Source organism: Sphaerisporangium perillae, from assembly GCF_023276435.1.
Taxonomy (GTDB): domain Bacteria; phylum Actinomycetota; class Actinomycetes; order Streptosporangiales; family Streptosporangiaceae; genus Sphaerisporangium; species Sphaerisporangium perillae.
In genome coordinates this window covers 1-57,054 of sequence record NZ_JALLPO010000006.1, presented here as the reverse complement: position 1 = coordinate 57,054, position 57,054 = coordinate 1, and the positions used below count along the sequence as shown (strand labels likewise).

The window sequence follows — 57,054 nt, the reverse complement described above, 5'->3', positions numbered from 1 at the left end:
GGCGGAGGCGCGGCGCGGCATCGGGGCCCCCTGCCGGGCCAGGGAGCCGGCCGCGCGGCCGGCCGCCGGCGAGGTGCTCATGCGCCTGCTCGGGCACGGCGGCGCCGCCGCGGCGCCGGCCGCCGCGATCATGGCGGAGGGCTCCGCCGTCGCCCAGGCCGCGCAGGACCCCGGTCCCCGGGCCCCTCATCACCCGGACCCCCACGCCCCTCATCACCCGGCCCCCCAGGCCGCCCATCATCCGGCCCCTCAGGCCGCACGCGGCGCGGACCCGCGAGCCCCGCACGAACCTGGTCCCCGCGTCTCGCAGGAGGCGGCCTCCGGGGCCCGGCCTCCGCTGTCCGAGCCGGAGGAGCCCACGCGCCGGTGGCGGCCCGAGCCCGCGCAGGGGACCGGGAACCCGGCCGGCCCGCAGGCGCCGTACGCCGCGCAGCCGGCCCCCGGCGCCCCGCAGCCGTACGCCGGGCGGCCGTACCCGGGACCGGCGCAGTCCTACCCGGGCGATCCGGTGCCGAACTGGCAGCGGCCGGAGGGCCCGCCGCCCCCTCCGTGGTCGGGCGCCCCAGGTGCGACCGGGCCGAGCGGCGTCGAGGCGACCTCCCCGAGCGGGGCCCCGCCCGGCGGAGGCCGTACGGGACGCGTGCCCCTGATCGTGGCGGGAGTCGTCGCGGTGTCGCTGGTGCTGGGCGGCTCGGGGTACCTGATCGCGCAGTCGCTGGGCAAGGACACCGGCACCGGCCTCACGAACGACGCCACGAACCAGCAGGGGCGGACCGACGAGCCCGTGACGAGCTCGTCCGGTCCACTGGCCACCCCGGCCGGCTCGCCGTCGCCGGGAACGGTGGCGTCCTCGGCGGAGACCCCCGCGGCGGGCGCGACCTCCGCCGCCTCGCCCCCGCCCGCGGCGACCAGGACGATCAAGCTGCCGGGCAGCACCATCACCCTCCACGAGAATGACAGCGACCCGATCAAGCTGACGTTCTACAGCCTGGACTACGGCAAGCGCGTCTACGTCCGGAAGTACGGGGGGACCTCCTTCGCCAAGACGGGCAAGTACTTCGAGTACACGGTGAGCGACGACGGCCGCAAGGCCCTCGGCACCGACACCGTCTACACCAGGGACAGCTACTCCACCGTCTCCCTCGTCGACCGGACGGGCGGCAAGCCGACGGTGATCAGGATCGCCAAGGCGCCGGTGTACCCGACCTTCCCCCAGTGGTCGCCGGACGGCAGGAAGGTGCTGGTCACGCTCAACGAGGCCGTCGACGACACCAGCAAGGGGTACGGCTACGCGATCATCGACGTGGCGAGGGAGAAGGCCAAGATCGTCCGGGTCAAGGAGAAGGACGTGGGCACCTGGAGCTACTTCTGGCGGGGTGACGGCAGGGCCGTCGGCACCTGGGCGCTGAAGGGCGCCACTCAGCGCATCAGGTTCTACGACCTGAACGGCACGGTGCTGCAGACGCTGCTCGACGTGGGAAGCCCGCTGACCGTGGAGGGCGACGACGTGTCGCCGTCCGGGGAGCACTTCATGACCAAGTGCTCCGGCTCGGACACCGAGATCTGCGTATGGGGGCTCGACGGCAGCGAGGCGGCCCGGTTCTCCTTCCCCACCGACCGGCTCATCGGCTGGTACGACGACCAGCACATCGCGGGCTGGCGCAAGAAGGGCAGCGGGTACGAGGCGGTGGTCGTCGACCTCTCGGGCACCGCGACGCGCGTGCTGGCGACGGCCAAGGCGGGAGAGTACAAAAAACAGTACCTGCGCTACACCAGGGCTTCCTGATATTGGTCAAGTTCCGGCCGTCCACGGAGAGGGCGCGCCGGAGCCGGGGCCGCCCGGTGGTGGCATGTGCTCATGACCAAGCTCAGTGTGGTGCCGGCGGCCGCCGCCTTCGTCTTCGCCTTCGCCGGGGCGCAGGCCGTGCCCGCCCTGGCGGCCTCGGGCGTCCCCGCGCAGGCGTCCCCCGCCGGCGTGGCGCGGTCCGCGCCCGGCCGCACGGCCGTGCCGGCCGAACTCGTCGTCGTCGGGCGGGGCAGCGTCCAGGCCACGCCGGACGTCATGCGCCTCAACGTCGGCGTGGAGGCCCGCAGGCCGAAGGCGGGAGAGGCGTTCGCCGCCGTGAAGGCGGCCGGGCTCAAGCTCACCGATGCGCTCCTGGCGGCCGGTGTGGACCGGACCGACGTGCGCACCAACGACCTCTCCCTGGGCGCCGAGTACGACAAGTACCCGAACGTGGTGGGCTACCGGGCGACACAGGGCGCCGAGGTGCTCGTCCACGATCTGTCCCGGGCCGACGCGGTCGTCGACGCGGTCGCGGCGGTGGGGGAGGAGGTGCGGCTGAACGGCATCTCGTTCGAGGTCTCGAGGGTGGCGGCGCTGGTGAAGAAGGCGCGCGCCGCGGCCTACCGGGACGCGCTGGCCAAGGCGCGGCAGTACGCCCAGCTGACGGGGCACCAGGTCGGCCGCATGGTCAAGCTCGAGGAGGAGGGCGACGCCTCGCCCTCCCGCTTCACGATGGCGGAGAAGGCGTCCATCAGCCCGGGCCACGCCTCGATCGGCGTCACCCTCCGCGCGGTCTTCGAACTGATCTAGCCGACCGGCCGGACTCGCCGGCCCCCGCCGTACGGTGGCGGGGGTGGAGGGCCGGCGGACGGGGACTACGGCAGGGCCAGCATGCGGTCGAGGGCGACCTTGGCCCAGTGGGTGGTCTCGGGGTCGACGGTGATCTGGTTGACCACTTGTCCCGCGGCGAGCGACTCCAGCGCCCACACCAGGTGGGGCAGGTCGATGCGGTTCATCGTCGAGCAGTAGCAGACCGTCCGGTCCAGGAAGGTCACGGTCTTGTCAGGGTGCCGGGCGGCCAGCCGCTTGACGAGGTTCAGCTCGGTGCCGACGGCCCAGGCGGACCCGGCCGGGGCCTCGTCCAGCATCTTGATGATGTACTCGGTCGAGCCGACGTGGTCGGCCTTGGTGACGACCTCGTGCCTGCACTCGGGGTGGACCAGCACGTTGACGCCCGGGATGCGCTCGCGCACCTCGTCCACGCACTCGGCGGTGAACCGGCCGTGCACCGAGCAGTGCCCGCGCCAGAGGATCACCTTGGCGTCCCTCAGCTGCTGGTCGGTGAGGCCGCCGTTCGGGCGGTGCGGGTTGTAGACCACGCAGTCGTCCAGGGACAGCCCCATCTCCAGGACCGCGGTGTTGCGGCCGAGGTGCTGGTCGGGCAGGAACAGCACCTTCCGGTCGCCGCCCTGCTTCGCCGGCCCCTCGGGGCCCTCGTCGAACGCCCAGGTGAGGGCGCGGCGGGCGTTGGAGGAGGTGCAGACGGCGCCGCCCTCGCGCCCGCAGAACGCCTTGATGTCGGCCGAGGAGTTCATGTAGGTGATCGGCACGGTCACCTCGGCGATGCCGAGGTCGGTCAGGACGTCCCACGCCTCCTCGACCTGGTCGAAGGTCGCCATGTCGGCCATGGAGCAGCCGGCGGCGAGGTCGGGCAGCACCACCCGCTGGGCGTCTCCGGTCAGGATGTCCGCCGACTCGGCCATGAAGTGGACGCCGCAGAAGACGATGTACTCCGCCGATGGACGGGCCGCCGCCTCCCGGGCGAGCTTGAAGGAGTCTCCGGTCACGTCCGCGAACTGGATGACCTCGTCGCGCTGGTAGTGGTGACCGAGCACGAAGAGCCGGTCGCCCAGAGCCGCCTTGGCCTTGGCCGCGCGCGCGACCAGCGCCGGGTCGGAGGCCTCGGGGAGCTCGCCGGGGCAGTCGACGCCGCGCTCGCTGTGCGCGTCGGTGCCCTGGCCGAGGACGAAGAGCGGAAGGCCGGTCTCGGTAGTCGTCACGGCGTTACACCTCTTAGGGGGCTTATCGTCTAGTTGACGACTAATGATGGCACACGGGCTGGGATGCGTCGTGCCGGGGGGTGGGGAAGGACCGCGCCCTGAGATAGGAATGTGTAGCGGTGCCCCGCTGTTGGTAGCGTCTGAGTGAGACCTCAGAACCAGGCCTCCGTCCCCGAGGGGCGTTGGGGCAGACGGGGAGTCAACAGATGACGGTTGAGAGCAGCGAGACCACGCAGCAGGGCTTGGTCCTGACCGACGCGGCCGCGGCCAAGGTGCGCAGTCTGCTAGAGCAGCAGGGCGAAGACGGCCTGCAGCTGCGTGTGGCGGTGCAGCCCGGCGGCTGCTCGGGCCTGCGTTACCAGCTCTTCTTCGATGACCGCTCGATGGACGGAGACGTCGTCTCCGACTTCGGCGGGGTAAGTGTCGTCACCGACCGGATGAGCGCTCCGTACCTCACGGGCGCCACGGTCGACTTTGTCGACACCATCGAGAAGCAGGGCTTCACGATCGACAACCCGAACGCCACAGGCTCGTGTGCCTGCGGCGACTCGTTCAACTAGCCACACCGCCGATACCCCGCCGGGCGATCTCCGCCGGGCGGGGTATCGGCATGTGCTTTTAGGGGGCCCAGGCGGCCTGCCGGGTCCCGCCGCAGGTGGCCGGGGAGGTCTCCCGGCCGGCGCCCGCTCGCGGCCCGCGCGGGAGATCCTCCCCAGCGGTTTCGAGCGCTGGCGATCGCCCGCGTGGCGTATTCTTGGCGGGCTCATCGAGGCTGACAACGAGGAGAGCGACCCCGTGCGCATCGCCGTCACCGGCTCCATCGCGACCGACCATCTGATGACCTTCCCTGGTAGCTTCGGGGACCAGCTCATCGCCGAGCAGCTCGACCGCGTGTCGCTGTCCTTCCTCGTCGATGACCTGCAGATCCGGCGCGGAGGCGCCGCCGCCAACATCGCCTTCGGGATGGGCTGTCTCGGCCTGTCCCCGATCCTGGTGGGCGCGGTCGGCAGCGACTTCGCCGACTACCGCTCCTGGCTCGAGCGCCACGGCGTCGACTGCGACTCGGTGCACATTTCCGAGCTGCATCACACGGCGCGGTTCCTGTGCACCACCGACGAGCACCACAACCAGATCGCCTCCTTCTACACCGGGGCGATGGCCGAGGCGCGCCTGATCGAGCTGCAGCCGGTCGCCGACCGCGTAGGCGGGCTCGACCTGGTCCTGATCAGCCCGAACGACCCGGAGGCGATGCTCCGCCACACCGACGAGTGCCGCCAGCGCGGCATCCCGTTCGGGGCCGACATCTCTCAGCAGCTCGCGCGCATGGGCGGCGAGGAGATCCGGTCGCTGGTCGACGGCGCGGCCTACCTGTTCACCAACGACTACGAGAAGGCGCTCGTCGAGCAGAAGACCGGCTGGTCCGACGAAGAGGTGCTGTCCCGGGTCGGGGTGCGGGTGACCACCCTCGGCCCCAAGGGCGCCCGCATCGACCGCGAGGGCGAGCCGACCGTGCACGTTCCCCCGACGCCTGAGCTGCGCAAGGTCGACCCGACCGGCGTCGGCGACGCCTTCCGCGCGGGCTTCCTGTCAGGCCTGGTCTGGGGGCTGTCGCCGGAGCGCTGCGGGCAGATCGGCAACCTCACCGCCACCTACGTCCTGGAGCACGTCGGCGGCCAGGAGTACCAGCTCGGTAAGCGGGCCTTCGTCGAGCGGTTCGCCGCGGCCTACGGCGCCGACGCGGCGGCCGAGGTCGAGCCGCGCATGGAGTGCCACTACCCGTGATCGTCCTCGCCGCGCCCGCCCTCGCGGCGGGCCCGGCCCGGACGGTGGTGAGGGACGGCCCGGACGGCCGTGAGCGGCGGCTCAGGCGGGCGGGTCAGTAGTTGCGCCGGACGTGGGCGGGTCAGTAGTTGCGCCGGACGTGGATCGCCCAGCCGCCCCGGGGAAGCGTGTAGCTGCCCACATGGTGGTGGGACTTCAGGCGGCACCACGCCGGGATGTCGGTGAAGGCCGCCGGGTCGTCGGCGAGGACCGCCACGGTCGCGTTGAGCGGCACCTGGTTGATCTGCTCGGCGAGCATGATGATCGGGATGGGGCACTTGCGCCCGAGGGCGTCGATCGTCAGGGCGGCCGGCGGCTGTGGCGCCTCGGTGGCCGCGTACTGCTGCGAGCCTGCCATCACGATCTCACCTTCGCTGTCGCGTCCCGGGCGCGCGCCGCCGGGATCCGGTGCCCGCTTGCCGCGCCTCACGACGACCTCACTCCCACGCTCCCACGGACGCGCCGGACGATGTCCGGCAGGACGGCGAGGAACCGGTCGACGTCCGCGGCGGAAGCTCCCCTGGGCAGCGAGACCCGGACGTTGCCATGCGTGAGCACTCCCATCGCCTCCAACACGTGCGATGGTCGTAGCGTACTCGCCGTGCATGAACTGCCGGACGATACGGCGAACCCGGCCCTGTCCAACTCGGTCAGTATCGCCTCACCCGGCACGTACAGGCACGAGAACGTGACGATGTGGGGAGCGCGCAGGGTGGCGTCCCCGATGACCTCGACGTCCGGGACCAGGCGCGGCACGGCCTCGCGCAGGCGGTCCACGAGCGCCGACAGCCGGGCGTTCTCCTCCGTGGCCTCGGCGACCCGGGCGCGCAGCGCCGCCACGGCCGCGACCGCCGCCGGCACGTTCTCGAAGCCGGGCACTCGCGCCCGCTCCCGCTCGTCCTCCGGCAGCGGGGAACGCCACCGGGTGCCCTTGCGCACGGCCAGCAGCCCCACCCCGGCGGGCCCGCCCCACTTGTGGGCGCTCGCCGCCAGCACCGACCAGCCCCCAGGGACGGTCAGCCGTCCCAGGGTCTGGGCCGCGTCGACCAGCAGCGGCACTCCCGCGGCCCGGCAGGCCACGGCGGCCTCCTCGACCGGTTGCAGGGTGCCGACCTCGTGGTTGGCGGTCTGCAGGCACGCCAGGGCGGTGCCCTCACGGGCGACGGCCGCGCCGAAGGCGGCGAGATCGACCCTTCCGGTGCGGCCGACGCCGACGACCTCCACGGCGCCGCCCTCGCGCTCGTGCGCTGACGCGGCGGCGAGGACGCTGGAGTGCTCGACGGCGCCGGTCACCAGGCGGCGGCCCGCGCGCCGGCGGCCGAGCAGCGTCCCTAGCACCCCCAGGTGGACGGCCTGCGTTCCCGAGGAGGTGAACGAGACCTCGTCCGGCCTGGCGCCGATGACCTCGGCGGCCTCCGCGCGGGCCCGTTCGAGCAGCAGGCGCGCCCGCCGGGCCGCGCCGTAAAGCCGGGCGGGGTCGGCGCCCCCGGCGTCCAGGCTCGCGATCAGCGCCTCACGCGCGGCGGGGTGCAGAGGCTCGGAGGAGGCCGCGTCGAAGTACGCCACGCGTTCATGGTCGCACCCGTGCCGGCGGTCGAGGCGCGGGGGGCACGGGCCGCGCTCGCGGGACGGCGGGGTCGGCGCTCGCGGGAGGGCACGGGCGGCCTTCGCGGGGGCTGAGAAGGAGGGCGGCCCCGGTGCGCGCTAATGTGTCCCCCAGCGTGACGTGAGACAACTAAGAGCACGAATATCGTGAATCTGGAAACGACCGCCCAGGAGGGGGACTCTTGGGCTTTAACTGTGGGGTAGGCGATCCGTGAGTCCGACCCGCCGTACTACACGGCGTCCGTTGGCCCGCAGGGTGCCACGCGCCGCCGCCCTGGCGGCGCTGCTGGTTTCCCTGACGGCGTGTGGTGGACCTGGCACGTGGGAGCGTGCCGGCATGCCCGAGGGCGTCACCAAGGAGGCCGGCATCATCCAGAATCTCTGGAACGGTGCCTGGATCGCCTCCCTCGCCGTCGGTGTCGTCGTCTGGGGCCTGATCCTGTGGGCGTGCGCGTTCCACCGCAAGCGCAAGAACACCGGCGACGCGTTGCCGCCCCAGGTGCGGTACAACCTGCCGATCGAGATCCTCTACACCACGGTGCCGATCGTCATGATCGCGGTGTTCTTCTACTTCACCGCCCGTGACGAGAACGTCGTCACCGCGGTGTCGGGCCACCCCGACGTGAAGGTGAAGGTCGAGGGCTTCCAGTGGAGCTGGCGCTTCACCAGCGAGTACAACGGCAAGACCGTCAGCGTGGTGGGCACGCCCGCCAAGAAGCCCGTGCTGGTGCTTCCGATGGACAAGAAGATCGAGTTCGACCTCGAATCGCCGGACGTGATCCACTCCTTCTGGGTCCCCGCGTTCCTGTTCAAGCGTGACGTCATCCCGGGCGTGCACAACCGCTTCGAGATCCAGACCCTCCACAAGCCCGGCGAGTTCGCCGGCCGCTGCGCGGAGCTGTGCGGCGTCGACCACAGCCGCATGCTCTTCACGGTGAAGCTCGTGCCGCAGGCCGAGTACGACCAGTACGTAACCAGCCAGGCGGGGAGTGCTCAGTGACCGCCATCAACGAACCCATCCGGGTGGGCATCACCCCGCGACAGGCCCGCAAGGGCACGGTCATCGCCCGGTGGCTCTCTTCGACCGACCACAAGGTGATCGGGCACCTCTACCTGATCACCTCGTTCGTGTTCTTCCTGATCGGCGGCGTCATGGCGCTGGTCATGCGTGCCGAGCTGGCCCAGCCCGGCCTTCAGTTCGTGAGCAACGAGCAGTTCAACCAGCTGTTCACCATGCACGGCACCATCATGCTGCTCATGTTCGCGACCCCGCTGTTCGCGGGCTTCGCCAACGAGCTGATGCCGCTGCAGATCGGCGCGCCCGACGTGGCGTTCCCCCGCCTCAACATGGTGAGCTACTGGTTCTACCTGTTCGGCAGCCTGATCGCCGTCTCGGGTTTCCTCACCCCGGGCGGCGCCGCCGCCTTCGGCTGGACGGCCTACACCCCGCTGTCGGACGCCGTGTCCTCCCCGGGCATCGGCGGCGACCTGTGGATCATGGGCCTGTCGATGTCCGGCGTCGGCACGATCCTCGGCGCGGTGAACTTCATCACCACGATCGTCACCATGCGGGCGCCCGGCATGACGATGTTCCGGATGCCGATCTTCACGTGGAACATCCTGCTCACCAGCATCCTGGTGCTGCTGGCCTTCCCGGTGCTGGCCGCCGCGCTGCTGGCGCTGGAGGCCGACCGGGCCCTCGGAGCGCACATCTTCGACTCGACGACCGGCGGTGCCATGCTATGGCAGCACCTGTTCTGGTTCTTCGGGCATCCAGAGGTGTACATCATCGCCTTGCCGTTCTTCGGCATCATCACCGAGGTGCTGCCGGTCTTCAGCCGCAAGCCGGTGTTCGGCTACATCGGCCTGGTCGCCGCGACGATCACTATCGCCGGCCTGTCGGCCGCCGTGTGGGCGCACCACATGTTCGTCACCGGCCAGGTGCTGCTGCCGTTCTTCTCGTTCATGACCTTCCTCATCGCCGTGCCGACCGGCGTGAAGTTCTTCAACTGGATCGGCACCATGTGGCGAGGGCATATCACCTTCGCCTCACCGATGCTGTTCGCGGTGGGCTTCCTGGTGACGTTCCTGTTCGGCGGCCTCACCGGCATCATCCTGGCCTCGCCGCCGCTGGACTTCCAGGTGAGCGACTCCTACTTCGTGGTCGCCCACTTCCACTACGTCGTCTTCGGCACCGTCGTGTTCGCGATGTTCTCCGGCTTCTACTTCTGGTGGCCGAAGTTCACCGGCCGGATGCTCAACGACACGCTGGGCAAGTGGCACTTCTGGACGCTGTTCATCGGCTTCCACACCACCTTCCTGGTGCAGCACTGGCTCGGCGCCGAGGGCTTCCCGCGCCGGTACGCCGACTACTCGCCGGCGGACGGCTTCACCGACCTGAACGTGGTGTCCTCCGTGGGCGCGTTCATCCTCGGCGCCTCCACGCTGCCGTTCCTGTACAACGTGTGGCGCACCTGGCGGCACGCTCCCAAGGTCACCGTCGACGACCCCTGGGGCTTCGGCAACTCCCTGGAATGGGCGACCTCCTGCCCGCCGCCGCGGCACAACTTCACCAAGCTGCCGCGCATCCGGTCGGAGCGTCCTGCCTTCGACCTGAAAAACCCGCACCGGCTGGCTCCGGAGAAGGAGCTGGAGGAGACCCGATGAAGGTTCAGGGCTGGATGTTCCTCCTCTGCGGCATCTTCTTCGCCGCGGTGGACCTCGTCTACTGGTTCTGGTCCAAGGAGCCGACCGGCACCACGGCGCTCGCCATCTCGGTGGGCCTGGCGCTCATGATCGGCTACTACCTGCTGTTCACCGCGCGCCGCATCGGCGAGCAGCCGGAGGACAGGAAGGACGCCGAGATCAGCGACGGCGCCGGCGAGCTGGGCTTCTTCAGCCCGTCGAGCTGGTGGCCGCTGTTCCTCTGCCTCGCGGTCGCGCTCATGACCGTCGGCTTCGTCATCGGCTGGTGGATGTTCATCATCGGCGCGTTCGCCGTGATCATGGCCGCCATCGGCTTCGTCTTCCAGTACTACCGGGGACACTTCACGCACTGACGGAGCGGGCCCCCAGGCGTCGCCACAGGCGTCCGAGCCCCTCTCCCACCCCACTCCGCCGCGCTGGTGGCCGACTTGTTCCGTCAAGGAACCGTCGACCACCAGCGCGGCTTTTTTGCTGGACGTTTCGGCCTTTCTCGTTGAGCACAGGTACACGACACGCTGTAACCGGGTAATAACTCACAAGGAGTGATCCATCGGAGCGGGGGAGACGTAACGTGGGACACGTCGAGATCCGGGTGGTCGCCATTGGGACGGGAGCGCTGGCCCTGCTGCTGGTCGGTGGTTGTGCGGGCTCCGGCACCGAGAAAGGGCAAGGTAACTCTTCTGGTTCACGGCGGGACGTGGCTGTGAGCGTCTCTCCGGGCAACGGGGCGACTCAGGTGGCCCCTGAGCTGCCTGTCATGATCGGGGCCGTCAACGGGGTTCTCAGGAGCGTCACGGTCCACACGAAGTCCAGGAACACCCCCATCGCGGGAGTGCTCAGCGCCGACCGCACCCAGTGGCGCAGCAAGCGCACGATGGCACCGGGGGAGACCTATCAGGTCACGGTGGTCGCCGCGGGCCCCTCGGGCACGACCAAGCAGGTGAGCAGCGAGTTCTCCACGCTCAAGGCCACCCACTCGTTCGCCGTCGACAAGATCCTCCCGAACAAGGAGATCACCGGCATGACCGTCGGCATCGGCATGCCGATCATGCTGACCTTCGACCGGCCCATCACCGACCGGGTGTCGGTCGAGCGCAACCTCATGGTGCAGACCTCCAAGCCGGTGGAAGGCGCCTGGCACTGGTTCGACGACAAGTCGGTCAGTTTCCGGCCCAAGCAGTGGTGGCCGGCCCACACCAAGGTGAAGCTGATCGCCCAGCTCGCCGGCGTGCGCGGAGGTCCGGGAACGTACGGGGCCCAGGACTACGTCCGCGAGTTCGAGATCGGCCGGGCCCAGATCAGCCACGCCGACACCGTCACCCACCAGATGACGGTCAAGCGCGACGGCCAGGTGATCAGGACGATCCCGCTCAGCGCCGGGCAGGGCGGCAACTGGAAGCACTACACGACCAACGGCGTCCACCTGGCGATGTCGCGCGAGGACGTCACCACCATGACGTCCCCCGACGCCGGGCCCGGCAGCCCCGGCTACTACAGCCTCACCGTGTACGACACCGTGCGCATCTCCGACAGCGGGGAGTACGTCCACGGCGCCCCTTGGTCGGTGGGGTCGCAGGGCAACTCCAACGTCAGCCACGGCTGCATCAACGTCAGCCCGTCGAACGCCAAGTGGTTCAAGGAGACCACCCTCATCGGCGACCCGATCATCGTGAGCGGCACGCCGCGCCAGCTGGACCCCGGCAACGGGTGGGGCCACTGGCAGGAGACCTGGCCCCAGTGGCTGCGCTGGAGCGGGCTGCGGTCGGGGTTCACGACCGAGGCGCTGTCCGTCACTCCGGTGACCGACCACACGACCCGGCAGACCGACGACTCGACGAAGAAGCGCGTCACCTCATGACGACACGAAAGGGCCCGGGCGCGTTTCGCGCCCGGGCCCTTCTTACTTCGTCCGGAGCCGGCCGGGTGGCCGGCGCTCGGTGGTGACTCTCCCGCTCGCTCAGTGGCCGATCGACTTGGTCTCGTCCTCGCCGGCGCCGACCGCGGCGTGCGGAGCGCCGTGGCCGTTGTGGCCCTCGTCCAGCGAGATGGCCTCGGTGTCGGTCGAGTAGGTCTCGCTGAGCTTGGCCCGGAGCCGTCCGAGCGGGCCGCGCATCCCCTTGGGGGGAACCCCGTCGGAATCCGGGGCCGCCTCGATCGCCGGGATGGGCTCCTTGCCTCGCACGTGCGCCGCGATGTCCTCGGCCGGAGGGACGTGGACCTCGATGTACTCGCCGCTCGGCATGCGCTTGATGACGCCGGACTCGACGCCGTGGGACAGGACGTCCTGGTCGTGACGCTGGAGGCCGATGCACATGCGGTAAGCGACGAAGTACGCGATCGCCGGTCCGGCGATGATCAGCACCCGGCCGACATTGGTCGTGGTGTACAGCGAGATGTGGAACTTCGCCGAGATCCAGTCGTTGGCGCCCAGCAGCCACAGAAGGCCGTAGAACGTGATGGCCGCCATGCCGATCGCGGTGCGGTGAGGGTTGTTGCGGGGCCGGTCGGCGATGTGGTGCTCGCGTCTGTCCCCGGTGATCCACTGCTCGGCGAACGGGTAGAGCGCCAGGCCGGTCATGACGATGCCCAGTGGCAGCAGCGCCGGGATGAGCACGCTCAGTGGCAGCGTGTAGCCCAGGAAGTTGATCTCCCACGACGGCATGAGCCGCAGTGAGCCCTCCAGGAAGCCCATGTAGAAGTCGGGCTGCGAACCCGCCGAGATGTCCGCCGGCGTGTACGGCCCGAACAGCCAGATCGGGTTGATCTGGGCGAACGTGCCGAGCAGCGCCAGGACTCCGAAGGTGAACAGGAAGTAGGCGCCCGACTTGGCCATGAACGACGGGTAGAACGGCGCGCCTACCACGTTCTGCTCGGTGCGGCCCTTGCCCGGCATCTGTGTGTGCTTCTGCACCCACATGAGGATCAGGTGGGCGGTGATCAGCGCCAGCAGGATGCCCGGGATCAGCAGGATGTGGATGCTGTAGAACCGCGAGATCACGTCGTGGCCGGGATACTCCCCGCCGAACAGGAAGAACGTGGCGTAGGTGCCGACCAGCGGGAGCGAGATGAGCACACCCTCGGTGATCCGCAGACCGGCGCCGGAGAGCAGGTCGTCGGGCAGGGAGTAGCCGGTCAGGCCCTCGAGGAGGGCCAGGTTGAGCAGCAGCACACCGATGATCCAGTTGAGCTCGCGCGGCTTGCGGTACGCGCCGGTGAAGAACACCCGGAGCATGTGCACCATCATGCCCGCCACGAACAGCAGCGCCGCCCAGTGGTGGATCTGCCGCATCAGCAGGCCGCCGCGGACGTCGAAGCTGATGTTCAGCGACGAGGCGTAGGCCTCGGACATGTGGACGCCGACCAGCGGCCCGTAGGAGCCGTTGTAGGTGACCTCACCCATGCTCGGCTTGAACCAGAACGTCAGGAACGTGCCGGTGAGCAGCAGGATGACGAACGAGTAGAGGGCGATCTCACCAAGCAGGAACGACCAGTGGTCAGGGAAGACCTTGCGGAGGTTGCGCTTGAGAAAGCTGCCCGCGCCGATGCGCTCGTCGATGAAGTTCGCGGGTCCCGCGATGGCCTTCGGAGCGCTGTCGAGGCTCATGCCTGCCCCCTAGCTTCGGCTTCGGCGTCCCCGCGCTCCCAGAAGCTCGGGCCGACCGGGACGTTGAAGTCGCTCTGTGCGATGAGGTAGCCCTCGCCGTCGACACCGATCGGCAGCTGGGGCAAGGGACGCGCCGCCGGGCCGAAGATGACCTTCGCTCCGTCGGCGGCGTCGAAGGTGGACTGGTGGCAGGGGCAGAGGATGTGGTGCGTCGTCTGCTCGTACAGCGCCGCCGGACAGCCCACGTGCGTACAGATTTTAGAGTACGCAACGATGCTGTCGTGGGTCCAATTGAGTTTGGTGCCCGGTTTGAGGTCTTCTGGCCTGAACTTGATCAGGATCAGCGTGGCCTTGGCGAGGGCGTTGAGGTCCTCCTCGTAGCCCTCGGGCACCACCGACAGGATGCCGCCGGGGGAGTTGAAGTCCGCCGCGCGGATGGGCTGCTTGGTGCCCTCCACCATCAGGCGCCGGCCCTTCTTCCAGACCGTGTGCCGCAGGGTGGTCTCCGGCAGAGGGCCGAGGTCCTTCAGCAGCACCAGCGGCAGCAGGCCGAGCGGGGCCGCCGCCAGCAGGAGCGTGCGGCGCAGCAGCTTGTGCTTGACGAAGCCGCTCTCGTTGGCGCCCTGCAGGAAGGTCTCGGCGACCGACTCGCGGACCTCGGGGTCCGACACCATCGGGTGGCGCTGCTGGACCAGGTTGTACTTCGGCATGATCTGCCGGACCCAGACCACGATGCCGGCCGCCAGAGCCAGCAGGGCGACGGTCAGCGAGCTTCCCAGCGCGAAGTTGGAGACCTGAGTCCTGCCGATCGTGCCGACCTGGAAGGCGACATAGGACGCGATGAACGCGACGGCACCGACGAAGGACACCAGGAACAGCAGGGCGACGATGCGCTCGGCCTTGCGTGCCTTGGCCGGGTCGGGGAACGTCGCCCCCTCGTACACGATCGGCTCGTCGGTGCTTGCAGGCGCGCCGAGCGCGGACGCCTCACCCCGCGGCGGGGGCGTGCCGATGACGCGCCTCGGGACGCGATCCTCGGCCTGCTCGATGTCGTTGGAGTTCTCAGTCATGGTTGGCCTGACGCTTCTTCGCAGTGATCCAGATGGCGGCGAGAACGAGAAGGCTGATGCCGACGACCCAGGCCACGAGACCCTCGGTGACCGGACCGATGCGGCCGAGGCCGCTGCCGCCCGGGTCCGGCTGGTTGCGGACGCTGACGATGTAGGCGATCATGTCCCGCTTCTGCTCGGGGGTGATCGTGCTGTCGTTGAAGACCGGCATCGCCTGCGGGCCCGTGACCATCGCCTCGTAGATCTGGGTCGGCGAGGCCGGGTTCAGCGGAGGCGCGTACTTGCCGTAGGTCAGGCCGCCGCCCGAGCCCACGAAGTTGTGGCACTGGATGCAGTTCGCCCGGAACAGCTCACCGCCCTTCGCGGCGTCACCCTTGGTGGGGTCGACCATCTCCGCGGAGGGCTTGGTCGGGCCGCCGCCGAGCGACTGCACGTACGCGGCGAGCTGCCGGATCGCGTCCTGGTTCACCCACTCCGGCGTGCGCTTGCGCGGCGCCTGGGGGCCGGGGTCGGACAACGGCATGCGGCCGCTGGACACCTGGAAGTCCACGGCCGCCGCGCCGACGCCGATGAGGCTCGGGCCCGATGCACCGCCGGAGGAGTACGTCCCCTCGGCGTTGAGGCCGTGGCAGCTCGCGCAGTGCGCCGCGAAGAGCTCCTTGCCTGCGGCCACGTCGTCCGCCCTGCCGGAGGCGATCGCCGCGTCGGCCCGGTCTCCTCCGGGCGCCAGCAGGGCGTACACCCCTCCGAGGAGGCTCAGGGCCAGGAGGAGGACGGCGTATCGCGCGAGTGGATGCCGCCTCCGTGCGGTGATCGAGTTCACCGATATCCTCGTTCCGATCATTTGATGATGTAGATGGTCGCGAAGAGGCCGATCCAGACGACGTCGACGAAGTGCCAGTAGTAGGACACGACGATCGCGCTGGTGGCCTGCTCATGGGTGAAGCGCTTCGCGGCGTACGTGCGTCCCAGCATGAACAGGAACGCGATCAGGCCACCGGTCACGTGAAGGCCGTGGAAGCCCGTGGTCAGGTAGAAGACCGAACCGTAGGCGTTGGAGGACAGGGTCACGCCCTCGTGTACCAGGTTGGTGTACTCGTACAGCTGGCCTCCGACGAACCAGGCGCCCATGAGGAAGCTGATGAGGTACCAGAAGCGGAGCTTCTTGACCTGGCCCTTCTCGGCGGCCCACACGCCGAGCTGGCACGTCACACTCGACAGCACCAGGACGATCGTGTTGACCAGCGCGTACGGCACGTCCAGTTGGACGCCCTCAGGCAGCGTCGGCCAGGGCTTGTCCTGGCCGAGACTGACCGACCGGATGGTGAAGTACATCGCGAACAGCGCCGCGAAGAACATGAGCTCAGAGGACAGCCAGACGATCGTCCCCACCTGGACCAGATTGGGCCTGCGGGACGATGCTGCTGTCGTCGTCGTAATTGCGGATGCTGTCGCCACGCCCAGCATTATTGCGGCTCTCCAGGTCGGGTCGCCGCACGACCCCCCGGTTAGGGACGCATCAGTCCGATAAACCAGACATAAGCCTGGAACTACGCCAAGTGTGACTGGTCTGGGATTCCGTCGTCAGGGACAGGTAGCATCCGTGGTGACCATACCTCGTCAATCGATAGTGAGCGCGACCGTGAGCATGAGGGTTCTCGTCTACAGCGACGACGCAAGCACCCGCGAGAAGGTGCGGCTGGCGATCGGGCGGCGTCCCGCCGCCGACGTGCCCCTCGTGGAGATCGTCGAGTGCGCGACGCAGCCGGCCGTCATCAAGCACCTCGACTCCGGCGAGATCGACGTCGCCGTGCTGGACGGCGAAGCCGTTCCCGCGGGCGGCATGGGCATCAGCCGCCAGGCCAAGGACGAGGTGTACGACTGCCCGCCGATCTGCCTGATCATCGGGCGCCGGGACGACCGATGGCTCGCCGACTGGTCCAGGGCCGACGCCGTCGTGGCCCAGCCGCTCGACCCGATGGCGCTCGCCGAGGCCGTCGCCGGCCTCATACGCCGCCGCTCGGCCACCCGCATCTCCCACTGACCGGAGAACGTCCTCTCCACTGACCGGAGAACGCCCTCCATCCGCCGATGAAGGTCCGACCCTCCGCCTCTACCCGGAGACCCGCTCCTCCACCGCCCGACGGGCCCCTCCTCCACCTACGGAGGTCGGCCCCTCGCCCCACCGACGGGGTCTTCTCCTCCACCCGCGGAGGTCGACCCCCCGCTCACCGATGGAGGTCCGCTCCCCCCTCCACTGATCGGAGATCCGCATCTCCGCCCAGTGATGGAGACCCACGCCTCCTCCCACCGACCGGAGAATCCATGGACGCGCGCACCACATGGCCTGCGTTGCTCACGGCCCTGATCGCCCGTGAGCACCTCACCGCCGATGAGACAGCCTGGGCCATGAGCGAGATCATGTCCGGGTCCGCGACGACCGCCCAGATCGCCGCCTTCGCCGTCGCCCTGCGGGCCAAGGGCGAGACGGTCGCCGAGGTCACCGGGCTCGCGCGCACCATGCTCGACCGCGCCACGCGGCTGTCGGTCGACGGCCCGACCGTCGACATCGTGGGCACCGGAGGCGACCGCGCCCACACGGTCAACGTCTCGACGATGGCCGCGATCGTCGCGGCCGCCGCCGGGGCGCGGGTGGTCAAGCACGGCAACCGCGCGGCGTCCTCCTCGTGCGGGGCGGCCGACGTGCTCGAACACCTCGGCGTCGTGCTGGACCTGCCCCCGGAGTCGACGGCGCGCACCGCCGTCGAGGCGGGCATCGCCTTCTGCTTCGCGCCGGTCTACCACCCCGCGCTGCGCTTCGCCGGGCCCGCCCGCAAGGAGATCGGCGTCCCCACCGTCTTCAACTTCCTCGGCCCGCTCACCAACCCGGCCCGCCCGACGGCGCAGGCCATCGGCGTCTACGACGCCCGCATGCTGCCGGTCATCGCCGGCGTGTTCGCCGAGCGCGGCGTGTCGGCCCTGGTGTTCCGGGGCGACGACGGGCTGGACGAGCTGTCCACGGCCACGACCTCCACGATCTGGGTGGTCAGAGACGGCACCGCCGTCGAGACCTCCTTCGACCCGCTCGACATCGGCGTCCCCCGCTCCGAGCCCGACGCGCTGCGCGGCGGCGACGTCGAGTTCAACGCGCGCGCCGTGCACGACCTGGTGGGCGGCAAGACCGGCCCGGTACGCGACGCCGTGCTGCTGAACGCCGCGGCCGCCCTGGTCAGCCTGGACCTCGCCCCCCTCGACTCCGCCGAGCCCGGCCCGGGAGTCCCCGGGGACGCCCTGGTCACCGCCATGCGCGGTGCCTACACCCGCGCCGCCGAAGCCATCGACTCCGGCCGCGCCGCCGAAACCCTGACCCGCTGGGTAGAGATCAGCCGCATCCACAAGAACTCCTAACCCCCCAAAACACCAACACCCCCTCCACCGGGTCGCCCCCTAGGACCCCGGCGAGGGCAATCCCAGCCGCTCCCACCGCCGGCTCCCCCCTGTCCGATTACGGGCGACCGCCCCCTTCAGAGGTTCGCCTGCCTGGCGGTGACCTTGGTCGTTTCCGCGGTCGGCTTTGCTCCGGTCGAATGCGAGTGGCCGCCCCCTTCGTCGGGCCGCCTGTCTCTCCTGGCCGCTGTGGGTTGTTCGGTCGGCGCCGATGGGGTGGGAGGAGGTACGGCGAAGCCGGCGCCCCCATACGTTGGCCGACCGGCGATCGTGCGTGCGCAGGATTTGAGAGCCATCGTCCACAGAACGTGACTCGGCCGCGAGCAGGATCAGGTGATCCACAGGAAGCAGTTGAGCGGTCTGGGCATCTCCCGGCACCGCATCCGCCGCCATCTGCAGGCGGGCCGTTGGCAGCAGGCGGGCCGCGCGCCCCTTCTACCTGGCCGTTCTGGGGGATGCCCAAGGGGCGCGCACGCGCTGACCGCACGTGTACGGGCAGCCGGGCGTGCCGGTCGCGTGCCTTCTACGTCGGCATCTGTAAGCGGCGCAACCTGGTAACGCGCCGCTTGCCGGACGGGCTAGGACGGGTTAGTCGGCCTCGTTGAAGCCGATGGAGAAGGCGGCCTCCAGGTCGTGCTTGGAGTAGGTGCGGAAGGCGAGGTGGGTCTCGGTGGCGAGGACGCCGGACACCTTGTTGATGCGCCCGGGGATCACCTCGGCGACCTCGTCATAGGTGGCGACCCGCACCATGGCGACCAGGTCGTAGTCACCGGTGATCGAATAGACCTCGCTGACCCCGTCGAGCTCGGCGATCGTCTGGGCGACTTCGGGAATCCGGTCGACCTCCGCCTTGATGTGCACGATCGCGGTGATCATTCGCGCTCTCTCCTTTGAGTACGGTCTGGCCCGACTCTAGCGCCGTCCGGACGGGGCACCGTCACTGCCTCTCACCCTCGTCCGCTACACCGGCCGCGCTCGTTCGTCGTACACGAAACCCGCCGCGCCGTGCTCGAGCACCGCCGTTGTGAGCTGAACCGCCTGGTCGACCGGTTGTCCGTCGAAGATCAAAAACGTCGGACGGCTGTTGTCGAGCACATCATGGCCGAAGGAAGCCGGCGATCGGCCACCTGAGGCATGCGTACCGGACATGAGTCCGTCGGCCTCGGCGGGAAATCCGGCACTCAAGGGCCTTATGGGATCGCTGCCTTTGACCGTGCGGAAAAAGTATCGAGCACGGGTGAATGCACGGGCTGAGCATTCCCAGGGGCCGCCGGCTCGTCCGCCGTCCGCTCATTTGTGGACGGGGCGACAGCGCGGCCGGGGGACAAGGCGCCTCTGGCTTGTTTCCAGGGCGCTCGCCGCGCTGTCGCCCCCGCTTTCGGGGTGTATTTCCTCGCCGCGAAGGAGCGTATTAGTCCGGCTGCCGTTGTCCGGGGACGGAAACGTCGTCCGCGCCTTCCCGGCGCTTGTACTTCACCTCGAACCAGACGGTCCGGCCGGTGTCGTCCTCGTAGACGTCCCAGCGATGGGAGATCGTCTGGACGAGTCGCAGGCCGCGCCCGCCTTCGGCGAACAGGTCGCCGCTGACGTACGGGGCGGTCTCGCTTCCCGCGTCCACCACGTCGACGTGTATCAAGTCGTGGCAGTCGGCGAGCGCGAGCGTCACCCTCCCGCCGTTCTTGGAGTCCGAATGGACGATGGCGTTCGTGACGACCTCGGAAACCAGGAGCGTCACGTCATCGAGGGCGGGGTGTTCGCCGCCGAGTTTTTCTCTCACATACCCGCGTGCGCGAGAGACCGACTCGGGAGCACCGATGAGATCGATGACTCCGAGCAGGCTTTCTGTCGTCATGCGCTTGCCTTTTCGTCCGTCGGAAAGTCCTGCGCGTCGTGCGGACTTCGCCTTATCAGATTGACGACCCGGAGCTACGATCGGAATCGAAATCGGCCGACCTTATGCCTACAGTTCTGTCAGCAAGCCGGTCGGTCATTTGAAACGTCCGAGTTCGGTCAGGTAGGTGAGATTTGTTCCCCCAAAAAGAAATAGACCCCCACGAATCCCCCCGTGCCCTGTTCGCCTTCGAGCTCCGCCGCCACCGGCACCTGGCGAACCTCACCCAAAGGCAGCTCGCCGAGCGCATCGGGTTCTCCGACTCGATGGTCAACCTCGTCGAGCTGACCAAGCGTCGCCCGTCGCAACGCTTCGCGGAGCTGTGCGACCGGGCCCTGGGGCTCGACGGCACCATGACCAGGCTGTACACCGCCACGACGTGGCCGCAGGCGCCGGAGCATTTCCGGCCGTGGCTGGACGAGGAGCAGGACGCCACGGACCTGCGCTGCTGGGAGCCGACGATCGTCCCCGGCCTGCTCCAGACGGAGGGGTACGCCCGCCAGATCCTCGGCGTCTCGCCGGGCATCACCGGCGAGGAGGTGGAGGACCGCCTCGCGGGCCGAATGCGGCGGCGGACCATCCTCAACCGCGACAGGCCGCCCGCCATCAGCGTGGTCATGGACGAGGCCGTGATTCGGCGCAACGTCGGCGGCGCGGCCGTGATGGGGGAGCAGTTGCGGTTCCTGCTGGAGATGGCCCGGCATCCCCAGGTGACCATCCAGATAGTGCCCTACGCGACCGACGTGCACTGCGGGCTGGCGGGCGGATTCATCATCGCCGAGCGGAACGGATCGGCCTACGCTGCCTTTGTGAGCGCGCAACCTTACGGGCGCACCCTGGACGACCGGACGACGATCGCCCGGCTGGTCCGCGGGTACGACGCGATCAGAGCTGAGGCCCTGTCGTGCAAGCAGTCTCTCCGGCTCATTGAGGAAGTGGTGCAGCGAAATGACCCCTGATCTTCCGGGCCTGCGGTGGCGTAAGAGCAGCTTTAGCGGTCCCGAGGGCGACAACTGCGTTGAGATCGCCTCGAACCGGCCCGGCCTCGTCGCGGTCCGCGACAGCAAGACCCCGGCGGGCCCGGTCCTCATTGTCGGGTCGGGTGAGTGGTCTACGTTCGTGGCCGGGATCAAGACCAGCGCGCTGGACGTCTGAGCAGGCCCTTCTCGCTGTGGCGGCGCCCGCTACAGCGAGAAGGGCCGACGGGAGAGCGGGCGTGTGGTGGAGACGCGCAGGTGGGTCCGGCTTTGGCTGCTGCCCCGTCGAAGCCCACTCCGGTCAGATGATTGAGAGAGTTCCATCCTGTATCCCCAGGTAGATAGGGCTGGTCTGATGACGGTCAGGTGTGAAACGAGCCGCTGGGCAGGCTGAAGCCCGGCACGACGGGTTTGTCCGTCGTGCCGGGCATGTCAGACGGTTCGCAGTGCCTCGGTGGGTTGCATGCGGGCCGCGCGGATGGCGGGGAGCAGCCCGGCGATGGCGCCGATGGCGACGGCCGCGCCCAGCCCGCCTGCCCAGGCCAGCGGGGGTACCACGGTGGCCCAGTTCTTGATGTGGGTGTAGATGGTGGTGGCCAGGGTGCCGATGGCCACGCCGGCGAGGCCGCCGAGCGCGGCCAGCAGGATCGCCTCGGCCAGGAACTGGAGGCGGATGTCTGCTCTGGTCGCTCCGAGGGAGCGGCGCAGGCCGATCTCGGAGCGACGTTCGAGGACCGAGATGACCATGGTGTTGGCGACGCCGATGCCGCCGACGAGCAGTGCCACCGCGCCCAGGCCCAGGAACAGGCCGTTGAGCGCGGATTGGGCGGCCGCGCGGGCCACCAGGGCGGAGGAGGGCTGGCTGACTTTGACCTCGCCGGCGTTCTGCGGGTTGGCGGTGGCGGCCAGTACCTTCTGCACGTCGGCCACTTGTTCGGTGGCCGCCCGCACGTAGATCGTGGTCGGATGGCCGTCGAAGTGCAGGTATTTTTTGGCGGCCGGGTAGCCGACCAGTACCGCGGAGTCGATCTCCGGTGTCAGTTTGGCCGGGTTGAGGATCCCGGCGATGTAGAACCACTGCCCGCCGACCCAGATGCGCATCCCTTGGTGGATCTTTGCGATGCCGAGGCGCTGGGCGGCGTCGGCGCCGAGGACGGCGACCGGTTGCCGGGCGGTGGCAGCGTTGAGATAGGCGCCTTGGGCCAGGCTGGTGCGCACCGCGCCGGGCAGGTCCAGGCTGGCCGCGCTGACGGTCAGCGAGTTGGTGTTGAAGGCGGGGATGTAGGGGTTGCGGAAGGCGTTGGCCTTGGTTTTGCCGGTGTGTTCGACCTTCTCGACCGGGCCGATTCTGGCGATCATCCCCGGCGCGTCGTTGGGCAGTTTCGCATTGTCGCCGCCCATGGTCTGGCCGGGGGTGACGGTGAGCAGGTTGGTGCCCAACTTGTCGATCTCGGCCAGCAACCCGGCCTGGGAGGAGGCCGACAAGCCCAGCACGGCCACCATCGCCGCGACGCCGATGGCGATGCCGAGCGCCGACAGGGCCACCCGCATCCGCCGGGTCCGCAGTCCCAGGCCGGCCACCCGTGCCAGGTCGGCCGGATACATCATGACTCCCGCCGATCGGCGACGAGGTGCCCGTCCAGCACCTCGATGCGGCGGGGCAGCTTCGCGGCCAGCTCCCGGTCGTGTGTGATCATGATGATGGTGGCGCCCTCGGCGTTGAGCTCCTTCAGCAGTTTGAAGATCGCGGCTCCGGAGACGCTGTCGAGGTTGCCGGTGGGCTCGTCGGCCAGCACGATCGCCGGGTTGCCGACCAGCGCCCGGGCGATCGCGACCCGCTGTCGCTCACCGCCCGACAACTGCGGGGGGCGGTGGTTCAGGCGATGTCCCAGCCCGACCCGCTCCAACGCCTCGGACGCTGCCTGCAGTCTGGCGCGATGTTCAACACCCGTATACAGCATGCCGTCGGCCACGTTCTCCAAAGCGGTGGCGTGCTGGGCCAGGAAGAACTGCTGGAAGATGAATCCGATCCGCTCAGCTCGCAGCTTGGCCAGGGCGCGGTCGGACATGCTCGCGACGTCGTCGCCGACGATGTGGACCGTGCCCGAGGTGGGCCGATCCAGGGTACCCATGACCTGCAGCAGCGTCGATTTGCCCGACCCGGACGGCCCCACGATGGCGACCAGTTCGCCGGCCTCGACGGTGAAGCTGGCCTCTTCCAGCGCCACCACCGGTGTCGCGCCAGGGTAGACCTTGGTCACCCGGTCCAGTTCCAGAACACTTCTCATGACGCCGGCACCACGATGTTCTGGCCTTCGGCCAGGCCGTCGCCGGTGACCTCGACCTTGCCCTCGCTGTCGTCGAACAGCCCGGTCGTCACACCGACCAGCCGATGCTTGCCACCGGTGTCCACGACCTCGACCGCGTAGCCGCCACCGGCCAGCGCGAGCAGCGAGTTCACCGGCACCGACAGCACGTCCTTGGCGGTGTCGGTGACTATCGACACCTGTACCGGCGCCTTATCCAGGCTTCCGGTCTGCTTCGGCCTGGTCGGCCGGATCTTCACCTCGATCGTGGTCCCGCTGTCGGAGGTGGTGGCGACCTTGCCGACATCGGAGACCACGCCAGGCACGGCCTTGCCGTTGGGCAGCGTGATGATCACCTTGTCGCCGACGGCCACCTGGCTCTGCTGGCCGGCATTCAACTCGACGGTGACCTGCCGGGCCGTCGAGGAGGCCTGCAGCACCACGGTCCCGGCCGCCGTCTGCGCGCCGCTGACCGCATTCACCTTCAGCACCCGGATCGTCTTGGCTGCGACGAACACCGCCTGGCCGAGCGAGAGGTTCCCCGACTCTTCCAGCCCGACCTTGTCCTGCAACTCCCGAAGCGCGTTGTGGGTGGCCCTGCCGAAATAGTCGGAGTCGGGATCCAGCTCGTCCTTGGTCGCGTAGCCGAGCGCCACCAGCGCGGCATTCAACTGCCGGACGTCCACGCCCTCCGTGCCCCACGACAGCGACCGGTAAATGGGAACCGCACCGTAGAGCAGCATCACGGGCTTGCCGTCCACCCGGTACAGCACCTTGCCTGCATTGATCACCTGGCCCACGGCGGGCAGCTTGGTCACCGTACCGCTGGCCTTGTTGACGACCTGAAACTCACCCGCGTACCCGAGCGTGCCGTTCTGCAGGGTGCGGGCCGACAGCGTGCCCTTGGTCACCTGCGCCACGCCGGTCCTGGCCGCGCTATGGGCGGCGGTGGTGTTCGCCACGGGCGCGGCGAACGGGTCGGCGCGCAGGAACCAGACACCTCCGGCCACCAGCGCGCCTGCCGCCGCCAGTCTGGCCGTCCAGCGCATCGCGCTCAACTGCCGCCGCCGGTCTTACTGGGGGCCATGTTCCGGATGCTCTGCGGCTGGTATTGCTCGCAGGCTTCCTCGGCCTTCTTGAACTGCGGTGTGTTGGGGTCATCGTTGAGCTTGAAACCGCCGTCGGCGTCGGGGTCGGGGAACGACGGCACGCCGTTGTCGCGCATGCACGTGGCGTACTTGAGCTTGTCCGAGGTGGACCATGTCTCGCCGGGGTTGTTCTGCGGGGGCGGGGCGGGCATGAACTCCTTACAGGCCTCGGCGGCCTTCTTGAACGCCGGGGAGTTGAGGTCGATCCCGTCTCCCATGCCTACGCCCGGCTCCGGGTCCTTGAAATTCGGCACGCCGTTCTCGCGGACGCACTTGGCGAAGGCCACTGGATCGGCCTGGGAACCGCCCTGCGGCGCGGCGGACGCCGAACCGGCCTGCGGCGCCATGGATGCCACGGTCCTGGCGGGTTCCTGGCCGCTCCCGCAGGCCGCGCCAGCCAATGCGACGACGGCCAACGCGACGGCCAACGCGATGCTCCTGCGTGAGCGCTTCCGCCTGGCCACGCTCCGGCTGGGGATGCCTTCCATTTCGATCTCCATCGTGTGCGGTTGGATGAGCCCCGGTCGCCGGGGCGGCACGTGCGGTGGCGTCCCGGCGACCGGGCAGGGCTGGGATTGGTCAGTTCTCGGGTACGGGGGTGCCGTCGCAGCCGCTGTCGATTCGGCCCGTGTTGAAGTACGACACGAGCTTGGCGGCGCAGCTCGGCACTCGCAGGACCGACCCGTGCACGTCGTCGTCGACGGTGAAGATCGTGCCTCCGATAGCGGCGTGCATCTGCTTCGTCCACTCGTACAGGGAGACCGATTCGTAGCGGTGTCCGGACAGCACCAGCGACCCGCCGGTGCGTTTGACCTTGATCTTCTGCACCGGCAGCGGCCAACCGGCGCACTGGGCGGAGAAGCCGCTGGCCCGCCCCGTTACCGGGTTGTCCTCGAGTCGCCGCTGGTAGGTGGCCCAGGCGTCGGAGAAGCCGAGCCGGCTGGGATCCTCGTTGCAGAAGACGGCCTGGCCGGTGGTCGGGTTGAACCGCTCCGGGGCGTCGGCCGCCGGGGGCGTCTGCGGTCCCTGATTCATGAGCTTCTTGAGGGCGGGCGGCGCGGTGTCGCCCTCGTCCTGCATTTCCTTGAACGCCTGGGCGACCTGCGGCCAGTCCGGGGCGCTCTGGATGGCCAGCATGGCGACCGTGGCACCGTCGGCGACCATCTCCCAGTCGCTGTAGTGTTTCGGGTTCTCGTCATAGGCGCGGCGGAGCGCCACTACCTTGGTCCGCACCTCCTGCGCGGTGGTGCCGAGGCCGTAGGTGTCGTTGCGCTTGGCGATCCAGGCCGCCATCCGCCCAAAGTTGCGCTCGCTGCCCGCGGCATGGCCGTCCTCGAAGTCGTCCAGCCGGAAGTGCACGGGCGACACACTGTCCAGGAACATGCGCCCGACGCTGCCCGGGAAGGTGCTGCGGTAGACCGCGCCGAGCCAGGTGCCCCAGGAGATGCCCAGGAAGTTGAGCTTGCGCTCGCCGAGCGCGATCCGCACCCGGTCGAGGTCGCGGGCCGAGTTCAAGGTGGTGAGCTGGCCCAGGAAGGCGGGATCGGAGCTTCCGCAGGCCTTGTTGTTGGCCACCCCGCTGTCATAGGTGCGCTTGGCCGCCGCCTCGGTCAGCGGCCCTGGCTCCGGCGCCTGCCCGCCCATGGCCGGGCAGCTGACCTTGGTGCTGTAGCCGACCCCGCGGGGGTCGAAGCCGATCAGGTCGTAGCGGTCGTTGAGCTTCGCGTTCGCCTGGTTCATTGAGGCGATCTGGAGGGGGAACAGGTAACCGGCGCCGCCTGGCCCGCCCGGGTTGAGCGCCAGGCTGCCCAGCCGGTGCTTGCGGTCGGCGGCCTTGACCCGGGTGATCGCGATGGTGATCTGCCGTCCGCGTGGTTTGCGGTAGTCCAGCGGAGCGCTGACGGTTCCACACTCCATCCGGCCCAGTAGCGCGCGGAATTTCCGCAGTTGCTCGTCGGAGACGACGAGGGTACGGATCACGTCGTCGGAGTAGGTGGGGCAGGAGCTCCACTTGACCGAAGCCTGGGCTTGCCCGGTCGCGGCCGTCGCGGCGGGCGAACCCGCGACCAGCGATGCCAGGGTGACGGCACCCACGGCCATGGCCGTAACCGCGCGACCGGTGAGGGATTCACGTTGAGACATGCGGCCAACCCTGCTGCCGGCCGCGCTGAACCCGCGTCTGCCCCCAGCCGCATGTTCACATCTGTCGCCAGATGTATCCCGGCGCCGCCGGATCAGACTTGCGGCAGACGCGCGCGCGTCGGGCCTGGCCGTAAGCTCACAGGTTCATGACGGATCTTCGCGCGTGGTCACGCTTGCCGATGCCGCAGGACGCGGCGCTGGCCGCCGTGCTGCTCGCGATCTGCGTGCTGGTCAACGACCCGAACGCGATCGTGGGCAAGACGGCGGGCACCCCCGTCGTCGGCGGGCAGGCCGTACAGCTCGCACTCTGGTGGGGGGCGACGGCACTGGCCGCGGTCGGTGTCACGCTCCGCAGGCGCCGGCCGATGCCGATGCTCGCCTTCTGCGTGCTCTCTGCCGTGGTGCACGTGGCCAAGGCCGCGCCCCTGATGATCATCGATCTGAGCCTGCTGGTCCTGCTCTACACCGTCGCCACCCGCTACGAACGGGCCGTCTCGCTCGCCGTCCTGGCCTGCTTGCTGCTTGTCGCCTCCGGATGGAGCCTGTACGACGCACGTCCGATACCTGGGCCATCAGATGTGCTCTCGACGGGCCCCGGCCTCGACACCCCATCCACGCCGAAAGAGGTCATGAGGGTCCACCGCAGCGCCTCGGCCGATACCTGGAGTGGCCTGTCTGTGCTCGGATCGGTTCTGGTCGCCTCCTGGGCGATCGGTTCCGGCGCCCGCAGCCGCCGCGCCTACCTCGATGAGCTCCACGCACACGCCCGGGATCTCGAACGCGAACGCGACCAGCAGGCGGCGCTCGCGGTGGCCGCCGAGCGCGGGCGGATCAGCCGGGAACTGCACGACGTCGTGGCCCACGGCCTGTCCCTCATGGTGATCCAGGCCCAAGGCGGCGCCGCCGCGCTCGACAACAACCCCACCGATACCCGGGTCGCACTGGAAGCGATCGTCAACACCGGCCGCGGCTCCCTCGCCGACATGCGACGAGTGCTCACCGCAGTGGGAGAGGTGGACGACGCCTGGCATCCGCAACCCGGCCTCGCGCACCTGTCCGCCCTGCTCGCCCAGGTGAACAGGGCAGGCACACCGGTACGGCTCCGCGTGGAGGGTTCACCTGCGGCGCTGCCCTCGGCAGTGGATCTGTCGGCCTACCGCATCGTGCAGGAAGCCCTGACCAACACCATGAAGCACGCCGGAACGGGTGCCACCGCCAGCGTGGTCCTCAACTACCACGATGCGGAGATCGGCATCGAGATCAGCGACAACGGCCACGGCCGGGCCGGGGACATTGGCGGAGGAAACGGGCTGCGAGGCATGCGCGAGCGCGTTAAGTTGCTCGGCGGCACGTTCGCTGCAGGCCCCGAACCCCGAGGCGGGTTCGCCGTGCGGGCAGCGCTCCCGATCCAGGGACACGCCGCATGATCCGCGTACTGCTCGCCGACGACCAGGCCCTCGTCCGTACCGGCTTCCGCATGATCCTGGAGAACGCCCCCGACATGCAGGTCGTCGGCGAGGCAGGCGACGGCGCGCAGGCAGCGGAGTTGGCCCTCGAACTCCAACCCGACGTCGTGCTGATGGACGTCCGGATGCCCGAGGTCGACGGCGTCGAGGCGACCCGCCGCATCTGCGTCGGCACCAGCCGGATCCGGGTACTGATGCTGACGACCTTCGACCTCGACGAGTACGTCTACGCCGCCCTCCACGCCGGCGCCAGCGGATTCCTCCTCAAAGACACCCTCGCGCCCGACCTGCTCTCAGCCATCCGTGTGGTCGCACGAGGCGACGCGGTCGTCGCGCCCAGCGTGACCCGCCGACTCCTCGAACGATACGTCGGCATCGGCGCCGCCCCGGTCACACCCACAGCCGACCTCGACGTTCTGACCGAACGCGAACGCGAGGTGCTGAGCCTCATCGCCCGCGGCCTGTCCAACACCGAGATCGCCGACTCCCTCTTCCTGTCCGAGGGCACCGTCAAAACCCACGTCAGCCGCGTGCTGGCCAAACTCGCCCTGCGCGACCGTGTCCAGGCCGTGGTCTTTGCCTACGAAAGCGGCCTGGTACGCACTGGAGCCACCTAACGATCTTTGGTCGCGAAGTTCTGGACGTGTGTGTCACCCGCTGCTCGCCGACGCGTACACCACGACTGCCGCGGCTGCGCCAGGTGCTTCAGGCGTGAGCACGCCCTGTCAGCGCAGGGGGCGGCCTTCGCGGGGTTGGCGGGGTTGCAGGCCCTTGTAGGCGCGGTCGATGCGTTCTTTGAGGCGGCCGGCGCCACGGGCGGGGAGGCTCCAGGTGCCCTCGACGCGTACCAGGCGGACGCCGGGGGAGTCGAGCCAGCGCAGGATGCACTCGGTCTCCTCGGCGATGGCGGCGGGCAGCGGGCCGGGGCCGGGGGTCACGGTCTCGGCGGTGGCGACCAGGGCGTCGACGTACGGGTTCGGGTGGGCGCCCTTGGGCATCACCCCCGCGGCGGCCAGCCGGCCGTGCCGCACGACGTGGATGTCCCACCCGCCGTCGAACGCGGGGCTCGCCGCGATCAGCTCGGGAATGCCGGTCAGCGACCGGAGCCGCTGCATGCGCGCGGCGGTGCGCACGTAGACGGCGAGCCGGTCGCGGTCGACGGCGGCCTCCTCGTAGCGCTGCTCGGCGGACAGCCGTTCCATGCGGGCCTCCAGCGCGGAGAACACCGGGCCGGGGTCGTTCTCCATGGCGGCCCGGGCCTCGTCGGCGTGGCGGCGGTAGTCGTCGATGCCCTCGCGGCCCTCGCACGGCGCCCCGCAGCGGCCCATCTCGGCCAGCGCGCAGGCGGGCCGCCGGGTGCGCACGGTGATGCGCTCGGTGCACTGGCGCAGCGGCACCGCCTCGTACAGCGCCGTGCGGGCGTCCTCGGCGCCGCGCGCGGAGGTGAAGGGGCCGAGGTAGGTGGCCTGGTCGGCCTTGACCTCGCGGACGATGGACAGGCGAGGGAAGGGCTCGTCGGTCAGCTTGAGCCAGACGACCTTCTCCGGGAAGCGGGACCGGCGGTTGTAGCGGGGTTTGGTGGACCCGATCAGCCGCAGCTCCCTGACCTCCGCCTCCAGGCCGGTGGCGCACACGATCGGCCGCACCCGCTCGGCGATGCCGATCATCTCGCGGATGCGGGGCCGGGTCTCGCTCGCGGTGAAGTAGGACTTGACGCGGGTGCGCAGGTCGCCGCTCTTGCCGACGTACAGCGCCTCGCCGCGCTCGTCCTCGAAGACGTAGACGCCCGGGGCGCTCGGGACGCTCGCGGCCAGGTGGCGCTTGCGCTTCTGCTCGGGCGTCGGCGCCCGCACGAAGCCCTTGAGCTCTTCGAGGGTCTGCACGCCGTACGCCCCGACGCGCTCGATCAGCGCGTGCAGCACGTCGACGGTCGCCTTGGCGTCGGCGAGGGCCCGGTGGCACGGCTCGGTGGTGCTCCGGAAGACCCTGGCCAGCGTCGAGAGCTTGCAGTTGGGGACCTCGTCGCGGGTGAGCACCCGCCGCGCCAGGTCGGCGGTGTCGACCACGGGGTTGACCGGCGGGGGATAGCCGTGGGTCTGGCAGTTGGCCTTGATGAAGCCCACGTCGAAGGGGGCGTTGTGCGCGACCAGCGTGGCGCCGCGCACGAACTCCAGGAAGGACGGCAGGACCTGCTCGATGCGCGGCGCGGCGATGACCATCACGTCGGTGATGCCGGTGAGCACGGTGATGAACGGCGGGATGGGACGCCCCGGGTCGACCAGGGTGGCGAACTCGCCGAGCACCTCGCCGCCGCGCACCTTGACCGCGCCGATCTCGGTGATGGCGTGCTCGGCGGGCGACCCGCCCGTCGTCTCCAGGTCGAACACGACGAAGGTCACCTGGTCGAGGGGCGTGCCGAGCTCGTCAAGCGTTCCTTGAACCCCGATCTCCACGTGCATGACCATACGAGCGCGCTCCGACAGTTCGGTACCGGCGGTCCCTGCTTCGATCACTTCCAGTAGCCGCCGTCGAGCATGCTCTCGATCGCGGCGCGGTGCATGACCAGGTCGTTCGGGTCGTCGGGCATCGCCTGCTCGCCGAAGTGGATCCGCCGCTGCCAGACGCGGGCCATGATGATCCCGTGCCGCAGGGCGGCGTACATCTCGTAGAACTCCATGTCCCTGGGCTGGTATCCGGACAGGGACCGGTACTGGGCGCAGACCTTCTCGCGGGTCATGAAGCCGGGCAGGCCGGGAAGGCCCATGATCTCGGCGACGTCCTGGAAGAAGCGGTGCAGGAAGATCATCCAGGCGATGTCGATCTCACGTGGACCGACGGCCGCCATCTCCCAGTCGAGCACCGCGACGGGCGTGAAGTCGCGGTACATCACGTTGCCGATGCGCGCGTCGCCCCAGCTGATGACGTCGTCCCCGGTCTCGTCCGGCCAATGGTCCTCGAGCCAGGCGAACGCCTCCTCAAGGACGGGGATGCGCCGGGCGCCATGGGCCCACTGGTAGTAGGCCCGCTGCTCCTCGACGTGCCGCCGCAGCGCCGAGCCGCCGGGGTGCTCCGACCGCAGGAAGGCGATCTCCTCCGGCCGCAGGGGCGCGTCGTGCAGCCGCGCGAGGATCTCGACGGTCCGGTGCTGCAGGCCGGCGAGGTCGGCGGGCTTGGCGTCGGCGAGCCAGCCTTCGAAGGTGTAGGGGATCAGGTCCGGCGGGACGTCCCCGGTCTCCCGTTCCATCACCAGGAAGGCGGACCCGAGGGGGAGGGGGTCGGGCTCGAACCACAGGGCCAGCGGGACGGGGATGCCGGCCCGCAGCCGTGCCACCCGCATCACCTCGAACTGCTTCGCGAGGTCGTATTCGGGAAAGACGGGCACGGCCTCCGCGGCCGGGGCCATCCTCGCGACGCATTCGAGCCGCTGATCCGCCTGGTCTTCGGTCCAGGACGCGGTGAAGAACAGCGTCTCGCTGGACAGGCCGTTGGCGGAGGGACGCGACAGCTCCGACACGGTCACCCCGGTGGCCCCCTCCAGCCGGCCGGTGAGCCAGTTCTGCAGGCGCTCGCGGAGTTCGCCCAGGTCACGGGTCGAGGTGCGCATCTCTTCCGGTTCGGTGCTTCGGTCGCCGGGCGTCGCCATCGCGGTCTCCCTCATCGGTGGTGGCCCTGTCGTATACCCGTACCAAGCGCTTGTCCATATGCCGTTCACCGGCCGGTAACCCGGCGGCAGGGGGTCGGAGGCGTGGCTCGCGGGGCAGCCGGGGGTCCAGAACCCGGTGGGAAGCGCGCTGACCACGGACGCGTCAGCCGTACCCTTGTCGGATAGACGAGAATTGAACGGCCAGTCAGCTAGGGGAAGACGGATGAGTTCAGCCGGAGAAGGCCTGTCTCGCCCGCTGCCCGAGCAGGTCCGCTTACATGTCGTCGAGCTCGCCGCCCAGGTGCTCGGCACGTTGCAGCCGGCCGCGATCCCGCCGCCGCTCCGGGGGATCGCCCGGTTCGACCCGCGCAAGCGCGCCCGGCTGGGCAGCGCGCCGATCGCCGCGCAGCTGGAGACCGACAAGGAGTTCCGCGAGATCGTCGCCGAGAGCCTCCAGGAGGCCTGGCCCGAGCTGGTCGCCAGCCTGGAGGAGGGCAACGTCCCGCCCGCGGCCGAGCCGGTGATCGTCGCGTCCGCCGCCTACCTGACGCGGCCGCCCGGATGGCCCGATCTGGTGGAGATCGCCCGCGCCGACCTCGAGCAGGCGGCCGCGGCCGCCGAAGGCAGCGCGCAGGAGCATGCCGTCGTACGGCTGCGCGAGCAGCTCGCCGCACAGAAGGCCGCCGCCAAGGAGGAGACCGACCGGTTGCGCGAGCAGCTCAAGGTGTCCCGCGCGGAGGTCGCCGACCTGCGCCGCAGGCTGCATGACGCCAGGGAGCGCGGCAGGCTGGCCGAGGAGCGCGCCGCCGAGCTGCAGGCGATGGAGCAGGAGGCCAGGGCCTCGGTCACCTCGGCCACCAGCACCGCCGAGAGCGAGTTGCGCAAGGTCCGCGAGCGTCTCTCCGACGCGGAGCGGGCCCTGGAGGCGAGCCGCCGCGCCACGCGTGAGGGCCGCAGCATCGAGGACGCCCGCATCCGCGTGCTCCTGGACACCCTCCAGGACGCGGCGGCGGGACTGCGCAGTGAGCTGGCGCTGCCCGTCGCGATCAGCAAGCCGGCCGACTCGGTGACCGCCGTGAGCCCCGGGCGGCCTTCGGTGCGCGCCGTGCCGGCCCGCGCCCTCGCCGACGACGACCCGGCGCTGCTCGACCAGCTCCTCGCCATCCCGCATCTCCACCTCATCGTGGACGGCTACAACGTCACCAAGACCGGCTACCCGTCGCTGACGCTGCTCGACCAGCGCTCGCGGCTGCTCACCGGCCTCGGCGGCCTGGCCGTGCAGACCAGGGTCGAGGTCACGTGCGCGTTCGACGGCGCGGAGCTGAACGGCCCGGTGCAGGTGTCGGCGCCGCGGGGCGTGCGGGTGCTGTTCAGCGCGCCGGGGGAGATCGCCGACGACCTCATCCGGCAGCTCGTCCGCGCCGAGCCGCCCGGCCGCGCGGTCGCGGTGGTGTCCTCCGACCGCGAGGTGGCCGACTCGGTGCGCCGGATGGGCGCCCGTCCCGTCCCGGCCACCCTGCTGCTCCGCCGCCTCGGCCGTTCCTGACCGTACATCCCGCCGTCTCGCCGAGGGCCGGGCGACTCCCTGTGTGAGGGCGGCTCCGTAGAGTGACGCGGCGGTGGGTGGGCAGAGACGAATCAATAGCATTTCCTGGGGAAAAGGTGCAGGTGTCCTTACCTTTTCTGTAGGATCGCCGCCCAGGTTGTCTCACTTGTCTCACTCGAGGGAGCTGGCGTCGCAGTGGTCGTGCGTGGCATCCGGAGAGCCGGGCGGATACCGGTCGTAGCCGGTCTCATCGCCGTCGTCATGGTCACGCAGGCAGGCGGGGCAGAGGCGAAGCCCAAGCCCACCGTCGCGCAGACCAAGGCGCGGCTCGCCAAGCTGAACGACCAGGCCGACAAGGTGGTCGACCGATACAACGACGCCGGCGAGCAGTACAAGAAGGCCCGCAAGGAGTACAACCTCCTCAACGGCCGGCTGAAGACGCAGGTCGGCAGGATCGACGACCTGCGCCTCGGCCTGGTGTCGGTCGCGGTCAGCACCTACCAGTCGGGCGACATCCTGGCCTGGCCCAACCTCGTCACCCAGGAGGACCCCGAGTCGCTCCTGAGCGGCCTCGCCTCGATCGACCAGATGTCCGCCGGCCAGTCGCGGAAGCTGAGCGAGTACGAGAACGCCACCCGCTCGCTCAAGGGGCAGCGTGACAAGGCCAAGGGCGCCTACGACAAGGCGCTCAAGCTCCTGGACGACCTGCGCAAGCAGAAGAAGGACGTCGAGAAGCTCGTCGGCGAGCAGGAGCAGCTGCTTCGCCGGTTGAACGTCTACAACCCCGGCAATCCCAACAGCGCCGGCATCAAGTACACCGGGCCGGCGTCCGGCAACGCCCGCACGGCGCTGCAGTTCGCCTACGCGCAGGTGGGCAAGCCCTACCGCTACGGCGGGACCGGTCCAGGCGCCTGGGACTGCTCGGGCCTCACGCAGGCGTCCTGGCGGGCCGCCGGGGTCAGCCTGCCCCGTACGGCCGCCGGGCAGTACTCCTGGGGCGCCTCGCGCAGGGTGTCCCTGGACGCCCTGCAGCCGGGCGACCTGCTCTTCGCCGCCGGCCTCGGGCACGTCGGGATGTACGCCGGCGGCGGCAAGATGGTCCACGCGCCCCGCACCGGGGACGTCGTGAAGGTCGTCCCGCTCTCCGCCTACCGCAGCATCATCGGCGCTGTACGTCCCTGACGCGCCGGACATCCGTCCTGCCGTGCGCGGCCACGCCCGCGGCCTCGCCGTGCTCCACAGGCCGGTTCAGGCGGCGCCGGGAGCCACCGGAAGGTCGCGGCGGCTCTTGAGCGGACCGGCCAGGAGGATCAGACCTGTCAGCGCGAGCGCACCCATCATGATCCACATGGCCGGGCGGGTGCCGATGGCGTCGCCGAGCACCCCGCCGAGCAGGGCGCCGAGCGGGATGGTGCCGTAGTTGACGAACTGCATGCTCACCGACACCCGGCCCATCAGGTGGCGGGGAGTGTAGGTCTGGCGGAAGCTCGCCTTGATGATGTTGCCCGCGACCACTCCCGCGACGACGAACAGGCCGCCCGCCACCGCGAACGCCAGGCCGGGCCCCGGGCTCGCCAGCGGGATGAGCAGCCCGAACGGGGCTCCCAGCATCTCGCACCCGAGCATGGCGCGGGCGCTCCCGAACCGCCGGGAGAGGTAGGTGGCGCCCGCCGCGCCGGCCACCCCGCCGAGGCTCATCGCGGCGATCAGGCCGCCGACCGTACCGGCGCTCACGCCGACGTCGCGCACCAGGAAGACAACGAGTATGGCCTGATATCCCATGAGGCCGAGGTTGCTGGCGGCCCCGAAGACCGTGAGCACCCGCAGGTAGGGGTCGCGGGCGACGAACCGCAGGCCCTCGCCGATCTCCCGCCGCAGCGTGCTCGCGTGCCGCTCGCGCGAGGCGGGGGCCTCACGGGACCTGATGCCGAGCAGGCAGAGCCCCGAGACCAGGAAGCTGAGCGCGTCGGCCAGCAGGCCGTTCACGGCCCCGGACACCTGCGCGATGAGGCCGGCGGCGCCCGGGCCCACCACCTGGACGGCCGACTCGCCGCCCTGCAGCTTCGCGTTGCCCTCCGGCAGGTCGGCGGGGGCGACGACGGCGGGCAGGTACACCTGGTAGGCGGTCTGGAAGAACACCTTGGCGGTGCCGGCGAGCAGCGAGACGGCCAGCAGGTGGCCGATGGTGAGCACTCCCCACCAGGCGGCCACCGGGACGCTGAGGAACAGCAGGAACGACGCGGCGTCGCAGGCGAGCATCACCGGCCGGCGGGGGAGCCGGTCGACCCAGGCCCCGGCGGGCAGGCCGATGACCATCCACGGCACCCAGGCCGCGGCGGCGAGCAGCGCCACGACGAACGTGCTCGCGTGCAGCGTCGTGATCGCCACGAGCGGCAGCGCCACGGCGGTCAGGGAGCTGCCGAAGCCGCTCGTGGTCTCGCCGGTCCACAGCAGCAGGAAGTCGCGCTCGCGTAGCAGGCCCCCTCGCCGCCGGCGCCGGACGGCGGGCGCCCGCGAGGTGGTGCCGGCCGCGTTCACGGCTGCCCCGGCACGCCGAAGGCGAAGACGAACACCGGGTCGCGGTGCCGCCCGTCGTCGGGGATCTCCCGGGTGGCCCACCGGTGGAACAGGGCGAGGACCTGCTGTTCGAACTCGGCCAGCTCCGCGGGGGTCAGCCGCAGCCACTTGTCGGTGGAGAAGGGGGCGTCCTGCCACGCCTCCCGCTCTTCCTCACCGGCGGCGTACCAGGCGCGGACCAGGCCCACATGGTGGTCGAGGTTGATGGAGGCGGCCGCGTTGGCGATGGCGGCCGTGGCCGGGTCGCCGCCGAAGTCGGACGTGGTCCAGCGCAGCTCGGCGGAGGTCAGCCGCCACCACCGCTCGCGCCGGTCACGGGCGAGCTCCGGCGCCTCCTCGATCAGGTCGCTCGCGGCCAGCATGCGCAGGTGGTGGCTGGCGTTGGCGACCGCCTGGCCGGTGTGCTCGGCCAGCATGCTGGCGGTGCAGGGGCCGTAGACCTTCAGGGCGTCCATGAGCCGTCGCCGCAGGGGGTGGGCGAGCACGGCGAGCACCTTCGAGTCGGTGATCTGACGCACTTCCTTGTGATCCATGCCACCAGCGTGACATGCACAATGACGCTTGCGCAATGACTATTGCTAAAGAACCATTGCGCATCTCGGGACGTCGTGCCGGCTGCAAGATCGTTAACTTCTGTGACTGGTGTGACTGATGTGACTCGCGAACGGTCTCGTTTCAGGACATGTGAGGGGAATCACATTTAAGTAACAGAGGCGCTTGATATGCAGGGGTTTCCTGGTTCACCACCCCCTTATTTGATCTCCATTTCTTGGTCACGACTTTGCCTCAATTTGGGGATCTGTGTAGCTTCTGGGCCGCGGCGAGCACGCCATGCCGTCGCGATGAAGCCGGTCATGATCGATGGGCGGCAGCAGAACAATCCAATGGTCACCGTCATCGAGTAAGGACGAATCAGGACCGCAGAGGGCGGTGACCTGCCGAATCCGTGCGGCAAGGAGCGCGGAACCGGGGACCCAATTGATCCCAAATGTGGGCTCAGGGGGTGAATCAGCGCCTATGGCGCTGTAGGGCGACTTCCATGCCCGAATCCGTCAGCTAACCCGGTAGGCGTCAGTGGAAGAATCAAGGAGCGATCCTGTCCAGCACCACCCAAAACCCTCGTCTGTCGCGCATTGCCCGCATCTCTCTCGGCGGGGTCGTGCTCACCATGACGGCCTCCGTTGGGGCGGTCGCGACACAGGCGACGGCGGCTGATGCCGCCACGGCGACCACCGCGCAGAGCATCGGTGACCCGGGTACCGTCTACGGTCCGGCCAGGTCGAACGAGGCGCCGGCCTCCGCCCAGCCGGGTGAGGCCGCCGGCTCGGTGAACCTGGTCGAGGCGGCGAGCACCACCACCTCGAGCACCACACAGAGCACCGCCACGGCGAGCAAGTCCAAGAGCTCCGCCAAGCTGAGCAAGGCCGCCAAGCAGAAGATCAAGGCGCACACGGCCGTCTCGGTGGCCAAGAAGCAGATCGGCGACCCCTACCGCTGGGGTGCCAGCGGCCCGGGCGCGTTCGACTGCTCCGGCCTCGTCCTGTACGCCTGGCGCAAGGCCGGCGTGAAGCTTCCTCGCGTCGCGGCCAGCCAGTTCCGCTCCGTGAAGAAGAAGGTCTCCTGGAAGAACCTCAAGCCGGGCGACCTGATGTTCTTCTACGGCCTCGGCCACGTCGGGATGTACGTCGGCCACGGCAAGATGATCCACTCCCCGCACAGCGGCACGCGGGTGCGGATCGAGAAGCTGTCCGGCTACCGCAAGGCCTCCTTCGTCGGAGCCGTGCGCCCCGGCGCGTGATCCCCGTGCCGGGGGACCACTTCCCAGGAGACCGTTCCCGAGAAGCACCCCCACACGCACGCTGACCACGCACCGCCGTGCAGGCCCCGTCCGCCTCCTCCCCCCTGGGGCGGCCGGGGCCTGCACGCATCTCTGTCCGCCTTCATGTCCTCCCCGGCTCCGCACGTGGTTCTCCGCGCTCGCGCTTTCCCGCCGGGGGGCGCCGTCGTACCCCGGCGGTAGATTGCCCGCATGCGCGTCGTGTGGCTCTGGGCCGTCCTGGCAGGGTTGCTGGCCGCCTTGACGGGTCCCGTCGCCACCGACGACCTGCGACGGCGCGCGGACGCGCTGATCGGGGAGCATCCGGAGATCTGGGCGGGAGCGCGGATCATCCCCGGCGAGCGTTCCCTGCTGGTCGTGGCCGCGACGGCCCGAGCCGACGCCGTCACTCCCGGCCGCGGGGATCCGTCCCCGGAGGCGGCCGGCGCCCCGGGACCCCTCGGCCTGGCCGATCTCGCCCGCCGGGCCGACCGCGCGAGCCTGATCGTCGCCCGCGTCGCCGGGCCCGTGCGCCCGCTGATCCTGGTGCCCGCGACCACCGAGCAGGCGGCCGCGCTCGCCGCGCCCGCGGCCGTGGGCGGCCTCGCGGCGGTGGCCGCCGCCGACCACGTGATCGTCGAGCCGCGCTCGTTCGCCCGCCTGACCGGCACCGGACGCGACGTCGTCCTCGCCCACGAGCTCACGCACGTCGCCATGGGAGCCGCGATGGACGGGCGCACTCCCAAGTGGCTGGTGGAGGGGTTCGCCGACTACGTGGGCTACCTCCACGCCGGGCTCCCCGTGGCCCGCGCCGCCGCCGAGCTGGCCGAGGAGGTGCGCGCCGGGGCGCCGCCCGAGGCGCTCCCCGGCCCCGGCGCGTTCGCCGCCGGCTCCGCACGGCTGGCGCAGGCGTACGAGGAGGCGTGGCTCGCCTGCCGGTATGTCGCCGGGCGCTTCGGCGAGCGCGCGCTCGTGACCCTCTACCGTGAGTCAAGGCGAGGCGACCCGGACACCGCGCTCACCCGGACGCTCGGGATGAGCGAGGAGGAGTTCACCGCCGCGTGGCGCGAGTACGTCCGGCGACAGCTCGCGTGAGAACGGCGGGAGAGCGGCGGGGGGGCGTATGGGAGAGGGGACGGACGAGGTGGCGAGGCTGATCGCGTGGCGAGGTTGATCGAGGGCACCGGCGGGCGCACAGAGACGGGCACGGGGCTGCGGGCCGCGGGGGTCGCCCTGGTGGTGCTGGGCGCGGCGCTGGCCGCCGTGGTGGCCGTCACGACGCCGTGGGACCCGTTGCGCGACGCCCCGGCCGTGGCGGCCGACCCCGCGCGCGACTTCAGCCCCGGGCAGATCGCGCGGGCCGGGGCCTTCGACGCCGCCGTCAACGTCCCGGTGTACCTGTCGCTCGCGGTGACGCTCGTCGTCGCGGGCGTGCTGGTCCTGACGCCCTTCGGGGCATGGCTGGTGGGCCGTCTCAAGGGGCCGTGGTGGGCGCGCACCCTGCTCGGCGTCCTCGCGCTCTCGGGCGTCAGCCTGCTGATCAAATGGCCGCTCGGCATGTTGTACGAGACGCGCCTGCGGGAGTACGGCCTGTCCACCCAGCACTGGGGCGAATGGTCCGCCGACCGGCTCAAGAACTTCGGCGTCCAGACCATCCTCGTCGCGATCATGGTGCTCGCCGTCGTCTGGCTGGCGCGGCGCCGGCCGCGCACCTGGTGGATCCCCGCGGCGGCCGGGGCGTTCCTGCTCACCGTCGTGGCGTCGTTCGTCTATCCGGTCGTCGTCGAACCGCTGTTCAACGACTTCACGCCCCTCCCGCAGGGACGGCTCCGCACCGACCTGATCGCCATGGCGAGCCGCGACGGCGTCCCGGTCGACGACGTGCTGGTCGCGGACGCCTCACGCAGGACCACGGCGCTCAACGCGTACGTCTCGGGCTTCGGCGCGACGCGCCGCATCGTCCTCTACGACACGCTGCTGCGCGCCCCCGCGAACGAGGTCGAGCTGATCGTCGCGCACGAACTCGGCCACGCCAAGCGCGGCGACGTCCTCTACGGGACGATGATCGGCGGGCTCGGAGCCGCCGCCGGCGCGTGCCTGCTCTACCTGGTGACCTCGCTCCCCGCCCTCAGGCGCCGGACGGGAGTGCGGTCGGTGGGCGACCCCCGGGCGGTGGGGCTCCTGCTCGGCCTGATGAGCCTCGCGACCGTGCTGTCCGGACCGGCCGAGAACCTCGTCAGCCGCCAGATCGAGGCCAGGGCCGACGTCCACGCGCTCGACCTCACCCGCGACCCCGTCACGTTCGCCGCGATGCAGAGACGGCTGGCCGTGACCAACATCTCCGACCTGTCGCCGGACGCGTTCGAGTACCTCATGTACGCCTCCCACCCCACGACCCCGCAGCGCTTGGCCCTGGCGCGCTCCTGGGCCCGCCTGAACGGCATGCCGGAACCGTGATCCGGCCCGAGCGCGGCCCCACGCGACCCAAGACGCTGGTCGTGACCAACGACTTCCCGCCGCGCCCCGGCGGCATCCAGGCGTTCGTGCACGCGCTCGCCGTGCGGCGGCCGCCCGGCTCGGTGATCGTGTACGCCTCCCGCTGGCCCGGGTGCGAGGAGTTCGACGCGCGCCAGCCGTACCCCGTCGTGCGGCACGCCGGCTCCCTGATGCTGCCCGTCCCCGATGTGGCCAGGCGGGCGGCGGAGCTGGTCCGGTCGCAGGGGTGTGACACGGTCGTGTTCGGCGCGGCGGCGCCGCTCGGGCTGCTCGCCCCCGCCGTGCGCGCGGCGGGGGCCGAGCGAGTGATCATGCTGACCCACGGGCACGAGGCCGCCTGGGCCGGCGTGCCCCTGGCACGCGGTCTGCTCGCGAGGATCGGCTCCCACGCGGACGTGATCACCTACCTCGGCGACTACACCCGGCAGCGGCTCGCCACGGTGATGCCCCCCGCCCGGCTCGTACGGCTGGCGCCGGGCGTGGACACCGAGGTCTTCCATCCCGGGGCCGGCGGCGCCGAGGTGCGGATGTCGCTGGGAATCGGCAACCGGCCCGTGGTGGTGTGCGTCTCCCGGCTGGTCCCGCGCAAGGGCCAGGACACGCTGGTCCGCTGCTGGCCGGCGGTGCTGCGGGAGGTGCCCGACGCCGTGCTCCTGCTGGTCGGCGGTGGGCCGTCCCGCAAGGCGCTGGAGCAGTCGATCGGCTCGCGCGGCCTGGGCGGCTCGGTCATCGTGACCGGGTCGGTGCCGTGGAGCAGCCTGCCCGCCTACTACGACGCCGGTGACGTGTTCGCCATGCCGTGCCGTACCCGGCTCAAGGGCCTGGACGTGGAGGGCCTCGGCATCGTGTACCTGGAGGCGTCCGCGACCGGGTTGCCGGTCGTGGCGGGCGCCTCCGGCGGCGCGCCCGACGCGGTCCTTCCCGGCGAGACGGGCGTGGTCGTGGACGGCTGCGACCCCGACCAGGTGGCCGCCGCCCTGGTCGGGCTGCTCCGCGACCCCGACCGCGCCCGCGAGATGGGCAGGCGGGGACGGGCCTGGATCGAACGCGAATGGCACTGGGACCTCGTCGCCGACCGCTTTGCCACCCTGCTCGCCACCCCCGGCGTCCCCGAAACCGGCTCCGCCGAGAACCTCAGCTGAGCCGGCATCGGCCTGCGGCCCGCCACGGTGTCCTACAACTGCAGCCAGTGCTGCATGCGGTCGATGAGTTCCTCGGCGTCGACGGGCTTGGTGACGTAGTCGCTGGCTCCCGAGGAGAGGGTCTTCTCACGGTCGCCGTGCATGGCCTTCGCGGTGACCGCGATGATCGGCAGGTCGGAGAAGCGCGGCATCTCGCGGATCGCGGCCGTGGCGGCGTAGCCGTCCATCTCGGGCATCATGATGTCCATCAGGACGAGGTCGACGTCCTCGTTGCGCATGAGCGCGTCGATGCCCTTGCGGCCGTTCTCGGCGTAGAGCACCTGCATGCCGTGCAGTTCCAGGATGTTGGTCAGCGCGAAGACGTTGCGGACGTCGTCGTCGATCACCAGCACCTTGCGGCCGAGCAGACCGCTGTCGACCTTCTCGACGTCCTGCGCGGTGTCCTCCAGGGTCGCCTGGACCAGGGGCAGCACGTCGCCGGGACCCTTGGCCGTCAGGTGGAGGGTGATGCGCTCGCGCAGCTCGTCCAGGCTGGGCAGGCGCTCCAGCGGCTGGGTGCGGGCACGTCCCCGCAGAAGGTTCTCCTGGGGGCGGGTGAGCTTGCGGGTGTGGTGGGCGAGCACGGGCAGCGAGCGCAGGGCGCCGTCCTCGTCGAGCCTTCGCAGGAACTCCGCCGCCGCGTCCTGGGGCATCCCGAGGTCGAGCACGATGCAGTGGTAGCCCTCCCGGGACAGCGCGCCCAGGGCGGTGTCCGGGTCGTTCGCCGTGGTGACCCGCACCGGCCCGTGGGTCTCCGACAGGTCGGACACCACGCTCTGGGCCAGCAGGGACAGCAGCCCGCTCGGCCGTGACTCGACGACGAGCAGGCGGCGTCCCCCGGCATGGCCGTCGGAGCCGCCGGATCCGTCGGCCCTTCCGGATGCGCCGAGCCCGCCCGACCCACCGGGTCCGCCGTCGGCGGGTGAGGCGTACACCGGAGGCTCCGCCGTCCCGGCGGCGCCGGGCCGTGCCTCGACGGCGGAGCCTGGAGCGCCGGTCGCGGGCTTCTCCGAGAAGTGGGTCATCGGGAGGTAGAGGCTGAACGTGCTGCCCTCGCCGAGCGTGCTCACCGCGCGGATCTCGCCGTTGAACAGCGTGGCGATCTCGCGGCTGATGGACAGCCCGAGGCCGGTGCCGCCGTACTTGCGGCTGGTGGTGCCGTCGGCCTGCTGGAAGGCGTCGAAGATCTGGGAGAGGTTCTCGTCGGCGATGCCGATGCCGGTGTCCACGACGTGGAAGGCCAGGACTTCCTGGCCGGGCCCGCTGGGCAGGTCCATGGCGCCGGCCCGCTCCACGCGGAGCTCGACGGTGCCCCGCTCGGTGAACTTCACCGCGTTGGACAGCAGGTTGCGCAGGACCTGCCGGAGCCGCTGCTCGTCCATCATGAGCCGGGTGGGGACGCCGGGCGCCACCTTGACGTCGAACCGCAGCCCCTTCTCGGTGGTCAGCGGCCGGAACGTCGCCTCGACGTAGTCCAGGAGCTGGTGGATGTGGAACGGCTCCAGGGCGAGGTCCATCTTGCCGGCCTCGATCTTGGACAGGTCGAGGATGTCGTTGATGAGCTGCAGCAGGTCGGTGCCGGCCGAGTGGATGACGTTGGCGTACTCGACCTGCTTGGCGGTGAGGTTGCGCGCGGGGTTCTGGGCGAGAAGCTGGGCGAGGATGAGCAGCGAGTTGAGCGGGGTGCGCAGCTCGTGGCTCATGTTGGCCAGGAACTCGCTCTTGTACTTGGAGGCGAGCGCGAGCTGCTGGGCGCGGTCCTCCAGCTCCTGGCGCGCCTGCTCGATCTCGATGTTCTTGGTCTCGATGTCGCGGTTCTGCCGGGCGAGCAGCTCGGCCTTCTCCTCCAGCTCGGCGTTGGAGCGCTGGAGCTCCTCCTGGCCGACCTGGAGCTCGGTCGCCAGGCGCTGGGACTCGGTCAGCAGGGCGTCGGTGCGGGCGTTGGCGACGATGGTGTTGACGTTGACGCCGATGGTCTCGACGAGCTGTTCGAGGAAGTCGCGGTGGACCTGGGTGAAGTGGCCGAGGCTGGCCAGCTCGATCACGCCGAGCACCTGGTCCTCGACGACGATGGGCAGCACGACGAGGCTCGCCGGGCCGGCCTCGCCGAGGCTGGACGCGATCGTGAGGTAGCCCGGAGGGACGTCCTCGATGAGGATGGTGCGCTTGGCGAGCGCGGCCTGGCCGACCAGGGAGTCGCCGAGGGCGTAGCGGCGGGAGACCTCCAGGTGGCCGTAGCCGCCGACCACCCGCAGCTCGGTGCCGGCGGGGCCGTCCTCGGCGAGCAGGAAGGTGCCGTGCTGGGCGCGCACCAGGGGCGCCAGCTCGTTCATGACGAGCTCGGCGACGACGGCGAGGTCGCGGTGGCCCTGCATGAGCCCCGAGACGCGGGCCAGGTTGGTCTTGAGCCAGTCTTGCTCCTGGTTGGCCCTGGTGGTCTCCCGGAGGGACTTCACCATGGAGTTGATGTTGTCCTTGAGCTCGGCCACCTCGCCGGAGGCGTCGACGGTGATGGAGCGGGTGAGGTCGCCGGAGGTGACCGCGCTGGTCACCTCGGCGATGGCCCGCACCTGGCGGGTGAGGTTCCCGGCGAGCTCGTTGACGTTCTCGGTGAGCCGCTTCCAGGTGCCGGAGACGCCTTCGACCTCGGCCTGGCCGCCTAGCCTGCCCTCGCTGCCGACCTCGCGGGCGACGCGGGTGACCTCGGCGGCGAAGGAGGAGAGCTGGTCGACCATGGTGTTGATCGTGGTCTTGAGCTCCAGGATCTCGCCGCGCGCGTCGACGTCGATCTTCTTGGTGAGGTCGCCCTGGGCGACGGCGGTGGTGACCTGGGCGATGTTGCGCACCTGGTTGGTCAGGTTGTTCGCCATGGAGTTGACGTTGTCGGTGAGGTCCTTCCAGGTGCCGGCGACGTTGGGCACCCGCGCCTGGCCGCCGAGCTGGCCTTCGGTGCCGACCTCGCGGGCGACGCGGGTGACCTCGTCGGCGAAGGCGCTCAGCGTCTCGACCATCGTGTTGATCGTCTGGGCGAGCGCGGCGACCTCGCCCTTGGCCTCGACCGTGATCTTCTGGGAGAGGTCTCCTCTGGCCACCGCGGTCGCGACCTGCGCGATCGACCGCACCTGGCCGGTCAGGTTGGAGCCCATGACGTTGACGTTGTCGGTGAGGTCCTTCCAGGTGCCCGAGACGCCGCGGACGGTGGCCTGGCCGCCCAGGTTGCCCTCGGTGCCGACCTCGCGGGCGACGCGGGTGACCTCGTCGGCGAACGCCGAGAGCTGGTCGACCATCGTGTTGATGGTCTCCTTCAGTTCCAGGATCTCGCCGCGGGCGTCCACCCGGATCTTCTGCGACAGGTCGCCTTTGGCCACCGCCGTGGTCACCTCGGCGATGCTGCGGACCTGGGCGGTGAGGTTGTCGGCCATGACGTTCACCGACTCGGTGAGCGCCTTCCAGGTGCCTGAGACGCCCTTGACGTCCGCCTGGCCGCCGAGGCGCCCCTCGGTGCCGACCTCGCGGGCGACGCGGGTGACCTCGTCGGCGAAGGAGGAGAGCTGGTCGACCATCGTGTTGAGCGTGTTCTTCAGCTCGAGGATCTCGCCGCGCGCCGAGACGGTGATCTTCTGGGAGAGATCGCCCCTGGCCACGGCCGTCGCGACCTGCGAGATGTTGCGGACCTGGTCGGTGAGGTTGCCGGCCATGGAGTTCACCGAGTCGGTCAGGTCGCGCCAGGTGCCGGCGACCTCGGTGACCTGCGCCTGGCCGCCGAGCCGCCCGTCGGTGCCGACCTCGCGGGCGACGCGGGTGACCTCGTCGGCGAACGAGGAGAGCTGGTCGACCATCGTGTTGATGGTGTTCTTCAGCTCGAGGATCTCGCCGCGCGCCGAGACGGTGATCTTCTGCGACAGGTCGCCCTTGGCCACCGCCGTGGTGACCTGGGCGATGCTGCGGACCTGGTCGGTGAGGTTGCCGGCCATGGCGTTCACCGAGTCGGTGAGGTCCTTCCAGGTGCCCGAGACGCCGGGCACCTCGGCCTGGCCGCCGAGCTGGCCCTCGGTGCCGACCTCGCGGGCGACGCGGGTGACCTCGGAGGTGAACAGCGACAGCTGGTCCACCATGCCGTTGAAGACGGTGGCGATCTCCTTGTAGAGGCCGTCGCCCTCCTCGGGCAGCCGCGTGCCGAAGTCGCCGTCACGGACCGCCGTCAGCCCCGCCAGCAGCTGCCGCAGGTCGACCTCGGGACCGCCTTTCGCCGGCAGGGTGGATCCACGCTTGGCGGTACTCGCGCTGTCAACCATGTCCACCCTCTGAGTCGAGGCCAATGTATGGCCAAGCCATCGTATAGACGTGCTTGCAGCATCGATGACCTCTTGTGGTGGCCCAGGTCATGTGGCCCGGGGGGCGACCTCAGCCGTAGAGGGCGTCGATGTCCTTGGCGAAGTCGCGCAGCACCAGGTTGCGCTTGATCTTGAGCGAGGGGGTGAGGTGACCGCTCTCCTCGGTGAAGTCGGTGTCGAGGATCACGAACTTCTTCACCTGCTCGGCCTTGGAGACCATGATGTTGGCCTCGTCCACCGCCCGCTGGACGGCGGCGATCACGGCGGGGTCGGAGCAGAGCTGAGCACCGGAGGCGCCGGACTTTCCGTTGGCCTCCTTCCATTGCTCCAGGGCCTCGGGGTCCAGCGTCACCAGCGCCGCGATGAACGGCCTGTCGTCACCGATCACCATGGCCTGGCTGACCAGCGGGTGGGCGCGGATGCGGTCCTCCATGGGCGCGGGGGCGACGTTCTTGCCCGCGGCCGTGACGATGATCTCCTTCTTCCTGCCGGTGATGCGCAGGTAGCCGTCGGCGTCCAGCACGCCGACGTCGCCGGTGTGGAACCAGCCGTCCGCGTCGATGGCCTCGGCGGTGGCCTTGTCGTTGTTCCAGTAGCCGTCGAAGACGTGGCGGCCCTTGACCAGCACCTCGCCGTCCTCGGCGACGGCGATGGTCACGCCGGGGAACGGCTTGCCGACGGTGCCGATCTTGTTGGCTCCGGGGATGTTGACCGCCGAGGGCGCGGAGGTCTCGGTGAGCCCCCAGCCCTCGAAGATCTCGATGCCCGCGCCCTTGAAGAAGTTGCTGAGCCGCTCGCCGAGGGCCGAGCCGCCGCTCACGGCGGCGGTGAGCCGCCCGCCGGTGGCCGCGCGGAGCTTGGCGTACACCAGCCTGTCGTACAGGGCGCGCTGGAGGCGCAGGCCCGCGCCCGCTCCGCCCGAGCTCTCGGCGCGGCTCCACGCGATCGCGACCTCGACCGCCCGGTGGAAGATCTTGCCTTTGAGCGCGCCGCCCGCCGAGGCCTTCAGCTCGGCGGAGTTGTAGACCTTCTCGAACACGCGCGGCACGCCGAGCAGGAACGTCGGCTTGAACGACTGCAGGTCGGGCGCGACGTTCTTCATGTTGGGGGTGTGGGCGAGCACGGTGCCGGTCTCGAGCAGGATGATCTCGATGAGACGGGCGAAGCTGTGGGCCAGCGGCAGGAACAGCAGCGCGGCCCGGCCGTCCACCTCGAAGAGCGCCTCCAGCGGGCCCTTGGCCACGTTGCGCGCGGTGAACAGCAGGTTGTCGTGCGTGAGCCGGCAGCCCTTGGGGCGTCCCGTGGTGCCGGAGGTGTAGATGATGGTGGCCAGGTCGTGGCCGCCGCGGGCCAGGCGGCGCTCCTTCAGCGTCTCCCCCGGGACGTCGGCGCCGCTCGCGGTCAGCTCGCTGAGAGCGCCGGCGTCGATGCGCCACATGGCGGGCTTGTCGGAGATGTCCTCGAGCGCCTGCCGGACCTCCTGCTCGTGCGCCTCGGTCTCGACGATCACGCCCTTGGCGCCGCTGTCGGTGAGGATCCAGTGCACCTGGTCGGCCGAGGAGGTCTCGTAGATCGGCACGCTGACCGCTCCCGCGGCCCAGATCGCGTAGTCGACGACCGTCCACTCGTAGCGGGTGCGCGACATGAGCGCCACCCGGTCGCCCGCTTCGATGCCGGCGTCGATGAGGCCCTTGGCCACGCCGGCGACCTGGTCGCGGAACTCCGAGGCGGTGACCGGGGTCCACGCGTCGCCGACCTTGCGGCTGATCGCGACGGCGCTCGGCTCCTGCTCGCTGCGCTCGAATACGATGTCGGCGCAGTTGGCGGACGGCGGCACGTCCACCAGCACGGGAACGCTGTATTCGCGCACGGTCACTCCTTCGAATGCACGCCCGGAGGCTCTTTCTCCCTGAAGGCTGCCTGGACGCTACCGTGTCGGGCCAATGCTCCGGTAGATCCGTCACCGCGCCTTTATCAAGGGCAAATCCACGCTATCAGTGTCATCTGGCGGGTCGGAGCGACCGCGCCGGTTCGGTTCGTGTGTCGTCGCCGGCCACGCCAAGCGATCGGTTGCTAAAAGGGCGAGTACTACGATGTGCCTCATGCGGGTCCATGTCGTCAGTGACGTCCACGGGCGCGCGGACGCCCTCGCCCGTGCCGCGGACGGCGCCGACGCGCTCATCTGCCTCGGCGACCTGATCCTCTTCGTCGACTACGCCGACCACTCCCAGGGCATCTTCGCCGACCTGTTCGGCGCAGAGCGCGCCTCGGAGTTCATCGGGCTGCGCACGGCCGGCCGCTTCGAGGAGGCGCGGAGCATGTCGGCCGGGCTCTGGGCGACACTCGGCGGCGAGCCGCGCGAGCACATCGAGCGGGCCGTCCGCGACCAGTACGCCCGCATCTTCGCCGCGATGCCGACGCCCGCCTACCTCACCTACGGCAACGTCGACCTGCCCCGCCTCTGGAGCGACCACATCAGGGACGGCCACCACGTGCTCGACGGCCAGACCGTGGAGATTGGCGGGCTCACCTTCGGGTTCGTCGGAGGCGGCCTGCGCACCCGCTACCGCACCCCCAACGAGATCGACGAGGAGGAGTTCGCCCGCAAGGTGGAGGCGGTCGGCGCCGTCGACGTGCTCTGCTGTCACATCCCGCCCGCCGTGCCCGACCTGCTGTACGACGTGGTGGCCCGGCGTTTCGAGCGGGGGAGCGAGGCGACGCTGGAGGCGATCAAGGCCACCCAGCCCCGGTACGCCCTGTTCGGCCACGTGCACCAGCCGCTGGCAGCGCGCACCCGCATCGGCCGCACCGAGTGCGTCAACGTCGGCCACTTCCGCGGCAACGGCCGCCCCTTCGCGCTCGATCTGTGAGCCCCGCCGCCGGCGCGGGCACCGGCGTCGCGGGGAGCACCGGCATGACGTTTCCCAAGCGGCGGGAAGATCACCCCCTCGGACGTTCGCGCGGGAACGGCGAACGAGTACGGTAAGCCCATGGCTGATCGCACCACGTCCAGCATCACGATCGGCGCCGACCCGTCGGCGATCACGGCGGTCATCGCCGACTTCGGCTCCTATCCCCAGTGGGCCGGCCAGGTGAAGTCCGCGGGGGTCCTCTCCGTGGGCGAAGACGGCCGCCCGGCCACCGTCCGGTTCGTCCTCGACGCCGGTGTGATCACCGACGAGTACACCCTCGGCTACCGCTGGGACGACGACCGCGCCGTCGACTGGGAGATGGTCGAGCCCGGCAAGATGCTCTCCGCGCTCACCGGCAGCTACCTGCTCGCCCCCGCCGCGGGCGGCACCGAGGTGACCTACGAGCTGGCCGTCGACCTGAAGGTGCCGATGATCGGCATGGTGAAGCGCAAGGCCGAGAAGGTCATCGTCGACACCGCGCTCAAGGGTCTGAAGAAGCGCGTCGAGGGCCGATGACCACGGGGACCCCGCGCGTCCTGCTCTTCACCGGCAAGGGGGGAGTGGGCAAGACCACCGTCGCCGCGGCCACCGCCACGCTCGCCGCCCGCCGGGGGCGCAAGACGCTCGTGGTCTCGACCGACACCGCGCACTCCCTGGCCGACGCCCTCGGCGTGCCCGGCTCGGGCGAGCCCAGCGAGGCCGCGCCCGGCCTGTACCTGCAGCAGGTCGACACCCAGCGTGCGCTCGAACGCCACTGGGGCGACCTGCGCGAGTACGCGCGGGGCCTGCTCGCCGAGCTCGGCCTGGACGAGGTCACCTCCGAGGAGCTCACGGTGCTGCCCGGCGCCGAGGAGGTCATCGCCCTGCTGGAGCTGCGCGAGCAGGTCCAGACCGGCAGGTGGGACGTGATCGTCGTCGACTGCGCCCCGACCGCCGAGACCCTGCGCCTGCTCGCCCTCCCCGAGGCCCTCGACTGGCACGTCAGCCGCCTGCTGCCCGCCGGCCGCAAGCTGATGCGCGCCCTGGCCCCGGTCGTGCGGCACGTCGCCCGGCTGAGCCTTCCCGAGGACGCCGTCGTGAGCGCGGGGGAGCGGCTGCACCTCGGCCTCATGGGGGTGCGCGATCTGCTGACCGGTGACAACGCCTCCGTACGGCTCGTGCTCACCCCCGAGGCGGTCGTGGTCGCCGAGGCCCGGCGCACCTTCACCTCCCTCAGCCTGTACGGCTACCGGGTCGACGCCGTCGTCGCCAACCGCGTGTTCCCCGAGGGCGGCTCCGACCCCTGGCGGCGCGGCTGGGTGGAGGCCCAGGCGCGCCACCTGGCGGCGGTCGGGGAGTCCTTCGCGCCGCTGCCGGTCCACACCGTTCCCTATCTGCCCGCCGAGCCGGTCGGTCCCGAGGCGCTGGCCGCGCTCGCCGAGGAGCTGTACGGCACGACCGACCCGTTCGCGCCCCCCTCCGGCGAGCCGCCGCTGATCATCCGCTCCGAGGGCGAGGTCCACGAACTGACCCTCGCCCTGCCGCTCGCCGACAAGGAGGCGGTCGACCTGGCGAGGAAGGGGGACGAGCTCATCGTCACCGCCGGCTCCTACCGCCGGGTCCTCGCGCTGCCCGCCGCGCTCGCGCGCAGATCGGTGCGCGACGCCGTGCTCCGTGACGGGCGCCTCCGGGTACGGTTCGAGGCAGGAGGGGCCTGATGACGGACATGAACGAGAACACCAGCGATGAGCGTCGTCCCATTCCACGGGATGAGTGGTTCAAGGAGCGGGACGCTGAACGGCGCGCGGCCGAGCGGGACGAGTGGTTCAAGCAGCATGCCGGCGACCGGCGCGGCGACGCCCGCGACGAGCCGTCCGACGCCCTTGGCTCCGTCGCCCACGAGGCGCGGCGGCTCTTCGACTCCATGCAGCAGCGGGTCGGCCGCGAGATCGGCAAGGGCGTCGTCAAGGGCGGGATGAGCGGCATCGGCCAGGGCCTCGGACAGGTCCTCGGCGGCGCGAACCGCCCGGCCGGGGATGTGTGGAGCGAGGCGGTCTCGGGGCATGACGATGACGAGTACATCTGCCGCGCCTGCCCGGTCTGCCGCCTGAAGGCCGCCCGGCGCGAGGCCGGCGGGGACGTCACCGACCACCTGATCACGGCGGGCGGCGAGCTTCTGGCCGCGTTCCGCCAGGCGGTGGACGCCGTGTCGCGGCCCGCCACGCCGAGGAGCGCCGGCGACACGGACACCCGAGTACAGCACATCGACCTGGGCTGAGGGCCCGGCGTGAGTCTCGGGGGAAGGGATGAGAAATGGCGCTGACGATCGGCGTTGACGTCGGTGGCACGAAGATCGCCGCCGGGGTCGTGGACGAGGACGGCCACATCGTGGAGAACCTCCTGCGACCCACCCCCGCCGACGACCCTGACAAGGTGGCGGAGACGATCGCCGAGGCGGTGCTGGAACTCGCCGGCCGCCACGACGTCGAGGCCGTCGGGCTGGGCGCCGCGGGATTCGTCGACGAGACCCGGTCGATCGTCCGGTTCGCCCCCAACCTCGCCTGGCGCGAGGAGCCCCTGCAGAAGGCCGTGGCCGAGCGGGTCAACCTGCCCGTCGTCGTGGAGAACGACGCCAACGCCATGGCCTGGGGCGAGTACCGCTTCGGGGCCGGGCGCGGCGAGAGCCACGTCGTGTGCATCACCGTCGGCACGGGCATCGGCGGCGGCATGGTCTTCAGCGGCGCGCTGTACCGCGGCCGGTGGGGCATGGGCGCCGAGATGGGGCACATGCAGGTCGTCCCCGAGGGCAGGCTGTGCGGCTGCGGCAACCTCGGCTGCTGGGAGCAGTACGCCAGCGGCAGCGCCCTGGTCCACGAGGCCCGGCTGGTCGCCGCCGCCGACCCCGACCGGGCCGCGCGGATGCTCGCGCTGGCGGGCGGATCGGTCTCCGACATCGAGGGCAAACACGTCACGCAGGCCGCCAGGGAGGGCGACGAGGGGGCCCTCGCCGCCTTCGCGGCCATGGCGGAGTGGCTCGGCCAGGGTATGGCCGACCTCGCCGCCGTGCTCGACCCCGGCCGCTTCATCCTCGGCGGCGGCGTCTCCCGCGCCGCCGACCTGTGGATCGACCACGCCCGCGCGGCCTTCCTGCGAGCGCTGACCGGCCGCGAGCACCGGCCGCACGCCGACATCCGCCCGGCGGAGCTCGGACCGGCCGCCGGCCTGGTCGGCGCGGCGGACCTGGCACGGCATCCCTGACCGGCCCGCCGCAGGACGTCCGCGCTCCATGATGATCCGCGTCGGCACCTACAACGTGCGTTCCATGTACGACGACAACGCCGCGCTCGCGCGGGTCATCAGGGCCATGGCGCCGGACGTCCTTTGCGTTCAGGAGGCGCCCCGGCTGCTGCGCTGGCGGCACAGGCGCGCCGAACTCGCCCGTGCCGCCGGGCTGCGGGTCGTCACCGGCCGGCGCTGGGGCGGCGTCGCGGTGCTGGTGGCCCCCGGTACGCGGGTCCTCCACCGCGAGAGCCACCTGCTGCGGCCGTTCGCCGGCCTGGAACGGCGCGGCGTCGCCATCGCGGTGGTGGAGCACGAGGGCGTCGCGATCACCGTCGCCTCCGTGCACCTCGACCTCGTGGCCCCCGCCCGGCTGTTCCACGCGGTCGAGATCATGGGTCTCGCCGGGAAGGTCGCGAGCCGGTTCGGCACGCCGCTCGTGCTGGCGGGCGATGTGAACGAGCAGCCGGGCGGGCCCGCCTGGAGCTACCTCACCCGCGCCCTGGCCGACTGCTATCTCCTCGCGCCCCGGGGCGACGGCCTGACCTTCAGTGCCAGGCGGCCGGGGATGCGCCTGGACGTGGTGTTCGCCGCGCCGGGCATCGCGGTGCGGTCGTGCGGCGGTGTGGACGCCGACCCCGCCGACCTGACGGCGGCCACCGACCACCTGCCCGTCGTCGCCGAGCTGCTCGCGGGCTGAGCGACGGGCGCACTGGGTTCAGGTGACCGTTTGGTCAACACTGCGACAGCTCACGCGCGCGGGATGGCAGGACACGTACGATTTGGTCATGTCCCGCCGCCTGCCGCGGCGTGCGTTGTCGTTGTGCGTGCTGCTGACCGGCGTGCTGACCGGTGCCCTCACCCGCGCCACATCCCCAGCGCATGCCCACGCCGACCCGCCCCGTCCCCATGCCGCCGAGCGGGGGCCGGCCGGGCTGTTCCAGGAGTCGACGACCGCGCGGCTGCAGACCGACGGCTCCCTGTCCGACGTGGTGGGCCTGTCGAAGTCGAACATCTGGGCCGTCGGCCAGGAGGACGTCTGGGAGGCGTGGCAGAACCGCAGCGTCATCACCCACTGGGACGGCGGCACCTGGACCGAGCTGGGCATCCGCAACGACGCCTCCAACGCCGGCCACCTGCGCTCGGTCGCCGCCGCCTCGCCGCGCGAGATCTGGGCGGTGGGCGAGGGGCACGACGGCCTGCCCTACGTCGTACGCGGCGACGGGTCGGTGTTCGACCGCGTCAGCGTGCCGGAACTCGGCAGCGGCGACTGGCTCGGAGGAGTCGCGGCCGTCCCGGGCCGCATGGTGGCCGTGGGCGGACGGGCCGGCAAGACGCTCGTCGCGACGTCCACCGCCAAAGGCTGGACCGCCGTCCAGGGCAAGGCCAAGGGCATGCTGTACGGCGTCGCGCTGACGCGCAAGGGCGACGGCTGGGCGGTGGGCGACGACGGCACCGAGCCGCTGATCATGCGGCTGGCCGGCAACACCTGGAAGCCGGTGACGGCGCCCAGCGTCGCCGGAGGGTTCCTGCGGGACGTCTCCATGGAGGGGCCGAAGAAGGCCGTCGCCGTGGGCGGGATCTACCACGACGACGGCAAGATCTCCCCGCTGGTCCTCACGTGGAACGGCAAACGCTGGCGGCAGGTGCCGGTGCCCGACCGCTACGCCGAGTTGTACGGCGTCACCGGCGACGGGAAGGGCCACTTCTGGGTGTCGGGCTACGATCCCGAGCATCCGGGCGAGGCGTACCTGCTGCGCGGCGCCGGGTCGGCCTGGCGGCTGGTCCGCGGAGAGACGCCCACCAGGCCGCGCACGATGCGCCTGCAGGCCGTCACCCACGTCGGCGACCTGACGATGGCCGTCGGGCACGTGGTGGACGCGAACGACCACTACACCGATGTGATCGAACGCTTCCAGCCGAACACCGCCAAGGCCGGCGGCTCGACCGCCAAGACGACCGGCGCCCCGGCGGAGCGATGACCCACGGCCCGGCTTCCGGGCCGTTTCGCAGGTATCTGTGACCCGAGCTGAAGCGGAATTGGAGTGAAGCTGTAGCGCCTCGCCCGAGCGTGTGCTCTGGCAGGACGAACCCGTCCTTGCCATGAGAGCACGCAGAGAGAGGCACCTCCTCATGGAGCTGATCCGCAAGCCGTCAGCGATCGCCGCCGGACCGCCAGGAGACGGGCCGCCCCCGGGGAGATCACGACCCGCGCGGACACGCAGGTTGTTCGTGCGCACAGTGCTCGCCCTCGCCGCCGGCGCAGCCATGATCGTAGCCATGGCCCTGCCGGCGGGCGCCGCCCCGGCGGGGTATTCCGTGCTCGGCACCGACGTATCGAATCATGACGGCGCGATCGACTGGAGTGGAGTCGCCGCCAAGGGAGTGAAGTTCGGCTGGGCGAAGGCGACAGAGGGCCTCGACTTCGTCGATCCGCAGTACGGGGCGAACTACCGCGGCGCCAAGAGCAACGGGGTGTACATCGGGGCCTATGCCTTCGGCCGTCCCGACAAGGGGGCGGGCACCGGAAAGGCGCAGGCCGACTATCTGGTGGATCACGCGCAGTACGTCAACGACGGCAAGACGCTCCCCCTGCAACTCGACATTGAGTGGCCCTGGTGGACCACGGCCGCCCCCATCTATCCGTGCTACGGGCTGTCCAGCGGCCAGATGGTGCAGTGGATCCGCGACTTCGTGAACGAGGTGAAGGCCCGAACAGGCCGGGAGGCGGCGATTTACACCAATCCCAACTGGTGGAACCAGTGCACGGGAAGCAATACTTCTTTCGCGGCGAACCCTCTCGAGACTTCCAACTACAGCGGATCACCCGGGGCACTGCCGGCTGGATGGTCGCGGTTCACCGCCTGGCAGTACCAGGGCTCGTCGAGCACCATTCCGGGCTCGCCCACGGCTTTCAACGGCACTTCGAGCGACCTCGCGGCATTCGCCGGTGGCGGCGATCTCGGGGTTCTGGAGTTCTATCTGTCCGACAGTCAGACCTCGAGTGTCGCGACGCGGCCGGTGATCAGTTACGGGCAAAGTCCGATGGTGCCGATTTCGGGTGACTGGGATGGCGACGGCAAGGACACGGTGAGCACCTACGATCCGACTACCGGCAAGTTCTTCATCAGCAATGATCCGGTGACGGGACTGGCGCAGTACACGTTCGTGTACGGCAATCCCGGTGCCGTTCCGCTGGTCGGTGACTGGGACGGGGACGGCAAGGACAACATCGGTGTTCAGATGGGCAACGGGTTCTACATGCGGACAAGTCCGGTGACCTTGGCCACCGAGACCACGGTGTCGTTGGCCTATGGGGACGCCGGTATGGTGCCGATTTCGGGTGACTGGAATGGCGATGGCAAGGACTCGGTGAGCGCCTACGATCCGACTACCGGCAAGTTCTTCATCAGCAATGATCCGGTGACGGGACTGGCGCAGTACACGTTCGTGTACGGCAACCCCGGTGCCGTTCCGCTGGTCGGTGACTGGGACGGGGACGGCAAGGACAACATCGGTGTGCAGATGGGCAACGGGTTCTACATGCGGACCAGTCCGGTGACCTCGGCCACCGAGACCACGATGTCGATCGGCTACGGCAACGGGAGCGGAGAGCTGCCGGTCATCGGTGACTGGGACGGCGACGGAAAGGACAGCCAGGGCATCGCCAGGTGAACTCGCGAGGAGCTTCTCGCTGAGACGCCTATTCGCAGGGGGCGGGCTCGATGCCCGCTCCCTGTTTCCGTGCCCCGGGATTCCGGCGCATCGGTGAGTGGGGCGCCCGCCTTTTCAGCAGAATCATCGCAGGTCCGATGCCCCGGGCCGCGCATTATCATTCTGTAGCGAATTTGAAGTGAAGTTCTAGAGCGCTGGTCGACCATATGAGTGCCGGTGAAGGAAACGCCGGCCCAGCGAAATCAGTGTGAAAGGACTTTTATGAGTGCTTCAGCTTCGGCTCGGCTCGCACACCGCTTTTCCCGGCTCGTCGCGGCGACCGCCACGATGACTCTCGCATTCGCCGGTGTCGCGGTGACACAGGCACCTCAGGCCAGTGCCGCGTCGGACGTCGGCGGCCACATCACCCAGTCCGAGGTGATCGCCCGCGCCTGGGACTGGGTCAATCGGCGGCCTTACATCAAGTACGACAGCAGCGGTAACACCAGTGCCCCGGACGCGCAGGGCAGGCCGTACCGCCCCGACTGCTCGGGAGCGGTCTCCATGGCCTGGCACCTGGCGAGGAGCCTGACCACCGCGACCCTGCCCGGCAGTTCCGTACTGATCTCCAGCCACCCGTCCAGCGGCACCGACCTTCGCCCCGGTGACCTTCTCAACGTGGACAACGGGCCGAACGGTGAGCATCACGCGGTTCTGTTCGACCATTGGGAAGCGGACCACGTCCATTTCTCCGTCTTCAGTTTCGGCGGGGGAAGCGACGGCAACTCACCGCCTCAGCACGAAACCGGGAGGACGTTCAGCGGCACGGTCGGCGGTCACCCGGGTTCCATCTACAAGGCCTACCGCTACTCGAACGTCGATCAGGTCCCCGATCTCGGGGTTCTGGAGTTCTATCTGTCCGACAGTCAGACCTCGAGTGTCGCGACGCGGCCGGTGATCAGTTACGGGCAAAGTCCGATGGTGCCGATTTCGGGTGACTGGGATGGCGACGGCAAGGACACGGTGAGCACCTACGATCCGACTACCGGCAAGTTCTTCATCAGCAATGATCCGGTGACGGGACTGGCGCAGTACACGTTCGTGTACGGCAATCCCGGTGCCGTTCCGCTGGTCGGTGACTGGGACGGGGACGGCAAGGACAACATCGGTGTTCAGATGGGCAACGGGTTCTACATGCGGACAAGTCCGGTGACCTTGGCCACCGAGACCACGGTGTCGTTGGCCTATGGGGACGCCGGTATGGTGCCGATTTCGGGTGACTGGAATGGCGATGGCAAGGACTCGGTGAGCGCCTACGATCCGACTACCGGCAAGTTCTTCATCAGCAATGATCCGGTGACGGGACTGGCGCAGTACACGTTCGTGTACGGCAACCCCGGTGCCGTTCCGCTGGTCGGTGACTGGGACGGGGACGGCAAGGACAACATCGGTGTGCAGATGGGCAACGGGTTCTACATGCGGACCAGTCCGGTGACCTCGGCCACCGAGACCACGATGTCGATCGGCTACGGCAACGGGAGCGGAGAGCTGCCGGTCATCGGTGACTGGGACGGCGACGGAAAGGACAGCCAGGGCATCGCCAGGTGA

Annotated in this window: 50 protein-coding genes and 1 riboswitch (1 of these 51 only partly in view); of the genes, 29 read left to right on the top strand and 21 right to left on the bottom strand. The window is 70.1% G+C overall.

Annotation, left to right across the window (positions count from 1 at the left end):
* Positions 1-1,786, top strand: partial view of a serine/threonine-protein kinase gene (locus MYF83_RS07405; protein WP_248959438.1) — the 3' portion only. It extends 707 nt beyond the left edge of the window; only the last 1,786 of its 2,493 coding nucleotides appear in the window; the start codon falls outside the window, past its left edge; the stop codon is at positions 1,784-1,786.
* 72 nt (positions 1,787-1,858) lie between these two features.
* A complete protein-coding gene (locus MYF83_RS07400) occupies positions 1,859-2,596 on the top strand; it encodes an SIMPL domain-containing protein (protein ID WP_248959437.1) in 738 nt (245 codons plus the stop codon).
* Between the two features lie 65 nt (positions 2,597-2,661).
* Here MYF83_RS07400 and nadA read toward each other — a convergent pair whose 3' ends face one another.
* Positions 2,662-3,846, bottom strand: coding sequence for a quinolinate synthase NadA (gene nadA / locus MYF83_RS07395; protein ID WP_248959436.1), 1,185 nt, complete (start codon positions 3,844-3,846; stop codon positions 2,662-2,664).
* 206 nt (positions 3,847-4,052) lie between these two features.
* On the opposite strand from nadA, the gene erpA reads away from it, so the two are divergent.
* Both erpA and MYF83_RS07385 read left to right on the top strand, forming a co-directional pair.
* On the top strand, positions 4,053-4,406 hold the full coding sequence (gene erpA / locus MYF83_RS07390) for an iron-sulfur cluster insertion protein ErpA (protein ID WP_248959435.1): 354 nt from the start codon (positions 4,053-4,055) through the stop codon (positions 4,404-4,406).
* Positions 4,407-4,641: 235 nt separating this feature from the next.
* Positions 4,642-5,628 carry a carbohydrate kinase family protein gene (locus tag MYF83_RS07385; protein WP_248959434.1) on the top strand — a complete coding sequence of 329 codons (987 nt, stop codon included), beginning with the start codon at positions 4,642-4,644 and terminating at the stop codon, positions 5,626-5,628.
* Positions 5,629-5,749: 121 nt separating this feature from the next.
* Here MYF83_RS07385 and MYF83_RS07380 read toward each other — a convergent pair whose 3' ends face one another.
* Entirely contained in the window at positions 5,750-6,025 is a 276-nt protein-coding gene (locus MYF83_RS07380; protein WP_248959619.1) for a sulfurtransferase TusA family protein, read from the bottom strand.
* 68 nt (positions 6,026-6,093) lie between these two features.
* Positions 6,094-7,233: a cysteine desulfurase family protein gene (locus tag MYF83_RS07375; protein WP_248959433.1), complete on the bottom strand. Its 1,140-nt coding sequence runs from the start codon at positions 7,231-7,233 to the stop codon at positions 6,094-6,096.
* Between the two features lie 250 nt (positions 7,234-7,483).
* Here MYF83_RS07375 and ctaC point away from each other — a divergent pair, with 250 nt between their 5' ends.
* From ctaC to MYF83_RS07355, 4 genes are all read left to right on the top strand, one after another.
* On the top strand, positions 7,484-8,272 hold the full coding sequence (gene ctaC, locus MYF83_RS07370) for an aa3-type cytochrome oxidase subunit II (RefSeq protein WP_443729291.1): 789 nt from the start codon (positions 7,484-7,486) through the stop codon (positions 8,270-8,272).
* On the top strand, positions 8,269-9,939 hold the full coding sequence (gene ctaD, locus MYF83_RS07365; protein ID WP_248959431.1) for an aa3-type cytochrome oxidase subunit I: 1,671 nt from the start codon (positions 8,269-8,271) through the stop codon (positions 9,937-9,939). Before ctaC ends, ctaD begins: the two co-directional genes overlap by 4 nt.
* A complete protein-coding gene (locus MYF83_RS07360) occupies positions 9,936-10,331 on the top strand; it encodes a cytochrome c oxidase subunit 4 (protein ID WP_248959430.1) in 396 nt (131 codons plus the stop codon). Before ctaD ends, MYF83_RS07360 begins: the two co-directional genes overlap by 4 nt.
* 350 nt (positions 10,332-10,681) lie before the next feature.
* The gene (locus MYF83_RS07355; RefSeq protein ID WP_248959429.1) at positions 10,682-11,836 is read left to right on the top strand and encodes a L,D-transpeptidase; all 1,155 of its coding nucleotides are present in this window, start codon (positions 10,682-10,684) and stop codon (positions 11,834-11,836) included.
* A 99-nt stretch (positions 11,837-11,935) separates the two neighbouring features.
* Here MYF83_RS07355 and qcrB read toward each other — a convergent pair whose 3' ends face one another.
* The 4 genes from qcrB to ctaE are packed head-to-tail and all read right to left on the bottom strand — an operon-like array spanning position 11,936 to position 16,119.
* A complete protein-coding gene (gene qcrB / locus MYF83_RS07350) occupies positions 11,936-13,582 on the bottom strand; it encodes a cytochrome bc1 complex cytochrome b subunit (RefSeq protein ID WP_248959428.1) in 1,647 nt (548 codons plus the stop codon).
* Positions 13,579-14,652 carry a cytochrome bc1 complex Rieske iron-sulfur subunit gene (gene qcrA / locus MYF83_RS07345; protein WP_248959426.1) on the bottom strand — a complete coding sequence of 358 codons (1,074 nt, stop codon included), beginning with the start codon at positions 14,650-14,652 and terminating at the stop codon, positions 13,579-13,581. Before qcrA ends, qcrB begins: the two co-directional genes overlap by 4 nt.
* Complete coding sequence (gene qcrC / locus MYF83_RS07340) at positions 14,645-15,475, bottom strand: cytochrome bc1 complex diheme cytochrome c subunit (protein WP_248959425.1); 831 nt, start codon at positions 15,473-15,475, stop codon at positions 14,645-14,647. The genes qcrA and qcrC overlap by 8 nt, the downstream gene beginning before the upstream one ends.
* A gap of 17 nt (positions 15,476-15,492) precedes the next feature.
* Positions 15,493-16,119, bottom strand: coding sequence for an aa3-type cytochrome oxidase subunit III (ctaE, locus tag MYF83_RS07335; RefSeq protein WP_279339242.1), 627 nt, complete (start codon positions 16,117-16,119; stop codon positions 15,493-15,495).
* Between the two features lie 181 nt (positions 16,120-16,300).
* Between ctaE and MYF83_RS07330 the strand changes: the two genes are divergently transcribed.
* Both MYF83_RS07330 and trpD read left to right on the top strand, forming a co-directional pair.
* On the top strand, positions 16,301-16,696 hold the full coding sequence (locus MYF83_RS07330; protein ID WP_248959615.1) for a hypothetical protein: 396 nt from the start codon (positions 16,301-16,303) through the stop codon (positions 16,694-16,696).
* 281 nt (positions 16,697-16,977) lie between these two features.
* Complete coding sequence (gene trpD, locus MYF83_RS07325) at positions 16,978-18,060, top strand: anthranilate phosphoribosyltransferase (RefSeq protein WP_248959424.1); 1,083 nt, start codon at positions 16,978-16,980, stop codon at positions 18,058-18,060.
* A gap of 627 nt (positions 18,061-18,687) precedes the next feature.
* Here the strand turns inward: trpD and MYF83_RS07320 are convergent.
* The 3 genes from MYF83_RS07320 to MYF83_RS07310 form a co-directional block, all read right to left on the bottom strand.
* Positions 18,688-18,975 carry an Lrp/AsnC family transcriptional regulator gene (locus tag MYF83_RS07320; RefSeq protein WP_248959423.1) on the bottom strand — a complete coding sequence of 96 codons (288 nt, stop codon included), beginning with the start codon at positions 18,973-18,975 and terminating at the stop codon, positions 18,688-18,690.
* 84 nt (positions 18,976-19,059) lie between these two features.
* Complete coding sequence (locus MYF83_RS07315; protein WP_248959422.1) at positions 19,060-19,284, bottom strand: hypothetical protein; 225 nt, start codon at positions 19,282-19,284, stop codon at positions 19,060-19,062.
* Between the two features lie 226 nt (positions 19,285-19,510).
* Positions 19,511-19,951, bottom strand: coding sequence for an ATP-binding protein (locus tag MYF83_RS07310; RefSeq protein WP_248959420.1), 441 nt, complete (start codon positions 19,949-19,951; stop codon positions 19,511-19,513).
* A 173-nt stretch (positions 19,952-20,124) separates the two neighbouring features.
* Between MYF83_RS07310 and MYF83_RS07305 the strand changes: the two genes are divergently transcribed.
* A complete protein-coding gene (locus MYF83_RS07305; protein WP_248959419.1) occupies positions 20,125-20,949 on the top strand; it encodes a helix-turn-helix domain-containing protein in 825 nt (274 codons plus the stop codon).
* The gene (locus MYF83_RS07300) at positions 20,939-21,145 is read left to right on the top strand and encodes a DUF397 domain-containing protein (RefSeq protein ID WP_248959418.1); all 207 of its coding nucleotides are present in this window, start codon (positions 20,939-20,941) and stop codon (positions 21,143-21,145) included. Before MYF83_RS07305 ends, MYF83_RS07300 begins: the two co-directional genes overlap by 11 nt.
* Positions 21,146-21,399: 254 nt before the next feature.
* Here MYF83_RS07300 and MYF83_RS07295 read toward each other — a convergent pair whose 3' ends face one another.
* From MYF83_RS07295 to MYF83_RS07275, 5 genes are all read right to left on the bottom strand, one after another.
* Complete coding sequence (locus MYF83_RS07295; RefSeq protein ID WP_308201410.1) at positions 21,400-22,575, bottom strand: ABC transporter permease; 1,176 nt, start codon at positions 22,573-22,575, stop codon at positions 21,400-21,402.
* Complete coding sequence (locus MYF83_RS07290) at positions 22,572-23,255, bottom strand: ABC transporter ATP-binding protein (RefSeq protein ID WP_248959417.1); 684 nt, start codon at positions 23,253-23,255, stop codon at positions 22,572-22,574. The genes MYF83_RS07295 and MYF83_RS07290 overlap by 4 nt, the downstream gene beginning before the upstream one ends.
* The gene (locus MYF83_RS07285) at positions 23,252-24,322 is read right to left on the bottom strand and encodes a peptidoglycan-binding protein (RefSeq protein ID WP_248959612.1); all 1,071 of its coding nucleotides are present in this window, start codon (positions 24,320-24,322) and stop codon (positions 23,252-23,254) included. Before MYF83_RS07285 ends, MYF83_RS07290 begins: the two co-directional genes overlap by 4 nt.
* A gap of 5 nt (positions 24,323-24,327) precedes the next feature.
* The gene (locus MYF83_RS07280; RefSeq protein WP_248959416.1) at positions 24,328-24,849 is read right to left on the bottom strand and encodes a hypothetical protein; all 522 of its coding nucleotides are present in this window, start codon (positions 24,847-24,849) and stop codon (positions 24,328-24,330) included.
* 151 nt (positions 24,850-25,000) lie between these two features.
* The gene (locus MYF83_RS07275; protein WP_248959415.1) at positions 25,001-26,563 is read right to left on the bottom strand and encodes an alpha/beta fold hydrolase; all 1,563 of its coding nucleotides are present in this window, start codon (positions 26,561-26,563) and stop codon (positions 25,001-25,003) included.
* Between the two features lie 146 nt (positions 26,564-26,709).
* Between MYF83_RS07275 and MYF83_RS07270 the strand changes: the two genes are divergently transcribed.
* Together MYF83_RS07270 and MYF83_RS07265 are read left to right on the top strand one after the other, a co-directional pair.
* Positions 26,710-27,990 carry a sensor histidine kinase gene (locus MYF83_RS07270; RefSeq protein ID WP_248959414.1) on the top strand — a complete coding sequence of 427 codons (1,281 nt, stop codon included), beginning with the start codon at positions 26,710-26,712 and terminating at the stop codon, positions 27,988-27,990.
* Positions 27,987-28,646: a response regulator gene (locus MYF83_RS07265; RefSeq protein ID WP_248959413.1), complete on the top strand. Its 660-nt coding sequence runs from the start codon at positions 27,987-27,989 to the stop codon at positions 28,644-28,646. The genes MYF83_RS07270 and MYF83_RS07265 overlap by 4 nt, the downstream gene beginning before the upstream one ends.
* A 108-nt stretch (positions 28,647-28,754) precedes the next feature.
* On the opposite strand, the gene MYF83_RS07260 is transcribed toward MYF83_RS07265, so the two are convergent.
* Together MYF83_RS07260 and MYF83_RS07255 are read right to left on the bottom strand one after the other, a co-directional pair.
* Positions 28,755-30,494, bottom strand: a complete 1,740-nt coding sequence (locus tag MYF83_RS07260) for a DEDD exonuclease domain-containing protein (RefSeq protein WP_248959412.1) — start codon at positions 30,492-30,494, stop codon at positions 28,755-28,757.
* Positions 30,495-30,538: 44 nt separating this feature from the next.
* On the bottom strand, positions 30,539-31,672 hold the full coding sequence (locus tag MYF83_RS07255; RefSeq protein ID WP_248959411.1) for a phosphotransferase family protein: 1,134 nt from the start codon (positions 31,670-31,672) through the stop codon (positions 30,539-30,541).
* Between the two features lie 223 nt (positions 31,673-31,895).
* On the opposite strand from MYF83_RS07255, the gene MYF83_RS07250 reads away from it, so the two are divergent.
* Positions 31,896-33,218: an NYN domain-containing protein gene (locus MYF83_RS07250; RefSeq protein WP_248959410.1), complete on the top strand. Its 1,323-nt coding sequence runs from the start codon at positions 31,896-31,898 to the stop codon at positions 33,216-33,218.
* Positions 33,219-33,413: 195 nt separating this feature from the next.
* Entirely contained in the window at positions 33,414-34,400 is a 987-nt protein-coding gene (locus MYF83_RS07245) for a C40 family peptidase (protein ID WP_248959409.1), read from the top strand.
* A 66-nt stretch (positions 34,401-34,466) separates the two neighbouring features.
* Here MYF83_RS07245 and MYF83_RS07240 read toward each other — a convergent pair whose 3' ends face one another.
* Together MYF83_RS07240 and MYF83_RS07235 are read right to left on the bottom strand one after the other, a co-directional pair.
* On the bottom strand, positions 34,467-35,756 hold the full coding sequence (locus tag MYF83_RS07240; RefSeq protein WP_248959408.1) for an MFS transporter: 1,290 nt from the start codon (positions 35,754-35,756) through the stop codon (positions 34,467-34,469).
* Positions 35,753-36,328, bottom strand: a complete 576-nt coding sequence (locus MYF83_RS07235) for an ArsR/SmtB family transcription factor (protein ID WP_248959407.1) — start codon at positions 36,326-36,328, stop codon at positions 35,753-35,755. Before MYF83_RS07235 ends, MYF83_RS07240 begins: the two co-directional genes overlap by 4 nt.
* 393 nt (positions 36,329-36,721) lie before the next feature.
* A riboswitch (cyclic di-AMP (ydaO/yuaA leader) is annotated at positions 36,722-36,881 on the top strand.
* A gap of 82 nt (positions 36,882-36,963) precedes the next feature.
* Between MYF83_RS07235 and MYF83_RS07230 the strand changes: the two genes are divergently transcribed.
* The 4 genes from MYF83_RS07230 (at position 36,964) to MYF83_RS07215 (ending at position 41,249) form a co-directional block, all read left to right on the top strand.
* On the top strand, positions 36,964-37,593 hold the full coding sequence (locus MYF83_RS07230; protein ID WP_248959406.1) for a C40 family peptidase: 630 nt from the start codon (positions 36,964-36,966) through the stop codon (positions 37,591-37,593).
* A 231-nt stretch (positions 37,594-37,824) separates the two neighbouring features.
* Positions 37,825-38,706 (top strand): hypothetical protein, encoded by an 882-nt coding sequence (locus MYF83_RS07225; protein ID WP_248959405.1) that lies wholly within the window; start codon positions 37,825-37,827, stop codon positions 38,704-38,706.
* 66 nt (positions 38,707-38,772) lie between these two features.
* Positions 38,773-40,068 carry a M48 family metallopeptidase gene (locus MYF83_RS07220; RefSeq protein WP_248959404.1) on the top strand — a complete coding sequence of 432 codons (1,296 nt, stop codon included), beginning with the start codon at positions 38,773-38,775 and terminating at the stop codon, positions 40,066-40,068.
* 41 nt (positions 40,069-40,109) lie between these two features.
* Positions 40,110-41,249 carry a glycosyltransferase family 4 protein gene (locus tag MYF83_RS07215; RefSeq protein WP_308201409.1) on the top strand — a complete coding sequence of 380 codons (1,140 nt, stop codon included), beginning with the start codon at positions 40,110-40,112 and terminating at the stop codon, positions 41,247-41,249.
* A 32-nt stretch (positions 41,250-41,281) separates the two neighbouring features.
* Here the strand turns inward: MYF83_RS07215 and MYF83_RS07210 are convergent, their stop codons facing one another.
* The gene (locus MYF83_RS07210; RefSeq protein ID WP_248959403.1) at positions 41,282-45,583 is read right to left on the bottom strand and encodes a HAMP domain-containing protein; all 4,302 of its coding nucleotides are present in this window, start codon (positions 45,581-45,583) and stop codon (positions 41,282-41,284) included.
* A gap of 109 nt (positions 45,584-45,692) precedes the next feature.
* Entirely contained in the window at positions 45,693-47,492 is a 1,800-nt protein-coding gene (locus tag MYF83_RS07205; protein ID WP_248959402.1) for an AMP-dependent synthetase/ligase, read from the bottom strand.
* A gap of 232 nt (positions 47,493-47,724) precedes the next feature.
* Between MYF83_RS07205 and MYF83_RS07200 the strand changes: the two genes are divergently transcribed.
* From MYF83_RS07200 to MYF83_RS07160, 9 genes are all read left to right on the top strand, one after another.
* The gene (locus tag MYF83_RS07200) at positions 47,725-48,492 is read left to right on the top strand and encodes a metallophosphoesterase family protein (RefSeq protein WP_248959401.1); all 768 of its coding nucleotides are present in this window, start codon (positions 47,725-47,727) and stop codon (positions 48,490-48,492) included.
* 120 nt (positions 48,493-48,612) lie between these two features.
* Positions 48,613-49,050 carry an SRPBCC family protein gene (locus MYF83_RS07195; RefSeq protein ID WP_248959400.1) on the top strand — a complete coding sequence of 146 codons (438 nt, stop codon included), beginning with the start codon at positions 48,613-48,615 and terminating at the stop codon, positions 49,048-49,050.
* On the top strand, positions 49,047-50,231 hold the full coding sequence (locus MYF83_RS07190; protein ID WP_248959399.1) for an ArsA family ATPase: 1,185 nt from the start codon (positions 49,047-49,049) through the stop codon (positions 50,229-50,231). The genes MYF83_RS07195 and MYF83_RS07190 overlap by 4 nt, the downstream gene beginning before the upstream one ends.
* Positions 50,231-50,791, top strand: coding sequence for a DUF5304 family protein (locus tag MYF83_RS07185; RefSeq protein ID WP_248959398.1), 561 nt, complete (start codon positions 50,231-50,233; stop codon positions 50,789-50,791). Before MYF83_RS07190 ends, MYF83_RS07185 begins: the two co-directional genes overlap by 1 nt.
* A gap of 35 nt (positions 50,792-50,826) precedes the next feature.
* Positions 50,827-51,771 carry an ROK family glucokinase gene (locus MYF83_RS07180; RefSeq protein ID WP_248959397.1) on the top strand — a complete coding sequence of 315 codons (945 nt, stop codon included), beginning with the start codon at positions 50,827-50,829 and terminating at the stop codon, positions 51,769-51,771.
* A gap of 28 nt (positions 51,772-51,799) precedes the next feature.
* On the top strand, positions 51,800-52,492 hold the full coding sequence (locus tag MYF83_RS07175) for an endonuclease/exonuclease/phosphatase family protein (protein WP_248959396.1): 693 nt from the start codon (positions 51,800-51,802) through the stop codon (positions 52,490-52,492).
* An 88-nt stretch (positions 52,493-52,580) separates the two neighbouring features.
* Complete coding sequence (locus tag MYF83_RS07170; RefSeq protein ID WP_248959395.1) at positions 52,581-53,774, top strand: beta propeller repeat protein; 1,194 nt, start codon at positions 52,581-52,583, stop codon at positions 53,772-53,774.
* Between the two features lie 250 nt (positions 53,775-54,024).
* Positions 54,025-55,467 (top strand): GH25 family lysozyme, encoded by a 1,443-nt coding sequence (locus tag MYF83_RS07165; protein WP_248959394.1) that lies wholly within the window; start codon positions 54,025-54,027, stop codon positions 55,465-55,467.
* A 216-nt stretch (positions 55,468-55,683) separates the two neighbouring features.
* Entirely contained in the window at positions 55,684-57,054 is a 1,371-nt protein-coding gene (locus MYF83_RS07160) for a hypothetical protein (protein WP_248959393.1), read from the top strand.

Coding starts and splice junctions, on each gene's coding strand:
- MYF83_RS07400 (WP_248959437.1), top strand. CDS start 1,859: ATGACCAAGCTCAGTGTGGTGCCGGCGGCCGCCGCCTTCGTCTTCGCC.
- erpA (WP_248959435.1), top strand. CDS start 4,053: ATGACGGTTGAGAGCAGCGAGACCACGCAGCAGGGCTTGGTCCTGACC.
- MYF83_RS07380 (WP_248959619.1), bottom strand. CDS start 6,025: ATGGCAGGCTCGCAGCAGTACGCGGCCACCGAGGCGCCACAGCCGCCG.
- MYF83_RS07360 (WP_248959430.1), top strand. CDS start 9,936: ATGAAGGTTCAGGGCTGGATGTTCCTCCTCTGCGGCATCTTCTTCGCC.
- qcrB (WP_248959428.1), bottom strand. CDS start 13,582: ATGAGCCTCGACAGCGCTCCGAAGGCCATCGCGGGACCCGCGAACTTC.
- qcrA (WP_248959426.1), bottom strand. CDS start 14,652: ATGACTGAGAACTCCAACGACATCGAGCAGGCCGAGGATCGCGTCCCG.
- ctaE (WP_279339242.1), bottom strand. CDS start 16,119: ATGCTGGGCGTGGCGACAGCATCCGCAATTACGACGACGACAGCAGCA.
- MYF83_RS07330 (WP_248959615.1), top strand. CDS start 16,301: ATGAGGGTTCTCGTCTACAGCGACGACGCAAGCACCCGCGAGAAGGTG.
- trpD (WP_248959424.1), top strand. CDS start 16,978: ATGGACGCGCGCACCACATGGCCTGCGTTGCTCACGGCCCTGATCGCC.
- MYF83_RS07320 (WP_248959423.1), bottom strand. CDS start 18,975: ATGATCACCGCGATCGTGCACATCAAGGCGGAGGTCGACCGGATTCCC.
- MYF83_RS07310 (WP_248959420.1), bottom strand. CDS start 19,951: ATGACGACAGAAAGCCTGCTCGGAGTCATCGATCTCATCGGTGCTCCC.
- MYF83_RS07300 (WP_248959418.1), top strand. CDS start 20,939: ATGACCCCTGATCTTCCGGGCCTGCGGTGGCGTAAGAGCAGCTTTAGC.
- MYF83_RS07295 (WP_308201410.1), bottom strand. CDS start 22,575: ATGATGTATCCGGCCGACCTGGCACGGGTGGCCGGCCTGGGACTGCGG.
- MYF83_RS07290 (WP_248959417.1), bottom strand. CDS start 23,255: ATGAGAAGTGTTCTGGAACTGGACCGGGTGACCAAGGTCTACCCTGGC.
- MYF83_RS07285 (WP_248959612.1), bottom strand. CDS start 24,322: ATGCGCTGGACGGCCAGACTGGCGGCGGCAGGCGCGCTGGTGGCCGGA.
- MYF83_RS07275 (WP_248959415.1), bottom strand. CDS start 26,563: ATGTCTCAACGTGAATCCCTCACCGGTCGCGCGGTTACGGCCATGGCC.
- MYF83_RS07270 (WP_248959414.1), top strand. CDS start 26,710: ATGACGGATCTTCGCGCGTGGTCACGCTTGCCGATGCCGCAGGACGCG.
- MYF83_RS07265 (WP_248959413.1), top strand. CDS start 27,987: ATGATCCGCGTACTGCTCGCCGACGACCAGGCCCTCGTCCGTACCGGC.
- MYF83_RS07260 (WP_248959412.1), bottom strand. CDS start 30,494: ATGGTCATGCACGTGGAGATCGGGGTTCAAGGAACGCTTGACGAGCTC.
- MYF83_RS07255 (WP_248959411.1), bottom strand. CDS start 31,672: ATGGCGACGCCCGGCGACCGAAGCACCGAACCGGAAGAGATGCGCACC.
- MYF83_RS07250 (WP_248959410.1), top strand. CDS start 31,896: ATGAGTTCAGCCGGAGAAGGCCTGTCTCGCCCGCTGCCCGAGCAGGTC.
- MYF83_RS07235 (WP_248959407.1), bottom strand. CDS start 36,328: ATGGATCACAAGGAAGTGCGTCAGATCACCGACTCGAAGGTGCTCGCC.
- MYF83_RS07230 (WP_248959406.1), top strand. CDS start 36,964: ATGACGGCCTCCGTTGGGGCGGTCGCGACACAGGCGACGGCGGCTGAT.
- MYF83_RS07225 (WP_248959405.1), top strand. CDS start 37,825: ATGCGCGTCGTGTGGCTCTGGGCCGTCCTGGCAGGGTTGCTGGCCGCC.
- MYF83_RS07210 (WP_248959403.1), bottom strand. CDS start 45,583: ATGGTTGACAGCGCGAGTACCGCCAAGCGTGGATCCACCCTGCCGGCG.
- MYF83_RS07200 (WP_248959401.1), top strand. CDS start 47,725: ATGCGGGTCCATGTCGTCAGTGACGTCCACGGGCGCGCGGACGCCCTC.
- MYF83_RS07195 (WP_248959400.1), top strand. CDS start 48,613: ATGGCTGATCGCACCACGTCCAGCATCACGATCGGCGCCGACCCGTCG.
- MYF83_RS07190 (WP_248959399.1), top strand. CDS start 49,047: ATGACCACGGGGACCCCGCGCGTCCTGCTCTTCACCGGCAAGGGGGGA.
- MYF83_RS07185 (WP_248959398.1), top strand. CDS start 50,231: ATGACGGACATGAACGAGAACACCAGCGATGAGCGTCGTCCCATTCCA.
- MYF83_RS07180 (WP_248959397.1), top strand. CDS start 50,827: ATGGCGCTGACGATCGGCGTTGACGTCGGTGGCACGAAGATCGCCGCC.
- MYF83_RS07175 (WP_248959396.1), top strand. CDS start 51,800: ATGATGATCCGCGTCGGCACCTACAACGTGCGTTCCATGTACGACGAC.
- MYF83_RS07170 (WP_248959395.1), top strand. CDS start 52,581: ATGTCCCGCCGCCTGCCGCGGCGTGCGTTGTCGTTGTGCGTGCTGCTG.